Annotated in this window: 51 protein-coding genes and 1 pseudogene (2 of these 52 running past the window's edge); 24 read left to right on the top strand and 28 right to left on the bottom strand. The window is 61.4% G+C overall.

Translation table 11 applies throughout. The features are described 5' to 3' along the window. A protein-coding gene (locus AC1DX6_RS17140) for a GAF domain-containing protein (RefSeq protein WP_477315362.1) crosses the window boundary here: on the top strand, window positions 1-3 show its final stretch. It extends 4,644 nt beyond the left edge of the window; 3 of the gene's 4,647 nt are visible here — the last part of the coding sequence; the start codon falls outside the window, past its left edge; it ends in the stop codon at window positions 1-3. Then, a protein-coding gene (locus AC1DX6_RS17135; RefSeq protein WP_096454701.1) for a response regulator crosses the window boundary here: on the top strand, window positions 1-389 show its 3' portion. The gene continues 1 nt to the left of window position 1, outside the view; 389 of the gene's 390 nt are visible here — the last part of the coding sequence; the start codon is cut by the window's left edge — 2 of its three bases fall inside, at window positions 1-2; it ends in the stop codon at window positions 387-389. Before AC1DX6_RS17140 ends, AC1DX6_RS17135 begins: the two co-directional genes overlap by 4 nt. Then, window positions 386-1,639 carry an adenylate/guanylate cyclase domain-containing protein gene (locus AC1DX6_RS17130; protein ID WP_477315360.1) on the top strand — a complete coding sequence of 418 codons (1,254 nt, stop codon included), beginning with the start codon at window positions 386-388 and terminating at the stop codon, window positions 1,637-1,639. The genes AC1DX6_RS17135 and AC1DX6_RS17130 overlap by 4 nt, the downstream gene beginning before the upstream one ends. Before the next feature lie 341 nt (window positions 1,640-1,980). Here AC1DX6_RS17130 and AC1DX6_RS17125 read toward each other — a convergent pair whose 3' ends face one another. Beyond that, window positions 1,981-2,679, bottom strand: coding sequence for a GntR family transcriptional regulator (locus AC1DX6_RS17125; RefSeq protein ID WP_477315358.1), 699 nt, complete (start codon window positions 2,677-2,679; stop codon window positions 1,981-1,983). A 137-nt stretch (window positions 2,680-2,816) separates the two neighbouring features. On the opposite strand from AC1DX6_RS17125, the gene AC1DX6_RS17120 reads away from it, so the two are divergent. Together AC1DX6_RS17120 and AC1DX6_RS17115 are read left to right on the top strand one after the other, a co-directional pair. Beyond that, entirely contained in the window at window positions 2,817-4,304 is a 1,488-nt protein-coding gene (locus tag AC1DX6_RS17120; protein ID WP_477315356.1) for an amidase, read from the top strand. After that, window positions 4,301-5,437: an alpha-hydroxy acid oxidase gene (locus AC1DX6_RS17115; RefSeq protein WP_477315354.1), complete on the top strand. Its 1,137-nt coding sequence runs from the start codon at window positions 4,301-4,303 to the stop codon at window positions 5,435-5,437. Before AC1DX6_RS17120 ends, AC1DX6_RS17115 begins: the two co-directional genes overlap by 4 nt. A 305-nt stretch (window positions 5,438-5,742) precedes the next feature. Here AC1DX6_RS17115 and AC1DX6_RS17110 read toward each other — a convergent pair whose 3' ends face one another. From AC1DX6_RS17110 to AC1DX6_RS17085, 6 genes are all read right to left on the bottom strand, one after another. After that, window positions 5,743-6,387 (bottom strand): hypothetical protein, encoded by a 645-nt coding sequence (locus tag AC1DX6_RS17110; RefSeq protein WP_477315352.1) that lies wholly within the window; start codon window positions 6,385-6,387, stop codon window positions 5,743-5,745. After that, entirely contained in the window at window positions 6,384-6,656 is a 273-nt protein-coding gene (locus AC1DX6_RS17105; protein ID WP_477315350.1) for a hypothetical protein, read from the bottom strand. Before AC1DX6_RS17105 ends, AC1DX6_RS17110 begins: the two co-directional genes overlap by 4 nt. Before the next feature lie 221 nt (window positions 6,657-6,877). Then, window positions 6,878-7,993, bottom strand: coding sequence for a pyridoxal phosphate-dependent decarboxylase family protein (locus AC1DX6_RS17100; RefSeq protein WP_477315348.1), 1,116 nt, complete (start codon window positions 7,991-7,993; stop codon window positions 6,878-6,880). A gap of 406 nt (window positions 7,994-8,399) precedes the next feature. After that, window positions 8,400-9,089 carry a GNAT family N-acetyltransferase gene (locus AC1DX6_RS17095; RefSeq protein WP_477316446.1) on the bottom strand — a complete coding sequence of 230 codons (690 nt, stop codon included), beginning with the start codon at window positions 9,087-9,089 and terminating at the stop codon, window positions 8,400-8,402. Between the two features lie 24 nt (window positions 9,090-9,113). After that, window positions 9,114-9,854, bottom strand: coding sequence for a class I SAM-dependent methyltransferase (locus AC1DX6_RS17090; protein ID WP_477315346.1), 741 nt, complete (start codon window positions 9,852-9,854; stop codon window positions 9,114-9,116). A gap of 33 nt (window positions 9,855-9,887) precedes the next feature. Then, the gene (locus tag AC1DX6_RS17085; protein WP_477315344.1) at window positions 9,888-10,805 is read right to left on the bottom strand and encodes a ketopantoate reductase family protein; all 918 of its coding nucleotides are present in this window, start codon (window positions 10,803-10,805) and stop codon (window positions 9,888-9,890) included. Between the two features lie 330 nt (window positions 10,806-11,135). Between AC1DX6_RS17085 and AC1DX6_RS17080 the strand changes: the two genes are divergently transcribed. After that, window positions 11,136-11,588, top strand: a complete 453-nt coding sequence (locus AC1DX6_RS17080) for a lipocalin-like domain-containing protein (RefSeq protein WP_477315342.1) — start codon at window positions 11,136-11,138, stop codon at window positions 11,586-11,588. 116 nt (window positions 11,589-11,704) lie between these two features. Here AC1DX6_RS17080 and AC1DX6_RS17075 read toward each other — a convergent pair whose 3' ends face one another. Then, window positions 11,705-13,111 (bottom strand): pyridoxal phosphate-dependent decarboxylase family protein, encoded by a 1,407-nt coding sequence (locus tag AC1DX6_RS17075; RefSeq protein ID WP_477316444.1) that lies wholly within the window; start codon window positions 13,109-13,111, stop codon window positions 11,705-11,707. Window positions 13,112-13,182: 71 nt separating this feature from the next. After that, window positions 13,183-13,623 carry a cupin domain-containing protein gene (locus tag AC1DX6_RS17070; RefSeq protein WP_477315340.1) on the bottom strand — a complete coding sequence of 147 codons (441 nt, stop codon included), beginning with the start codon at window positions 13,621-13,623 and terminating at the stop codon, window positions 13,183-13,185. 252 nt (window positions 13,624-13,875) lie between these two features. Between AC1DX6_RS17070 and AC1DX6_RS17065 the strand changes: the two genes are divergently transcribed. Next, on the top strand, window positions 13,876-14,841 hold the full coding sequence (locus tag AC1DX6_RS17065; protein WP_477315338.1) for a LysR family transcriptional regulator: 966 nt from the start codon (window positions 13,876-13,878) through the stop codon (window positions 14,839-14,841). 267 nt (window positions 14,842-15,108) lie between these two features. Beyond that, on the top strand, window positions 15,109-16,797 hold the full coding sequence (locus AC1DX6_RS17060; protein ID WP_477315336.1) for an adenylate/guanylate cyclase domain-containing protein: 1,689 nt from the start codon (window positions 15,109-15,111) through the stop codon (window positions 16,795-16,797). A 557-nt stretch (window positions 16,798-17,354) separates the two neighbouring features. On the opposite strand, the gene AC1DX6_RS17055 is transcribed toward AC1DX6_RS17060, so the two are convergent. The 3 genes from AC1DX6_RS17055 to AC1DX6_RS17045 form a co-directional block, all read right to left on the bottom strand. Next, entirely contained in the window at window positions 17,355-17,615 is a 261-nt protein-coding gene (locus AC1DX6_RS17055; RefSeq protein WP_477315334.1) for a DUF4242 domain-containing protein, read from the bottom strand. A gap of 30 nt (window positions 17,616-17,645) precedes the next feature. Further along, window positions 17,646-21,221 (bottom strand): AAA family ATPase, encoded by a 3,576-nt coding sequence (locus AC1DX6_RS17050; RefSeq protein ID WP_477315332.1) that lies wholly within the window; start codon window positions 21,219-21,221, stop codon window positions 17,646-17,648. 124 nt (window positions 21,222-21,345) lie between these two features. Then, window positions 21,346-22,458, bottom strand: coding sequence for a helix-turn-helix transcriptional regulator (locus AC1DX6_RS17045; RefSeq protein WP_477315330.1), 1,113 nt, complete (start codon window positions 22,456-22,458; stop codon window positions 21,346-21,348). Window positions 22,459-22,894: 436 nt separating this feature from the next. Between AC1DX6_RS17045 and AC1DX6_RS17040 the strand changes: the two genes are divergently transcribed. After that, window positions 22,895-23,374, top strand: a complete 480-nt coding sequence (locus AC1DX6_RS17040; protein WP_477315328.1) for a hypothetical protein — start codon at window positions 22,895-22,897, stop codon at window positions 23,372-23,374. A gap of 101 nt (window positions 23,375-23,475) precedes the next feature. On the opposite strand, the gene AC1DX6_RS17035 is transcribed toward AC1DX6_RS17040, so the two are convergent. Further along, window positions 23,476-23,928, bottom strand: coding sequence for a thermonuclease family protein (locus AC1DX6_RS17035; RefSeq protein WP_477315326.1), 453 nt, complete (start codon window positions 23,926-23,928; stop codon window positions 23,476-23,478). A 419-nt stretch (window positions 23,929-24,347) separates the two neighbouring features. Between AC1DX6_RS17035 and AC1DX6_RS17030 the strand changes: the two genes are divergently transcribed. Continuing rightward, window positions 24,348-24,737, top strand: coding sequence for a hypothetical protein (locus AC1DX6_RS17030; RefSeq protein WP_477315324.1), 390 nt, complete (start codon window positions 24,348-24,350; stop codon window positions 24,735-24,737). 521 nt (window positions 24,738-25,258) lie between these two features. Here the strand turns inward: AC1DX6_RS17030 and AC1DX6_RS17025 are convergent. The 4 genes from AC1DX6_RS17025 to AC1DX6_RS17010 form a co-directional block, all read right to left on the bottom strand. Then, window positions 25,259-25,891 (bottom strand): class I SAM-dependent methyltransferase, encoded by a 633-nt coding sequence (locus tag AC1DX6_RS17025; RefSeq protein WP_477315322.1) that lies wholly within the window; start codon window positions 25,889-25,891, stop codon window positions 25,259-25,261. 78 nt (window positions 25,892-25,969) lie between these two features. Continuing rightward, the gene (locus AC1DX6_RS17020; RefSeq protein WP_477315320.1) at window positions 25,970-26,572 is read right to left on the bottom strand and encodes an NADPH-dependent F420 reductase; all 603 of its coding nucleotides are present in this window, start codon (window positions 26,570-26,572) and stop codon (window positions 25,970-25,972) included. Window positions 26,573-26,600: 28 nt separating this feature from the next. After that, the gene (locus tag AC1DX6_RS17015; RefSeq protein ID WP_477315318.1) at window positions 26,601-27,353 is read right to left on the bottom strand and encodes an SDR family NAD(P)-dependent oxidoreductase; all 753 of its coding nucleotides are present in this window, start codon (window positions 27,351-27,353) and stop codon (window positions 26,601-26,603) included. 50 nt (window positions 27,354-27,403) lie between these two features. Beyond that, window positions 27,404-28,138 (bottom strand): SDR family NAD(P)-dependent oxidoreductase, encoded by a 735-nt coding sequence (locus AC1DX6_RS17010; RefSeq protein WP_477315316.1) that lies wholly within the window; start codon window positions 28,136-28,138, stop codon window positions 27,404-27,406. A 259-nt stretch (window positions 28,139-28,397) separates the two neighbouring features. Between AC1DX6_RS17010 and AC1DX6_RS17005 the strand changes: the two genes are divergently transcribed. Continuing rightward, window positions 28,398-29,321: a LysR family transcriptional regulator gene (locus AC1DX6_RS17005; RefSeq protein ID WP_477315314.1), complete on the top strand. Its 924-nt coding sequence runs from the start codon at window positions 28,398-28,400 to the stop codon at window positions 29,319-29,321. A gap of 94 nt (window positions 29,322-29,415) precedes the next feature. Here the strand turns inward: AC1DX6_RS17005 and AC1DX6_RS17000 are convergent, their stop codons facing one another. From AC1DX6_RS17000 to AC1DX6_RS16975, 6 genes and pseudogenes are all read right to left on the bottom strand, one after another. Continuing rightward, on the bottom strand, window positions 29,416-29,712 hold the full coding sequence (locus AC1DX6_RS17000; RefSeq protein ID WP_477315312.1) for a DUF982 domain-containing protein: 297 nt from the start codon (window positions 29,710-29,712) through the stop codon (window positions 29,416-29,418). A gap of 142 nt (window positions 29,713-29,854) precedes the next feature. Further along, window positions 29,855-30,364 carry an Hsp20/alpha crystallin family protein gene (locus AC1DX6_RS16995; protein WP_477315310.1) on the bottom strand — a complete coding sequence of 170 codons (510 nt, stop codon included), beginning with the start codon at window positions 30,362-30,364 and terminating at the stop codon, window positions 29,855-29,857. An 84-nt stretch (window positions 30,365-30,448) separates the two neighbouring features. Next, on the bottom strand, window positions 30,449-30,916 hold the full coding sequence (locus tag AC1DX6_RS16990; protein ID WP_477315308.1) for an Hsp20 family protein: 468 nt from the start codon (window positions 30,914-30,916) through the stop codon (window positions 30,449-30,451). 653 nt (window positions 30,917-31,569) lie between these two features. After that, window positions 31,570-31,869 carry a DUF982 domain-containing protein gene (locus AC1DX6_RS16985; protein ID WP_477315306.1) on the bottom strand — a complete coding sequence of 100 codons (300 nt, stop codon included), beginning with the start codon at window positions 31,867-31,869 and terminating at the stop codon, window positions 31,570-31,572. A gap of 247 nt (window positions 31,870-32,116) precedes the next feature. Beyond that, window positions 32,117-32,386, bottom strand: a pseudogene (locus AC1DX6_RS16980) (usg protein). Window positions 32,387-32,395: 9 nt separating this feature from the next. Next, window positions 32,396-32,743, bottom strand: a complete 348-nt coding sequence (locus AC1DX6_RS16975; protein WP_477315304.1) for a hypothetical protein — start codon at window positions 32,741-32,743, stop codon at window positions 32,396-32,398. Between the two features lie 347 nt (window positions 32,744-33,090). On the opposite strand from AC1DX6_RS16975, the gene AC1DX6_RS16970 reads away from it, so the two are divergent. The 4 genes from AC1DX6_RS16970 (at window position 33,091) to AC1DX6_RS16955 (ending at window position 35,775) form a co-directional block, all read left to right on the top strand. After that, window positions 33,091-33,405: a co-chaperone GroES gene (locus AC1DX6_RS16970; protein WP_477315302.1), complete on the top strand. Its 315-nt coding sequence runs from the start codon at window positions 33,091-33,093 to the stop codon at window positions 33,403-33,405. 49 nt (window positions 33,406-33,454) lie between these two features. Continuing rightward, window positions 33,455-35,083, top strand: coding sequence for a chaperonin GroEL (groL, locus tag AC1DX6_RS16965; protein WP_477315300.1), 1,629 nt, complete (start codon window positions 33,455-33,457; stop codon window positions 35,081-35,083). A 58-nt stretch (window positions 35,084-35,141) separates the two neighbouring features. Next, entirely contained in the window at window positions 35,142-35,372 is a 231-nt protein-coding gene (locus tag AC1DX6_RS16960) for a hypothetical protein (RefSeq protein WP_477315298.1), read from the top strand. 85 nt (window positions 35,373-35,457) lie between these two features. Beyond that, window positions 35,458-35,775, top strand: a complete 318-nt coding sequence (locus AC1DX6_RS16955; RefSeq protein WP_477315296.1) for a DUF982 domain-containing protein — start codon at window positions 35,458-35,460, stop codon at window positions 35,773-35,775. Window positions 35,776-36,055: 280 nt separating this feature from the next. Here the strand turns inward: AC1DX6_RS16955 and AC1DX6_RS16950 are convergent, their stop codons facing one another. Together AC1DX6_RS16950 and AC1DX6_RS16945 are read right to left on the bottom strand one after the other, a co-directional pair. After that, complete coding sequence (locus AC1DX6_RS16950) at window positions 36,056-37,330, bottom strand: ATP-binding protein (RefSeq protein WP_477315294.1); 1,275 nt, start codon at window positions 37,328-37,330, stop codon at window positions 36,056-36,058. Continuing rightward, window positions 37,327-38,052, bottom strand: a complete 726-nt coding sequence (locus tag AC1DX6_RS16945) for a response regulator (protein WP_477315292.1) — start codon at window positions 38,050-38,052, stop codon at window positions 37,327-37,329. Before AC1DX6_RS16945 ends, AC1DX6_RS16950 begins: the two co-directional genes overlap by 4 nt. Before the next feature lie 211 nt (window positions 38,053-38,263). On the opposite strand from AC1DX6_RS16945, the gene AC1DX6_RS16940 reads away from it, so the two are divergent. The 7 genes from AC1DX6_RS16940 to AC1DX6_RS16910 all read left to right on the top strand — a co-directional run bounded on the left by AC1DX6_RS16940 (window position 38,264) and on the right by AC1DX6_RS16910 (window position 47,513). Then, window positions 38,264-38,953 (top strand): hypothetical protein, encoded by a 690-nt coding sequence (locus AC1DX6_RS16940; RefSeq protein ID WP_477315290.1) that lies wholly within the window; start codon window positions 38,264-38,266, stop codon window positions 38,951-38,953. Window positions 38,954-39,079: 126 nt separating this feature from the next. Then, the gene (locus AC1DX6_RS16935) at window positions 39,080-39,286 is read left to right on the top strand and encodes a hypothetical protein (RefSeq protein ID WP_477315288.1); all 207 of its coding nucleotides are present in this window, start codon (window positions 39,080-39,082) and stop codon (window positions 39,284-39,286) included. Continuing rightward, entirely contained in the window at window positions 39,267-40,424 is a 1,158-nt protein-coding gene (locus tag AC1DX6_RS16930; protein ID WP_477315286.1) for an efflux RND transporter periplasmic adaptor subunit, read from the top strand. The genes AC1DX6_RS16935 and AC1DX6_RS16930 overlap by 20 nt, the downstream gene beginning before the upstream one ends. After that, the gene (locus AC1DX6_RS16925) at window positions 40,421-43,552 is read left to right on the top strand and encodes an efflux RND transporter permease subunit (RefSeq protein WP_477315284.1); all 3,132 of its coding nucleotides are present in this window, start codon (window positions 40,421-40,423) and stop codon (window positions 43,550-43,552) included. The genes AC1DX6_RS16930 and AC1DX6_RS16925 overlap by 4 nt, the downstream gene beginning before the upstream one ends. 96 nt (window positions 43,553-43,648) lie before the next feature. Continuing rightward, window positions 43,649-45,136: an efflux transporter outer membrane subunit gene (locus AC1DX6_RS16920; protein ID WP_477315282.1), complete on the top strand. Its 1,488-nt coding sequence runs from the start codon at window positions 43,649-43,651 to the stop codon at window positions 45,134-45,136. 23 nt (window positions 45,137-45,159) lie between these two features. Continuing rightward, complete coding sequence (locus tag AC1DX6_RS16915; protein WP_477315280.1) at window positions 45,160-45,633, top strand: Ros/MucR family transcriptional regulator; 474 nt, start codon at window positions 45,160-45,162, stop codon at window positions 45,631-45,633. A 296-nt stretch (window positions 45,634-45,929) separates the two neighbouring features. Further along, window positions 45,930-47,513, top strand: a complete 1,584-nt coding sequence (locus AC1DX6_RS16910; RefSeq protein ID WP_477315278.1) for a type II and III secretion system protein family protein — start codon at window positions 45,930-45,932, stop codon at window positions 47,511-47,513. A gap of 850 nt (window positions 47,514-48,363) precedes the next feature. On the opposite strand, the gene AC1DX6_RS16905 is transcribed toward AC1DX6_RS16910, so the two are convergent. Next, entirely contained in the window at window positions 48,364-53,172 is a 4,809-nt protein-coding gene (locus AC1DX6_RS16905; RefSeq protein WP_477315276.1) for an nSTAND1 domain-containing NTPase, read from the bottom strand. 165 nt (window positions 53,173-53,337) lie between these two features. Between AC1DX6_RS16905 and AC1DX6_RS16900 the strand changes: the two genes are divergently transcribed. Both AC1DX6_RS16900 and AC1DX6_RS16895 read left to right on the top strand, forming a co-directional pair. After that, a complete protein-coding gene (locus AC1DX6_RS16900) occupies window positions 53,338-54,192 on the top strand; it encodes a DUF1194 domain-containing protein (RefSeq protein ID WP_477315274.1) in 855 nt (284 codons plus the stop codon). A gap of 416 nt (window positions 54,193-54,608) precedes the next feature. Next, window positions 54,609-54,803 (top strand): hypothetical protein, encoded by a 195-nt coding sequence (locus AC1DX6_RS16895; RefSeq protein WP_477315272.1) that lies wholly within the window; start codon window positions 54,609-54,611, stop codon window positions 54,801-54,803. 683 nt (window positions 54,804-55,486) lie between these two features. Here AC1DX6_RS16895 and AC1DX6_RS16890 read toward each other — a convergent pair. Both AC1DX6_RS16890 and AC1DX6_RS16885 read right to left on the bottom strand, forming a co-directional pair. After that, complete coding sequence (locus AC1DX6_RS16890) at window positions 55,487-55,795, bottom strand: DUF1236 domain-containing protein (protein WP_477315270.1); 309 nt, start codon at window positions 55,793-55,795, stop codon at window positions 55,487-55,489. A gap of 114 nt (window positions 55,796-55,909) precedes the next feature. After that, on the bottom strand, window positions 55,910-56,164 hold the full coding sequence (locus AC1DX6_RS16885) for a hypothetical protein (protein ID WP_477315268.1): 255 nt from the start codon (window positions 56,162-56,164) through the stop codon (window positions 55,910-55,912). Window positions 56,165-56,475: the final 311 nt, after the last annotated feature.

The raw sequence follows: 56,475 nt of genomic DNA, 5'->3' as shown, positions 1-56,475 counted from the left end.
TGAGCCTCCTCATCCTGGTCGTCGACGACGAGCCCGACGTCGAGCCGCTGTTTCGCCAGCAGTTCCGCCGCGACATCCGAGCCAGCCGCTTCACCATGGAGTTCGCGCAATCGGCGGTGGATGCGTTGGAGCAGATAGACCACGCCGAAGGGGTGACACTGATCCTGGTGCTGTCCGACATCAACATGCCCGGCATGAGCGGGCTCGAGCTCCTGCCGAAGATCAAGGTGCAGCGGCCGGACGTCCCGGTCATCATGATCACCGCTTATGGCGACGCCGAAACCAAGCGCAAGGTGTTGGAGAACGGCGCCGAAGCGCTGCTGACCAAGCCGATCGACTTTGCGGCGCTCAGGCAACAGATCGAAACGCGGCTGGGAATGGTGGCGTGACGGCGCGCATCCTTGTGGTCGACGACGAGCCCGACCTTGAGGTCTTGATCGTCCAGAAGTTCCGGCGTCAGATCCGCGACGGCGCGGTCATTTTCCTGTTCGCCAGCGATGGTGTGGACGCCCTGTCCGTCATCGACGGCAACAGCGACATCGACATGGTGCTGTGCGACATCAACATGCCCCGCATGGACGGCCTGTCGCTGTTGGAGAAGCTGCAGCAGGCCGAGGGGCAGCAGCTTTCGACGGTCATCGTCTCCGCTTACGGTGACATGGCCAACATCCGCACTGCGATGAACCGCGGCGCCTTCGACTTCATCACTAAGCCGATCGACTTTGCCGACCTGGAGACCACGATCGCCAAGACCTTGAAGCATCGCGAGGTGCTGCACGAGGCGCATAGGCGGCAAGCGGTCGCGGAGCGCGCGCATGCATCGCTGTCGCGCTACTTCTCGCCCAATCTGGCCGAGCGGCTGGCCGGCGACGCGGACGGGTCGGCGCTGGCCGGGCAGTGGCGCGAGGTCGCCTCGCTGTTCACCGACATTACCAGCTTCACCACGCTGGTGGAAACGATCGACCCTGCCACGCTTGGCGCGCTCCTCAACGACTATTTGGCTGGCATGACCGACGTCGTGTTCGCGCATGAAGGCACCGTCGCCAAGATCGTCGGCGATGCGCTGCATGTGCTGTTCGGCGCTCCTGGCGAGCAGCAGGACCATGCGGCACGCGCGGTTGCCTGCGCGTTCGAGCTCGACGCGCTGTCGCAATCGTTCCGCGATAGCTGGCGCGACAAGGGCGTCGCGGTCGGTACGACCCGCATCGGCGTCCATGCAGGTCCGGCGCTGGTCGGAAATTTCGGCGGAGGCCGCTTCTTCGACTACACGGCCTATGGCGACACCATCAATATCGCGGCGCGGCTGGAAAGCGCCAACAAGCAGCTGGGCACGCGTATCTGCGTCAGCGGGAGCGCGGCTGCAAGGGTCGACGGCTTCCGCGGACGGCCGGTCGGCGATCTGATGCTGCGCGGCAGGGCCGAGGCGCTGCGCGCGTTCGAGCCTTTGTCGTCAAAGCAGTATGATGATCCTTCGACGGCGAGCTATCTCGAAGCCTTCGGCAGATTGGAGGCCGGCGATGCAAACGCGCTTACGGCTTTCGCCGCGCAGATCGGCAAATGTCCGGACGACCAGCTCGCCAGCTTCCATCTCAAGCGGCTGCTCAACGGCGCCAAGGGAACGCGGATCAGCCTCGACTGATCTTTGGGCCTGTCGCGACCGCGACCGTCAAGCCCCGTCGCCGGCAATGGTTGCTTTCACGAGGTGGCAGAGGTGCCCTCAACGGCCGACAAGTGGCGCATTGCTGACCGGCAGATTTTGGGCCGGAACCGGACCGGCCGCTTCCGGATGGGCTGGGACGGAAGCAGACACTGACGCCGGACAAGCGCGTGGAAGCGCATCGCCAGCCGAAAGGCGGCAGGCTTGCCGACGTAGATGGCTAGCGTTCTACGATAGGTGAGTTCGAGTCCGCTACACGCGTAAAACTGCCAACTCAATGTGCGCCGTCGTTCGAGCATCAATAGCCATGGCAGCATGGCGGCTCACAGCGTTACGGAGAGTATGTTGCCAAGAGCGTTCATGACGAGTTCACGGCTATGCTGTACGTGCCGCAAGGCCGCATGCTCTGATGCCTTGGCATCTCCTGCCACGAGCGCGTCGATCAATTCCTCATGCTGTTGCCGTTGAAGTTCGTGGTCCAGCAGCAAACGTCGCCGATCTCGGTTGGAGAATAATCCGATGTGAAGCAATCTCTGCATCTCATCGAGCAAAGACTCGATGAACTTGGCCATCCGCTCGTTTCCGGACGCCCGAGCGATCGCGACGTGAAAGTCTCTGTTGTTTCTCAGGAATTGTAGATCGTCTGGCGCATTGTTCCGAAGGAAGGGGCCAGCCCCCAGTGTACGAAGCACCTTCTCATCGACACGCCCCGCGGCTGCCCGTGCCGCGGCAGGTTCGAGCAGCACTCTAAGGTCGAAGACGTCGTTCGCCGTCCTGCCACTGACAGGAGTAACGATGTAGCCTCGTCGCGGGATGGTGTTGACCAGCCCTTCCTGGCTAAGCCTCGACAAAGCTGAGCGTATAGGTGCAAGGCCGAGTCCATAGTGGCTGGCCAGTCCCGCTTCAGTGACGTCAGCCCCGGGCTTCAATCTACACAGGATCACGTCGTTCTTGATGAGATCGTAGGCCTCGTCAGTCAGACGCCGCCGCGGTGGCAATACGAAAGCACCTTCGTCGTTCATCGTTCAACCATAGCCAGCCGCAGCAGAGCCCATCGATCGCACACACTTGACACATTCGGTCGCAAGGCGCTATAAAAAATATCGGTGAAATGTTACAAAAATTTCAGCATCGCCGAGTCTTCGATATGGTCGGAGAGATGGAAGACGTCCAGCCTGCCGGTGCGGAAAACGGCACAAACGTTCGACACGGCAGTGTCGCAACGATTCCCGACGCCGATGTCTTGTGTCGGCTCACCGCTGCGGAGCTTACGGGCCTCTATCTGAAGAGAGAAGCATCCCCTGTCGAGGTCGTCCAATCCGTGCTCGCCAGAGCGGCGAGCATCAACGAGCAGTTCAATGCCTTTGCGTTCCTGGACGGTGAGGGGGCGAAAGCCGCTGCCAAAGCATCCGAATGCAGATGGCTAAGCGGGGCGGCGCTTGGTCCTCTCGACGGAATTCCAGCTACGATTAAGGACTTGATGACGGTTAGAAACTGGCCCACGCGCTTCGGCAGTGGGGCGACTACCGGTGCGCCTTCTCAAGCCGATGCCCCTTCCGTCGAAGCGCTGCGGGCGAAAGGCGTGTTGTTGGTTGGAGCGACTACAACGCCAGAGTACGGCTGGAAGGCTGTCACCGATAGTCCGCTATTTGGGGCGACGTCGAACCCATGGGATTCGGCGTTGACATGCGGCGGATCGTCGGGAGGCGCGGCTGTTGCCGCGCTCACCGGGTGTGGGAACCTGCATCTGGGCACAGACGCGGGCGGGTCGGTGCGGATACCCGCCGCCTTCACCGGGGTAGTCGGCCACAAGCCGAGCTTTGGTCGAGTGCCATATTATCCGCCGAGCGCGTTCGGCACTCTCGGTCACATAGGGCCGATCGCTCGCACGGTCGAGGATGCCGCGCTGATGCTCGACGGCATGACGGTCCGCGACGCACGGGACTGGAACCAGCCGGCAACGGAGTTTACATCCACAGTGCTCGACCGGCGGCAAGAATGGCGGGGTTTGCGGATCGGCCTGTGGTCAACACCGATCATTGGCGAAGTCGCTCCAGAAATCCTCGCTGCAGTCGTTCGCGTTGCCCACCTGCTGGAGGAGGCGGGTGCCGCGGTCGAGCCGATCAACCTGCCGGGCGGGAACATATTGGCGACGTTCAACATCCTTTGGTTTGCCGGTGCTGCAAACAGGGTGTCCAAGATCGCTGACAAGGACCGATTGCAAACCGACCCGGGTTTGCTTCGTGCAGCGGAAATAGGCGGACGGTTCTCGGCATCGGAGTACGCGGAAGCGCTATTGCACCGTTCGGTCTTCGGCGTTGAAATGGATCAGCTTCTCAGGACCTATGATTTCGTAATCTCGCCGACCACGCCGGTCGCAGCGTTTCCGCTGATGCACGATGTCCCGCCTGGATCGATTTATCAGGAATGGACCGAGTGGGCTTGTTTCAACTTTCCCATAAACCTTAGCCAGCAGCCCGCGTGTTCTGTGCCAATTGGTCTAACCAATAGCGGACTTCCGATCGGATTTCAGATTGTCGGCGCAAGAGGTGCCGACGCGGATGTATTAAGCGCCGCCATGCGTGTGATGGAACTTGTGGGGAGTATAGACGACCTTTCTCTACCGAGCCGGAGGAAAAGGATATGAATTCAAAGACGATCACCTGTATCGAAGATCTCCGGCAGCTCCATAAGAAAAGAGTGCCGAAAGCGTTCTTCGACTATGTCGACCACGGCTCTTATAGCGAGCAAACCTTGCACGCGAATCGAGCGGATTTCGAAAAGATAAAATTCCGGCAGCGGGTCCTCATCGACGTATCCAAGAGGAGCACGTCTACCATGCTCCTAGGCGAGGCAATTTCAGTGCCGCTGGTTCTGGCGCCAGTCGGCTTGGGAGGCCTTCAACACGCCGACGGAGAGATTCACGCGTGTCGCGCGGCGCAGGTGGCAGGCATCCCCTATACGCTGTCGATTATGTCCATCTGCTCGATGGAGGATGTTGCAGCTGCTGTCAAAAAGCCCTTCTGGTTTCAACTGAGCTTGTTAAAGGACCGCGGCTTCGTCAAATCGCTTGTAGAACGTGCAATTGCCGTAAAATGCGAGGCGATTGTCTTAACGGTAGACCTGCCGGTGTTGGCGCAACGCCATGCCGACATCAAGAATGGCATGACGGTGCCGCCGAAATGGACTTTCGGGAAATTCATCGACTTTGCAAGCAGGCCGGCGTGGGTTGCCAGCGTAATGCGCAGCAAGAGGAAAACGTTCGGGAATCTCGCCGGACAATCCAGCAGCCTGAAAATTGAATCGCTCGCTGCCTGGATGAATGAGCAATTCGGTACGAGCCCGACTTTGAAAGACATGGAGTGGGTTCGAAGCATATGGCCTGGAAAATTGATCATTAAAGGCATCGGCGACGCCAGGGATGCGCGTGACGTGGCAAAAATTGGGGCGCAGGGCCTGGTGGTTTCGAACCATGGGGGGCGTCAACTTGACGGCGGCAGGTCAACGATCTCGATGCTGCCCGAAATTGCAGATGCGGTAGGGGCCGATCTCGAGGTTCTAATGGATGGAGGGGTTCGCTCCGGCCAAGACGTGATGCGCGCGTTAGCTCTCGGGGCGAAGGCGTGCATGATCGGCCGGGCCTACATTCATGGTCTGGGTGCTGCCGGCGAGCAAGGCGTCGCCAAGGCCATCGATCTCATCCGCAAGGAATTCGAAGTGACAATGGGCCTGACTGGGATCGTACAGGTTGACGAAATAGATCGCCGAATACTGGCTTAGTTGCCTGTACTGAAAGCAGTAGGCAGGACCCTTGCCACCTGGCAAAGATGCTGGCGGGCAAGGCGCCGCATGATAGGTTTTTCGCCAAGGCAACGGATTGCGGTCCCTGAAGCCGTCGAGACAGGATCTCCTCGACCGGATTTAGCCCGAATTCGGATGCTGCAATCGAAGAGCCAATGTCGCGGCCGTCATCGCTGCTAGCTCACTGACTCTGCCGCAGTCAGACCAAAGCCTCAGAGTGGTTCTTGGATACTTCTCCAGCTACTTTTTTCAATGAGGCGGGCCTTCAGTTCGAGAGATACGCTTTATAATGACAATGTCGCGTCCTCAGCCATCTCTACCCCGACCGCCAGCGCCAGCGGTGTCTCGGCCGCGCCGTCGCGGACCACACGCCCCGCGAAAACGCCCTTCGGGTCATATGCCGCGCGCAATTCTTCGATCCAAAGCCGCGCCTCTTCGCCATAGCATCCGGCTGCCCAGCCGGGTCGCACAAGGTCTGCCTCGCCGACACAGTGGCCCAGGGTTGCCTCGGCTACGGCATCGACACCTGCCCGCATCCATAACAGGTTAAGCGCATCCTCCGCTGGGTCCGTCCAGACGCCGCAAACGAGACCGTAAGCCTGTGCCATCATTGAGAAGGCGCCTTCCGGGAGGCGCTTCATAACCTCAGACCGCGCAGGATATATGAAGCCAAGCGCGTTCGAGCCTGCGCTGGGGGCTTCCTGGACCATACGGGCCAGACCCGGAAATGTGATGGCTGGGTCCGAAGACCACAGCGAATCGACCGAATAGCGCAACCCCTCGGAGTAGTGGCTGTCGATCTCACCATAGAGGGCGGCGAAGTTCGACTGTGTCGGTGGCTGAATGGCGAGCGCGTCGACAGGCGCCCAGCGTTCCAGCCCGGAAGTGATCGAAGCCGCCTCATCGGCGGTGTGCGCGAAGACCGTCATGGCGGCGGTCGCAACCTTCGGAGCAGCGGCGCGAAGCGGCTCGGGTGCGGGTCCCATCGCGATGCGGCGGAGACCTTCAGCCCTTGAGCTGCGGCGAACCGAACGGCAACCTGCACGTCTGCCGTATCGGCGGCACGCACTATGATGGTAGGCGCGGCGTTGGGCTTGCGGCCGGTCCAGACCAAAGCATCCGTCGCATCAGCCCAGCTGGCGTCGGTCGAGGTGATGACGGTCCCTTTGATTGCGTTCTTGGTGTCTTCCAGCCGCATCTCACTGTCCTCGGTGTTCAAAATGTCCTGGACGGAGCGGTGCCGCAAGCGGCCATCTGCCGAGCCCGCACTGCGGCTTGCCGGCCTGATGGGCCTGGACCCTTCGAATCCGTAAGGCATTCGCTGCATCGACTGCGCGACGCGGACATCGGCTGCACCATTCCGGTGCCGTTTCGGCGGTGGTTTCTTGCCTTGCCTGTAGTCCCGCACCGAGCCATGCTTCAAATGTTCTGTTCGCCGGCCGCCGCAATCACTTCGGACACGATTTCGAGCACATCGTCGTCTGTCGTCCGGTGGTTGACGAAGCATGCCCGCAAGGCGAACTGGTTGCCGATTGTCGCGTTCGACAGATACACGCGACCGCGTGCGATCACGCGCCTCAGGATCGCCCGATTGTCCTTGGCGCGGTGGCGGAAACAGACCACGCTGAGAGGCACCGGAGCCAGAAGCTCCAACTCCTGATGGGCCTGGACCGTCTCCGCCAAAAGCCGGGCATGGCGCAGGTCCTCGGCAATTGCCTCACGAAAGGCCCGGCGTCCGTGATATTGCCGCGACAGCCAAAGCTTCAGCGCCCGGAAACGTCGTGACAGTTCTAACGACTCCTCGAAGAAGGCGAAACCTTCTACAGGATCCTGGCTCAGCTTGCCGACATAGTCGTCGCTGTGCGAAAAAGTCGTGCGCGCGATTTGCGGATGGCGATGCAGCAGGCAGCCGCAATCGAGCGGTTGATACAGCCATTTGTGCGCGTCCAGCGACAGGGAATCCGCCAGGGCCAATGCATTGAGCTTCTCCGGCAATGCCAGCGCCGCCAGAGCCCCATAAGCGCCGTCGACATGCAGCCACAGCCCTTCGCGGATGGCGACATCGGCGATCTCGGGCAGCTGATCGATCGCACCGGAGACGATGGTGCCGACCGTGGCGACGATTGCAATGGGAATGTCTCCAGCCTCGCGATCCGCGGCGATGGTTGCCTGAAGCGCATCCGGCCGCATCTGAAACTGGTCGTTGGCGGGAATCAGGCGAAGGTTCGCTCTGCCGATGCCAAGCAGCGCCACCGCCTTGGGAATGGACATATGCACCTGGTCGGAGGCATAGATGACGCCGCCGCGTATCCCTGTTTCGTTGGCCGGTAACCTTGCTTCCCGAGCCATTGCCAGCCCCATCAGGTTCGCCGCCGAGCCGCCGCCGCACAGGCTGCCGGTGAACCCCGCGCAACCGGCTGCTTGCGCCAGCCACCCGACGACGCTGTGTTCGATCGATGTCGCCGCCGGAGCCGATCGCCACGACGTCACATTCTGACTGAGCACCGCCGCGAACAATTCTCCCAGGGCGCCCACCGGCTCGCCCGAACCGAGGACATAGCCGAAGAACCTGGCGGTGGATGGCCGCCATGCTCGGCGATCGACCTGAAGTCCTGCAGGACGTCCTGACCTCGCCCCTCCTCGGCCCAGGGCCGCGAGAAGAGTTCCGTTGTCTGTTTGCCGCTGGTCGATGGAAAGGCCGGACGCTCATCGAGCGACGCCCAATAGGTCCTGGCGAGGTCTATCGCCTCGTCCGCCAGCCGCGACAATTGCTGATTGGAGATTTCGAGAGCGTTCATAAAGTCCTACCCTGCCGGCGAGCTACCGGCGTTCAGTTTCGTTGACCGACTTTTTCATTTCGAAAGCGTGCCGCGATGACAGACAAGGCTTCGGCATCCGCATAGCGAGCCCGACCGATCGAAAACATAGTTGTCCCCCATCCTCACACGAACCCGAGGCCGGCCCTGATCTCGGCAACCGAGCGAAGCTGCCGCCCGGCCTCGAAATTGCCGGGGTTGAGCCATGTCTCAAAGGCTGAGCGATGGGCCGGCCATTCGCTGGAAAGCATCGAATAGACGCAGATGTCGCAAGGCTTGCCCTTCAGAAACAAGCCCTGGCGCTGTGTGCCCTCATAGACGAAGCCGAGCCGACCGGCCGCCTTGCGCGAGCGCTGGTTGGCCGAGGTGCATGTCCATTCGAGGCGCCGGTAACCGAGATCGTCGAAGACGTGGCGCATGATGAGGTAGAGCGCCTCGGTGGCGAGCCCCGTGCGTTGCAGCGGCGGCGTGTAGAGCACATAGCCGAGCTCAACCACACGATGGGCGGGTCTTGCTTCCATCAGGCAGAGCCATCCAAGCGCCTTGCCATCGGGACCGTCTACCGCGAAGAAAGCTCGCTTGGGATCCGCCAACAGGGCGGCGACATGCTTGGTGAAAGCCTGTTCAGTGGCGAACGGCCCCACTTTCATATCGACCCAGGTGGCATGCATATGCTCGTCGTGCGAGAGCGGGTAGAGACGGGATGCGTCTCTGTCGGCGTCGAGCGGCGCAGGCGGCCCTGCCGACCAACCAACACGACGGCGGCGGGAACCGGAGCGTCGCCCGTCGGGATCTCGCCCGGTTTCGGATTTGATGACATGGTCGCCCCGACGCGCTGGCTAGTTCCAGTAGCGAAACACTCTGCCCATTCTGTTGGGCATCATGAAAATCTCCTCGGCGCGGCGAAACCCGGCATCCCGCCCCATGCCGAGCCATGTATCGGCGGTTTCGGGGAAATCGGCCACAAGCATATGCCGTTTCATGGAAGCGAACTCCTCGTCGGAAAGGGTTGACCATCTATCGCGCTGCAAGGAGAAGCGGGCGAGCCAGGCGGCGCGATCCTCTCCCTCGAACAGGGTCGGCTCCCAGATGACGAACAGGCCCACGCCGCCCAAGGCCCTGCGGGCGTGCCGCATCAGCCTCGCCTTGCCTTCGGTCGCCAGGTGGTGCAGCGACATGCCAATCCAGATCACGTCGACGGGTTCCGACCAGTTCGCCATCGCTTCCGCGAAATCGCCGCGGCGCAGCTCGACTGGGCACGGGAGCCCGTCGAGCGCGCGATCGGCCAGCCTCAGTGACGCTTCCGATAGGTCGATGCCGACATAGCCGCCGATCGCTGTTGTCTTCAGCATCGCTGCGGAGGCAGTGGCATCGCCGCATGCCACGTCGAGGAATCGAAACGACCCTGGAGCATGCTCGACGAGCAGATCGCGCACGAGCCCGTAGACCTCGCGGTGAAACATGAGGTTGGTGGCCACGACCCTGCGATAAGTCTCCAGCTCCTTGTTGAAAATGTCCTGGGTGCCGGTTGCCTCGTCAGCTGTCGTCACCGGCATGCTCTCGCTCGACGAACTTGCCATGTTATCCTCCCAAGGAACATTGATGGGACACCGCTAGGGGGCGGCACCCTCTGCGTAGAGATGCAAGGCGCGGAAGACCGCCGTGTGGCCAGGGGTCGCAATACCGAACTTGATGCCCAACTCGTGCATGCGTCCGGAAAGCCAGGCGACCTCGATCGGCTTTCCTCTTTCGAGGTCGTTGGCCATCGACGATTTTACGTGCGGGGGGAATGCGGTCCATCTGGTTATGACGCGGCCTTCGAACCCATCGGCCATCGGATGGCCAGCCGCCGCCGCGACCGCCATCCCCTCGTCGCGCAGCTGCTCTACGAAGATACGTGCCTCGGGATCGTCGAGGATCGGACCGATCCCGGAGCGCATGAGCGACGTTCCTCCAGAGAACGCAGCAAGTGTCACGAACTTCTCCCACAGCACATTGTCGATGTCGGCAACCGGCTTCAGCTCGAGCCCGACAGCACGATTGCAGAGCGCCTGAAGATCCTTGATGAGAGGCTCGCGGTGCCCGCCGACCAGGATGTGACGCAGCCCGCCAGCGTGGACGACTTCGCCGGGCTGTTTGATGAATGCGGACAAGTAGGTGGCTCCGCCAATCACCTGGTCGCGAGGAACATGACGACCGAGCGTCTCGACGCTGTCGATGCCATTTTGCAACGTCACGATACGCGTATTCCTGCTAATGAGCGGTCCGAGCGCTGCGGCGGCCTTCTCACTGTCGTAGAGCTTGACCGCAAAAATCGCGACATCGACGGGACCGATGTCGGCCGGCGCGTCGGTTGCGGACACACTGGGGAGAAAGACGTTGCCGAGATCGCTTTGAATTCGCAGGCCGTCCTGGCGCATTGCCTGCAAGTGGGCACCGCGAGCGATGAAGCTGACGTCGCCCCCCGCCTCGACGAGCCTTGCGCCGAGATAGCCGCCGATGCCGCCCGCCCCTATCATCGCGATCCGCATGCGTCCCCCTCGACGCCAGCTGCCGCCATTGGCCGCGCGAAGCTGGAATGGCATTCGCTGGCCTGGCCAATATTAGCATTTCCTTCAATACAAGGCCAGCCGACAGGGTTGACCGTAGTGTCTCAGTTTGAATCTGAAGGCTCGCTTGTCGCGATCCGGGCCGAACTCCCGTATGCTCACCACAATGCATGGGGAGGTTTCATGCCATATGCCGTTCAGACATGCCCGGATGACGTTTGATCGCCTAAGAACGCTCCTCCATGGACGCAGCGCCGAAGCCGCGGTCACGCGGACCGTATAGAGAGCGCTCTGCCAAGAAAGGTGTGGGCAATGGCTCAAGATATGCCCGTTCAACCGATTCGCCGCGATCTCCTTCTTGGAAGCTGGCGGATGACGTCTTGGATGACGAGAGACGTTTCGACCGGGGAGCGGCAGCCAGCTCTGGGTCAAGAACCTCATGGCATCGTTATCTATACACCTGAGCGCGTCATTTTTTTTATCCTTAGGAACAATCGCAAACGGCCGGAGCGTTTGCCGCCATCTGACGATCAGAAGATTGCGTTGTTCGATTCGATGTTCGCCTATTCGGGCAGCTATACGGTTGAGTCAGATCGGGTCGTCCATCATGTCGACATGAGCTGGAATGAAGCATGGAGTGGCACGGAACAGGTGCGGTTCTGCAATGTCGACGAACATACGCTGACTTACACCTCGCCCCCCGCCCCAAATCCGTTCGACGGGCGCGAGATTATCCACGAAGTGACGTATGTGCGGGAGAAATGACCCGCCGGGTCGGTCTGCCCGTTCTCAAGTCTCGTCATCGACCGCATCGCAAAATTTCAAACTGAGACACCACCGGGTAGACGTCCGAGGGCAAGCCGATCGCGACGAGCCCTCGCCTATCTTACCGCCCGCCACGCCGCGATCATGGCCTCGGTGGCAATTTGGCCTTGCCTGTCGTCGGTCGACCACGAAATCACCGACACCCGCATGACCTGGCGGCCGTGCCATTTGGCGCCCCCTGCAAAACAGATGCCGTCGGCCTGTAGGCGGGCAATCGTCTGCAGCGTAAGCCGGTCGGTCTCATCGTCCGGGCGGTCGGCGCCGAAACGCACGACGAACTGGTTCAGCACCACGTCGTTGGGCACGGCAATGGCGTTGTCGGCGCGCAGCCTCTCGGCCATCGCTTCCGCCACCTTGCAATGCCGCTCGACCATAGCGGCGATGCCGTCGCGACCGAGATGCTTGATCATCGCCCAGGTGGCGAAGCCGCGCGCCCGTCGTGACAGTTCGGGCACGTAGTGGCTCGGGTCGCGCTCGTCCTCGAAAGTTGGCGGCAGGTAGCTAGCCGCGATCGTCATGGCACGGCGATGGGCCTGTTCGTCGCGCACGATGGCGTAGCCGCAATCATAGGGTGTCTGCAGCCATTTGTGGCCGTCGCAGGCCCAAGAGTCGGCGGCATCGGCGCCCTCGGCCAGATGGCTGCGTTCGGGGCAGGCACGCGCCCAGAGACCAAAGGCACCATCGACATGCACCCAGGCACCGATGCGCCGGGCGATGGGGATGATGCCGGCAAAGTCGTCAAAGGCACCGGTGTTGATCTGCCCGGCCTGTAGGATGACGATGCAAGGGCCGGAAACCTTGGCGGCGGCCTCGGCAAAATCGGCCACCGCGATACGGCCGTTGTCGTCTGTCTTCACACGCTGGACGCGGTCATGGCCAAGGCCGAGGAACTGCAGCGCCGAGAACACCGTGGCATGGGCGTCGTCGCCAATCAGCACCGTGATCGACGGCGCGCTGAACAGACCTTTCGCCTCGACATCCCAGCCGGCCTGCCGCAGGACTGCGCCGCGCGCCGCTGCCAGGCAGACGAAATTGGCCATGGTCGCCCCAGTGACGAAGCCGATGGAACTTTCGCGCGGCAGGTCGAGCAGCTCGAGAAGCCATCCGCCGGCGATCGTCTCGACGGCCGAGGCCGACGGCGTGGCGTGATGGTTGCCGGTGTTCTGACCCCAGCTGCTGGTCAGCCAGTCGGCACAAACGCCGACCGAATGGGAATTGCCGCAGACCCAGGCGAAGAAGCGCGGACCTGTCATCCTGTGTAGGCCAGGCTCAGCCTTCGCGGCCAACTCGTCAACCACACCAAGGCCATCGCTGCCCGCTTCGGGAAGCGGCTCGCGGAAACTGTCCAAGGCCTGCCGATACGACATCAGTGGCCGCTGCGGCCCGGAAGCAATTGCGTCGCGAAAACGCGTGGCGTGATCAGCTGCTCGCTGGAAGAGTTCGCCTGTGGAAGCCTCGCTCATGCCGCTATCCTTCTCCAGGGCCTGCAACATTGGGTCGAGGATCAGCGCGTCCAGTGTCATGACGATATCTCCTAAAGCCAGTCGATCCCGTATTTGCGCGACGCGGCCGCATATGCCTCGGGCATCGAAGCACCGCTCGCCTCAGCGGCGGACAGCTCGCGGAAGAAGCCTTCGAAGCCGGCCGGCGAGGTCACGGTGAGAAACCGGCCGGTGCGCGGCACGACGCGCCTATGCGCATGCGGCACCCCGCGGGGCGCAAACATCGTTCCGCCCGGCCCGACGCGGAATTCCTGGTCGCCACAGCGGAAGACATGCTCGCCCGCGATGACGTAAAAGAACTCGTTCTCGTTGGCGTGCCTGTGCAAGGGCGTGTCGAGCGGATCAATCTCCTCGATGATAGAGAAGGCGCCGTCGGTCGTGTCGGCCGCGGCCTTGATCAGGAAATCGGCGCCGCTGAAGCGCAACCTCTCGCCCTGGTCGGCATCGAGCTTGTAGGCGGATGATCTTGTCATGCTGCTTGTCCCCTCCTCCATTTCGAGTGAGACACCGCACAATTCACCCGAAAAAGGTTGCTCCGCCAGCCAGCGCTCGCCGAGGTGCCTGACGAGCCCCAAGCCCGGTTCCCGGGCGATCAGCCATCCCATCAGACTGCGTCGCGCCCCGCCACCCGATTCTTGCATGGATGCCCCCACGGATCTGGAAACCCTTGTGACGCCAGTATCGTGCTTGGGCTCTGATGAATCCAATGATATCAATTCATCATCATGCTGAATGAAATCGACCTATCCCGCGCCGATCTCAATTTGCTGAAACTGTTCGAGGTGGTGCTGCAGGAGCGCCATGTCGGGAGAGCCGGCGATCGTCTGAGGCTGTCTCCCTCGGCGATCAGCCACGGCCTGCGACGGCTGCGTAAGCTCCTCGACGATCCGCTCTTCCTGAAGACGCCGAAGGGCGTCGTGCCGACGCCGCGCGCGCTGGAGGTGGCCGAGCCTATCGCCAATATTTTGGCGCAGATCCGGCGAGTGGTTGTGGCGGTCGAGCCTTTCCGTCCGGAGACGTCGAACCGGCGCTTCACCATCAGCGCCGCCGACGCGCTTTCGGCGGTGTTCCTGCCGCCACTTGTCGAGAAGCTGGCCACGGCCGCGCCCAATATCGACCTCACGATGCTGCAAATGCTGCCCTATCGCAAGGGCGGGCCTATCGAGCGGACCTGGCGGCCGGTGCTTGCCGAGATCGACGCCGGCCTGGTGGATATCGCCGTCGCGCCTCTGGACGACGTGCCGGCGCGTTTCACCCGGCGCGCTATGCTCAAGGAGCGTTTCGTGATCGTGATGCACGCCGGTCATCCCTTTGCCGAGCAACCGACGCTAGAACGCTACTGCACTATGCGCCATTTGGTGGTCTCGTTCACCGGTGAAAGGAAGGGGCCGATCGACGAAACTCTGGAAGCGAGCGGCCTAGCGAGACGAGTGGTGCTGACGGTGCCCAATTACACCATGGCGCTGGCAGCAGTCGCCGAGTCAGACCTCATCGCCGCTGTGCCGGCAGTGCTGGCGGCGAGGCAGGGTCCGCGCCTCGGCCTGGTCAGCGTCGACCTTCCGCTGGACACTGGCCACGTCCCGATCTGCGTTATCGCCCAGAAAGCGGTGATGACAGATGCCGGCCTGACATGGATGTTCGAGCAAGTTTGCGAGGCGGTGCAAACGCACTATTTCGATCCTTCCTCCTAGCTGCCGGACTAAAAGCCTAAACGCTTCGCCCAACGCGCAATTGGAACGTCAGGTTTCAAGCAACTGCAAAGGTACCTGCTACGGCCGAGAGGCGCCAAAAGCGATCATTGGTCGCCAAGAAGCAAGGAGTAGCTTTAGACGGGCGCGCCGGCCACCGTTTCGATTGCGGGCCGTAGTTGAAGCTGCGAAGATTGAGGTGCTCAGCCTACCAACGCAGAAAGACATCTTATGACGGATGTAAGGGTGGAGCGGCGGCTCGCAGCGATCATGGCCACCGACATCGTGGCCTATTCGCGCCTGATCGAAACGGATGAGGCCCGTACACTCGCGTCCATCAGGACCCTTCGCTCCCGGGTAATAGACCCACTGCTCGCAGATCATAGGGGCCGTATCGTCAAGCTAATGGGCGATGGGGCGATTATCGAGTTTGTCTCCGTTGTCGACGCGGTCGCCTGCGCCGTGGCCGTGCAGGAGGGCGTGACTGCCCATCAGCGGGACGTCCCGCCTGAGAGCCGTATCGTGTTTCGCATTGGCATCAACGTCGGTGACGTTGTCGTGGAGGATGGCGACCTGCTGGGGGATGGCGTCAACATCGCCGCACGGCTTGAGTCGCTGGCGGAACCGGGCGGCATTTGCATTGCTGATGCGGTGCAGACACAGTTGGCTGGCAAGACTGACTTCGCCTTTGAAGATACCGGCGAGCGCACGCTGAAGAACATCGCCCAGCCGGTGCGCGTGTGGCGCTGGTCCAAGGAACCGGCGCCGGCCGCCGCCGGTGCGCCGCTACCCCTCCCCGACAGGCCATCCATCGCAGTGCTTCCCTTCGACAATCTGAGCGGTCAGCCGGAAGAGACCTACTTCAGCGACGGGATCACCGAAGACATCGTCACCGGGCTGGCTCACTTCCGCTCGCTGTTCGTGATCGCTCGCAACTCCTCCTTCGCCTTTCGCGGCAAGTCGGTCGAGATGGCAGAAATCGGTCGTCGGCTTGGTGTGTCCTATCTTCTCGAAGGCAGTGTGCGGCGGGCCGGGGCACGCGTACGGGTCACCGCTCAGCTAATTGAGGCGGCAACCGGGGCGCATCTTTGGGCCGAACACTACGACCGCAGTCTCGACGACATCTTCACGGTGCAGGACGAAGTTGCGCAGACCATTGTGTCGACGCTGGTCGGGCGAATTGAGGATGCGAGACTTCAGCAATCGCTCCGAAAGCCGACAACCAGCCTTGTCGCCTACGACTGCTTCCTGCGCGGCATGGCCCACTTTAACACTGCCAATCAGCAAGCCCTCGAGATGTTCGAGAAGGCGGTTGCCCTCGATCCCAGGTATGCCGTGGCGCATTCGTATCGTGCATTCGTGAAGGTGGCACAGAACGGTCACGCCGCAGCACCGACCGAGGTGCTGGATGCGGCGTTCACCGAGGCAAAGCACGCGCTCGAACTTGACCCGCTGGAGAGCCGCTGCCACCGAATACTGTCGACCATTTGTCTCTACCGTCGTGAGTACGACATGGCCGAGCAATATCTCCGGCGGGCATTCGACCTGAACCCCAATGATGCAGACGGACTGATCATGAAGGGTCGCTTGCTGGCCTTTCGTGGCAGGCCGGAAGAAGCACTGGTTTGCTTGGAAGCTGCTGGTCGCCTGAACCCACTACACTTTCGCTGGTACGATGTTCACTTCGGCGTCGCTCTTTATTCGCTTCGGCGCTTTGCAGAGGCCGCTAAGGCGTTCAAACAAATGCACCTGCCAAGCTCGTGGTCGAGTGCGCGGCTGGCGGCCTGCTACGCCCAACTCGAACGGACCGAAGCGGCACAGGCAGCAGTGGCGGAGGTCCTGAGGTTGCAGCCCGATTTCTCGACAGCCGAGTACATGCGCAAGAGCGTCCTCCTTGAAGGCGCCGAGGACCGAGAGCTTCTCCGCGAAGGGCTCATCAAGGCCGGATTGCCTGCATGAGTCCGCGGTCAGGGGTCGAAGGAAGGTCCGCTTTGGGTCAATTCCGGACATAATGCCGTCCAAGCAAAACGTCGGCTTTCAGGAAATGGGGAGCCTGACCCTAAACGGTCGACTTGCGGCGCAAAGCGGTCGTTCACGTCGTGGCAGGCGTAAGTCGGCTTCGGGTCAGAAGCTGCCCTATAGCTGGTGGCCGTTTCATGCTGACATTTTGGCTAATTAAACGGCGTGCAGTGGTCGCGGCTCAGAAGAACCGTTAAGCATCGGAAACGATCGTCGCCGCCGGTTTCTCGAATGACCGGAGTTACCGCTTCCGGGATGATTGAACTGAAAGGCCGACCTTCGCGCCCAGCACAGCGGAGGGCTGCTTTGTACCTCGAAGCGGTCGTTCGGGTACAACCGGATTCCATTTGAAGCGATGGTAATCGTTGACGGAATGTTGGCCCTTGGTCGTCGTCCGATTTAGCTGCGGGCCAGTCGCCCTCCCACATTATCCGTCAGCTAGCAAACATGGCCCGACAAAGCTCCGTCCAATCCATTGGTAGCATAACCGCCTTGGCTCAATCAAACATCGAGGGCCCGATCTCGCTTCCAACCTCGATGATCACGTCGACCGGAAGGTTGTTGCGCCGCGCTGCGGCGCGGATTGACTCAGGATTGGCAGCTTCATAGAGGCAGTATGTCTTCTTCTTGTCAGCGCTGAGGAACGAGAAGATCCAGGCGACGCCCTCCTCCTCGTTGATCTTGTTCACACCCTCCACGACCTTTTTCGTGAGTCCGAGTTGCTGGGCGAACGTTCGTTCAATCACATAGCGCGGCATGTAGTTTCTCCTGTGCTTGATGGTATCGGGCTAGTTCAGTTTGGACTGCAGCCGCTGCTTCAGGCGGACAAGGCCAAGTTTCGTTGCCGTCTCCCAGGCCTCGTTGGCCAAGAGCTCGGAGCGGGCGCCGACTGCCGGCCTGCTCCGCATCCTCAAAAGAAGCGCGTATTCGGCCTTGGTATGAGCGAGCCACGGATCGGCACGCATTCGGCCGTTCATCTCGAGAGCGTGCTCGAAATGCTCTTCCGCCCGATCGAAGTCCCCAAGCGTCGTTGCGAGCACCCCAAGGTAGCGGCTGGCGGCACCATAGCAGACCGTGACGATGCCGGCGGTGATCGTCATATGCTGGTAGCTCGACATGAGCTCGTAGAGTCGCGCGGCAGCGTCCTGATCGCCGACTGCCGCAGCAACCTCGGCGATATAGGACAGCGACGCGCTGCGCTTCGCATCGAAAGGCAAGGCGAAGCCCGTCTCCGCAAGCATTTTGAGACGCTTGCGCGCAGGCTCCAGGTAACCCAGATCGGCCGCCACGAGCGCGAAGCCCGGTGCCCAGGTCGCCTCGTCGGGGTTTTCATCCACGAAGCGCTTGATGACAGGCGCTACCTCGATCAGCCGACCCTGTTCCCGACGGATAGAAAACATCTGGAGGCCGTAGACCCCTTCGACCTGTTCCCCGTGCGTTTGCTTTCCAATCTCGAGGCTTCGACCTGCGAGCGTCTCAGCCGCCAACAAATCTCCCTCAAGTATGGCAAGCATCGCCGCCCCATGCCATGCGATCCACTGGTAGTGAAGACGCTCGCGGATCTCCCCAAGCTCCCTGATCGCAGCCACGGAGAGATCCACGCGAGCACGCTCGCCGACTTCCGCTGAGGCGTATGTGTTCAGTGAATGTGCGCGCATTTTCGCATCGTCGTCATCTGTGGCTTCGGCCAACCGAATAATCTCGTCGAGCTCCGCGATGCGAACCTTCACGTCGTCCGCAGACGCTATTTGTCTTGGCACCAGGTAGCGGTCTACGAGCAAATTGAAGAGTGACGTCGTATCGTCGCGTCGACGCGCCAGTCGTCTCGCTTCCCTGTTGAGACTTTCAGCCTTGCTAGCGTCACCTAGAAGCGTGTGGGCGCGGGCAAGCCGAATGAGGATCAGACAGTTCCTCGCGTGATCGTCGGCTGGGATGGTTGCCTTGGCCTCCTCCAGCAGGGCCGTGGATTGATCGAGCGCTCCGCCGGCGAGGAACTGCGCGGCATCGTAGCCGAGCGCGGCATTGACGAGACTAGCACTGTCACCAGTCCGGCGCGCCTGATCGGCTGCCAGATGGAAGTTGGTCGTTGCCGCGACAAGTCGTCCCGCTTCCTTGAGCGCTTCCGCGAGGAAGAGCCGCGCGGCAAGGACAAGGCTACCGCGTTCCTCCCCTTCGACCAGCTCTTGCGCCGCCGCTAGTGCTTCGGTGAAGTGCTCGACAGCCTCGTAGTTCGCCGAGCGCGCCAGCGCGCGCTTGCCGGCGGCGATCCAGTGCTCAAGCGCCAGGTCGTTCCGTCGCGCCTCTTTGTAGTGTCGCGCCACGAGCTCCGGCTGCGTCTCTTTCAACTTCGGATGCGAGCAGATGATTGTCTCTGCTATGGCGTAATGATACTGACGCCGCTTGCGGGTCAGCAGCGACTGGTAGGCCGTGTCCTGTACTAGGGCGTGACGGAACACATAGCTCTGCAGCGAGAGACCGCCCATGACGACAAGCTGGGCGGAAAGCAGCTGGCGCAAGGCCCCCTCGAGTACCGGTCCGCCAATCGTCACGACTTCGGCAAGCAGGCTGCGATCGAACTCCCGTCCGATCACCGAAGCAATCTGGGCCACCTCCTTCAAGGGTGCCGGCAGTCGGTCCAGGCGCGCCATCAGCGCGCCCTGCAAGCTGTCGGGAATCTGAGCGGTGTTTGAGCTGACGTTGCCGCTCTCCTTGATGGACCTTGTCAGCTCTTCTACGAATAACGGAACGCCATCCGTCCGCTCGGCGATCTGGTCGAGAAGGTCTTCCCCCACGGCGCCGAGCATCGATTCGACCAGGTCGCGCATCTGCTGTTTAGTCAGGCGGCCAAGGGCTACGCTGGTGACGTTTTGTTGGGCGGCCGCCCAAGGGGCCGACCACTCCGGCCGGTGGGTGACGATGAGGCAGATCGGTGCCGCGCGTATGCGCGACGCAATCTCGCCTAGCAGCTCGCTGGTGGACGGATCGATCCAATGAGCATCTTCCACAACGAGAAGCACCGGCGCACCTTTCGCGGCCAGGAACGGACGCGCCACGAGCGTACGCAGCGTCAGCTCCTTACGCTGCTGCGCCGAGAGATCGAGAGGCGTGAATCGCTCTCCGAGATCGAGCGAAAGAAGATCGGCATATACCGGACCAGCCGATTCAGCCTCCTCGCCATACATTGAGACCAGCTGCTCTAGCTTCGTCATCCGCTCGGACAGAGAGTCGCTGGCGGCGAAACCCGCAAGGCGGCTCAGTCGCTGGATCACGGGATAAAACGCGGAGCTGATATGGTAGGGGGAGCACTGCACGCGGATCAGCTCCACCGGCCCCGCCTTCACCTCGGCGACGATCGATTCGATGAGCCGCGATTTTCCGATTCCCGCCTCACCGCCCAGGAATATCACTTGCCCCTGGCCGCTCTTTGCAAGTTCCCATCGATCGAGGAGAACCCCGACCTCGCTGCCGCGTCCGACAAAGCGCGACAATGCATCGCCGTGTGCGGCGTCGAACCGGCTTTCCACGCGCCGGTCAAGGCGTACGAGATTGATGGGTACCGCCTCGCTGAAACCCTTCAGCTCGCGAACGCCGAGATCCTCGATCTCGAAAACATGGCCGGCAAGCTTCCTGGTGCTCGGGGCGATAAGGACCTGCCCTGGTTCGGCCACGCTCTGCAGTCGCGCGGCAAGATTTGGTGTTTCTCCCGCAACCTGGCCGCGCTCTAGCACGCCACCCTCGGCGAGATCTCCAACCACGACGCGACCGGTCGCGATGCCAACGCGGGCCTGCAACGCCTCTCCTGCAGGCGTATGCAGCTTCGCGACGCTCGCAACCGCTGCGAGTCCCGCGCGAATTGCGCGTTCGGCGTGATCCTCGTACGCCATTGGCCATCCGAAATAGGCAAGGACGCCATCGCCAAGGAACTTTGCGACGTATCCTCCGAACTGCGTGACCTCGCTCGCGACCGCGTCCTGATAGGCCGTAATCAGCTCATGCATGTCCTCGGCGCTCAGAAGCCCAGACATGATTGTGGAGCCCACCATGTCGCAGAAAAGGACACTGAGCAGCCGGATGTCGGGCCCACCCTCCGAGCTTACGATCGCGGGCGCCACTGGTTGCGACCCAGGCGGTGGAGCTCTGGCCGACGCCTCCTGCGCTTCTCTCAGCTCTACGATCGCCGCGAGCATCACTTTGCGATGGCCAAGCGAGACGCCGAGCTCCTGCAGGTCAGCGTTCTCAAGATGTGGAAGAGCACGAATGTCAACGTCGTTGGCGGCGAACGTCCCAGCGTATTTTTCCAGCCCAAGGCCCGTCAGCCACTCTTCGAGAGTCGGAGAACTTCGGCCAACCCGAATTTCGGCCATCGACGTGACTCTTTCTGTCATTGGAAACTACGGCCTGAACCCGGGTTCGAGAGGAGAAGCACAAACGACGGAAATCGTGTCAGAAATCGCTTGTTCGCGCTTCACCCGAACGGGTTAAAGGAGATCACGATCTCGTCGGGGCCGAAACTCGGGCGAGCAGAGCAGCAAGCTCAGCCTGCCGCTTCGTATTGGTTTTTGCGAATATGGCCCTGAGCTGCGCGCGGACTGTCTCCCGGCTGATCGACAGCGAACTGGCGGCCTCGATTCCGTGACCGGCAGCCAGCGTTTTTGCGAGCTTCCCCTCTGCGGCACTCAGCGAAAAGATCATGCGTAACCGCGTTTCGTCAGGCAGTGAGCGCGCCGTCATGTCGGTCAACACGAGGATAAACCGGGCGCCGCTGAAGAAGTCACTCCCAAAACTGGTTACGGGCATCGCATCTGCGACGAGCCAGGGGGCTTCCTCACGCGCGATCACAGCCGGCTCATTGGGGAGTGCCGCGCTGCGCCCTGCATCTATCGCTGCAGCGATGAATTGCTGAAGTCGACGATTGCTCCTGGGATCGCCCGCAACTGGACGGCCGGCACTAAGGTTGAAATCCTTGCCGAGCAGGCGTTCGGCTGGACAATTGAGATCGATTGCGATGCCCCGCGCGTTGATGGCGAGTGCCGCGCAATTCAGCTGTCCGAGGGCGGAGAGTCCCGACACGAGATTATTTGCTGCGAACCGTTGGGCTAGCCGAACCAATCTCGCGAGGTGTGGCCCGAGCTCCGCGAGGTAGCGCCCTTCCTTTCGCGTGACAGGTCCTTGCTTTGCGCCTCGATATGTCGGGAGACACCAGATATTGCCATCGACGGAAAAACCGACGCCGGCATACCATTGGCGATCACTCGGCCAAGCAGTTTCCCGGTAGTGCGGAAGGGTTCGACGTTCCTCCTCAGTTGAGACGTCATGCTCGAGGAGAAACCGGCGCCCGGACGCGTAGAGCCGTCCACATCGTTCAAGATGAGGATCCGGAGCGAATTCCTGGTTGCGCATCCAGAGCTCGGAATACTCCTCATTCGCCGAGGAGCTTGGCAGCCTTGTCGTAGCTGGCTGGGTTGTGTGGCAGTGGAAGTTGCCGCTTAAGCCCCCGACCGATTCCACCAGCAGCTGTAGTGCCTGGGGCCAGCGTCCTGTTTCCAAGGTCGCGTCGTAGCAAGCCTCGAGAGCGCACTCGGTGGTTTGGGTCAGTGTCATCGGGTTCCCCAAGCAAGACTACACTACAATTTGAACTCGCGGGAATGTTCTTGCGCTGGGTGGTAACCTCCCTTTGCTGGGGAGCCTGATCTGAACGGCCGATATGAGGCGCAAAGCTGTTATCATCGCTTGAGCCCTCCAATGCAGCGCCAGGTTAGAACGACAAGTCCAGGGTGATCCCGGCGGCATTCGCCTTACGTCGAGATCAGTTGTTCCGACGTCGCTGGCTTGAATAGCGTTCGGAATCCGTGGTTGATCGGTACGTCACAGTGCTGAGCAAATGCGCTCGTGCCCAAGCATGAAAGCTCACAAGTGGTCACTTGACACATGTCCCAATTGGCGGCACCAATTCCTCAATAGGATCACAAGTAGTTGAAAAATATTACGAATATGGTATCAGTAGTTTGGTCCACAATCAGGTCAAGGGGCAGCGAATATGCGAACAATCGATCTGTGTGCGGGCGTTGCTCTGTGCATCTTGCCATCCAGCCTACTGGCGGCAGACGAGGTTTCCGTCGAACGCGGTTTGTATGTTTCGATCATAGGCGGCTGCCATTTCTGCCACACGGAAGGATACCGTGAAGCCGATGGGAAAATCGACCCGGAGAAAGCATTGAAAGGCTCTTCCATTGGCTGGCAGGGTCCATGGGGCACGACCTATGCAGCAAACCTCAGGGACTCGGCGATGGGCTTCACTGAGGACAAATGGGTCGACCACCTCAAGAACAAGGTCAATTTGCCGCCGATGCCTTGGTACCAAATCCAAGCCATGAGCGAAAGCGACTTACGTTCGGTGTATCTTTACATCAAATCGCTCGGACCCTCCGGCGATTTGGCACCGTTTTACCGGGAGCCTGGCAAGAAGCCGAGGACACCTTATGTCACACTAGAGCCGCCTCAGATGCCGAAGAAGTAACGGCCCTATTTCTTCGCCCTGGGCCTGATCTTATCGACCCTGACCTTTTCGCCGATCGCTGGCGCCATCGCCGCCTCGATGAGGAAACAACTGCGATAGCGCTATGGGCGTCCGCCCCGTCTATATTCGCCGGGATCCATAAAGTTCCCTGACCACAAGTTCCGTTTGGCAATGCGGGCTTCGCGCTCTTCAGCAAGGTATCGAGGCGCTTGTTTGTCGGCGACCGCCAATCCGTGTTTCACCAAGTCGCGTCCGAGATCGATGCTCCCGACGAAGCAGACGCCGACATCATTGTCAAAGTGGTCCTTGCCTTCGATGGTGCAGGATACGTCCCCGCTGGCAATGAGATGGCGAATGTGGTCACGCGCATACCTGCCGCAAGGCCAGATCTTGTCAGCAGCATCAAAACACGGCTGCAAAAGTTCGGGAGCATCGATACCGAGCAGCTGAACTTGCTTCTTGTCATGCCACAGCGTGTCGCCATCTTCAGCAAACCAATGCTCTACTGCCGACACTGGGCCACAGGTCAGCACGAAGGCGAGAGCGAGGGTCAACCTGCACATGGCCGATGGACCGTTTCGAAATTTCCCTTTCCGCGAACACACCATACCCCTATGACACTGGCCGGCCAATAGCGGGGAACTGTTGAGCCGACCAGAGACAAGGCCAATTAGCTTATTTGGCAAAGCGGCCCGCTACTCTCCACAGCAGCGGGCCGTCATTGGCCGGAAAGGAGCGCTAGCCAGGCGGGGGGCGAGGACCAGCATTCCGGCAGCCCGTATATATTGCGCCATACCCGGGGGCTGTATGGTCAAAAGAGAACACTTGGCAGCGCGACTAGCTGCCTTTAGGGACGCGCTTGCCGCACCTAAACAAGGCTTCGTGGGTCGCCTCTGGCTCATAGCGCTTATTCGGTAGTTGTCGATCATATTAATCGGCACTAATATGTGAACCTTGGTCGGAGGGGTCCGACATGGCGAGGTCCCTGGCAAGCCCGTTGGCCGCGATGCTGGTAGCGTCGGCAGGAGAATGCTGGGCCGAGAACGGCCTACCTTACAAGCCGATCTCCGAAGAAGCTGTGAGAGTTTTCAGCGCCCAGATGTATTCCGACATTCTGAAGCGAGCATGCCTGCAAGGTCGTCGGTATCCGAGCAGCCAAATTGAGAGCGGCTTCAAAAGGCACTTCCAGGAAATGACTTTGCAGTTGATCGCGGAGGGGTACACCATCGTCCCCAACGTGACCGACAACAACTCATCTTGGTCTCTCTCGCAGGTGGAATTTGACGCCAAACGCCGGCTTGGTTTTCCACCCCAATTCGGCTGTTTTGGTGCATACTGGCTCAACGAAAATCGGGGCTGGTGACATGCTCCTCGCGCTCCCCCAAATATCCCGTTGGCCCCTCGGCGACAATTCGGTGTGCGCGGTGGCAACAAGACGCATGACAGAAGGCCGTCACCGTCATCTTCGCGTCGTTTGCGCAAATTTCAAACTGAGACACTACCACAATTTGAACTCGCGGGAATGTTCTTGCGCTGGGTGGTAACCTCCTTTGCCCAAACTTCGCCGCAACCTCTCCTACCAACCGTGCAGCGGGTGGCTGCTCTCTATTGAGCTATACTCCTATTCGAACTGAGTGTCGTCACACGCTGTGAGCTAGGCGAACAGCAGCAACGGGTCAATTCCGGACATAATCCCGTCCATGCCAAACGTCGGCTTTCAGAAAATGGAGAGCCTGATCTGAACGGCCGATTTGAGGCGCATTGCGGCCGGGCTGCTTGAAGGCCGACAGCGGACGGTCCGGTTCTAACCGACGTCTGCGGTAAGCTGTCGTTCCGAAACCTACCCACAATCGGTCGTCGCACTCGTCGTTGGACAGCCCAGTGCTAGATCTTCACAAACCGATAGGCGAAGCGATCGGTCTCGCCCTTGATCGAGGGATCGAACACCTTGATCGAGTGCGCATCATCCTTGTTCGCGAGTATGGTGCTTTCCGCGTCCAGTACGAAGCCGGCCGCCACCACCTCCTCGCGAACGGACGCTGGGTCGATCCGATGCAGCGACTGGGCGTCGCCCGTGCCCGCCCCAGCAGCGGCGGCGTGGTCTACGATGACGTAGGACCCACCGGGTTTCAGCCGGTCGTAGACGGCTCGATTGAAGTCGGCCGCCGTCGCCCCCTTCTTCTGCATCAGCGCGGTGTGGAGATCGTGGTAGAACAGGTGCAGCCACAGGACATCCGCTGGTTGCGTGGCCTCCGGCATCGCGACGAGGTTCGCCGAGACGGCCTCGACGTTCTCTCGGCCCGGCTCCTTCGCGAGCGTCCGCATGCGGCCAACCGGATCGTTCTTGAAGTCGGCGACTTCGGCCGGCACGAAGCTGTAGACCCGACCCTCTGGTCCGACGATGTCGGAGAAGAGGCGCGTCCAGTCGCCGTCGCCTGGGTAAACGTCAATGACCGTGGAGCCCACATCTATGCGTGCGAACCGGATCAACTCGGATAGCTTGGATTGGTCGTACATCGGAATCTCCTTTACGGTTGGGCATTTCGCTTGGATCGGATCGCGCTCGATCCGATCCAAGCGGTTGGCACGTCGTGTTCATCCGTCGAACTTGACCAGGTCCTTGAAGACCAGATGACCCCAGCTGTTTCCGCGCGCCTGGACTAGCAGCCCACCTTCCGACAGCCCGCCAAGCTTTATCGGCGCGAAACCGAGATTTTCCGCGAGCGTACCAATCTCCGCCGCAGCGTCGTCATCGTCGCTCGTCAGGAACACGACTCTCTTGCCACCATGTACGGCGGGATCTTGGTCAAGGGTGGCAGCGATCAGATGGTTGAAGCCCTTGACCAGTCTTGCGCCAGTGAAGGCCTGTGCGACGAACTTGGACGAAGGCTGTCCTCCCAGTTCCTCAGGGGGCAAGCCGTAGGCATTGGTCACATCGACGATGGTCTTTCCCTGCCAGTTGGGGAGCGCCTTCGCGACATCCGGGTGCGCTTCGAAACGGACCGCCAAAAAGATGATGTCCGCCATGAGCGCTTCCGCCAGTGTTTTGGGAATGATCGTGGGTCCGATCGCGGCCGCGTCGGATGCAAAGCTTTCCGGATCGCGCGTGGTCGCAACGGATACTTCGATGCCCTTGCGGGCAAACGCCTTGGCGAGAGCGTGACCGATCTTGCCGAAACCGATAATTGCGTAGCTCATAACGTTCTCCAATCTTGTGCTGCCCAGTTCAGACCTGGGCCATGCCGCCATCGACCGCGAGGTCGACGCCGGTGATGAAAGAACTTTCGTCGGAGGCGAGGAACGTGACCGCAGCCGCAATTTCCTCTGGCTTTCCCCTGCGACCCATTGGGATCTGTGACTCAAACTGGGCGGCCGCTTGCTCGGCTTGCTCAGGGGTGAGGCCCGTCGTCGTCTCTAGCGCGGGAGTCTCGATCGGTCCGGGGCTCACCGTATTCACGCGAATTTGGCGGTCTTTCAGCTCCAGTGTCCAAGCGCGCGCGAAGTTGCGAACAGCTGCCTTGCTCGCGGCGTAGGCGCTAAATCCGGGCACCCCCAACACGTTCGATACCGAAGACGTCAGGATAATCGAGCCGCCGTCTTTGAAGAGAGGAAGGGCCTTCTGCACCGTAAAGAACAGCCCCTTCACGTTCACGTCGAAGGTCTGGTCAAAATGGGCCTCAGTAGCGACCGCGAGCGGTGCGATTGTCCCCGCACCCGCGTTCGCGAAGAGAATGTCGACGTGACCATGTTTCTCCTTCACGACGGCATAGAGGCGATCCAGATCTTCCAAGAGCGACACGTCACCCACGACCGTCGTGACGTTTCTCTTGATGGAGGCTGCGGCCTCCTTCAGCTCTTTCTCCCTTCGCCCGGTGATCACGACGTGCGCACCTTCTTCCACGAAGCGCTTGGCTGTCGCTAAGCCGATCCCACTGCTTCCGCCCGTGATGACCGCGATTTTACCTTCGAGTGCTTTCATAATCTTTTGTCTTTCGCTGTGTGTGAGCTAGGTACGGAACCGCGCCGAGGTCAAAGTTGGGCCAGGCCGCCGTCGACGGCGACCTCGCTGGCGGTCATGAAGCTGCTGTCCGGTGACGCGAGGAAGGCGGCCACGGCTCCGATCTCCGCCGGGTCGGCCATGCGCTGGAGCGGGGTCATCGCGCCGTAGGCCTTCTGGCCCTCCTCGCCCAGCGCTTCCTTAGCGAGTTCGGTCGCCGTCGCCCCTGGCGACAACACGTTTACCCGGATGCCGGTGCCCTTCAGGTCCTCGGCCCAGGTCCGTGCGAGGTTGCGCACTGCCGCCTTGCTCGCGCTGTAGGCGGTGAACCCCGGCGCGCCCGTGGTGCCGGCGCTCGATCCGGTCAGGATGATCGAACCGCCCGGGCCCATCAGCGGCAACGCCTTCTGGACCGTGAAAATCGTGCCCTTCACATTGGTGTCGAAGGTTTCGTCAATGTGCTCGGCGGTGATCTGGCCGAGCGGAAGCGGGCCTCCGGCCCCGGCATTGGCGAAGACGATGTCGAGGGTTCCGCGCTCGGCCTTCACCGCCGCGTAGAGCCGGTCGAGGTCGGCCAGATCGGAGACCGAGCCTTTTACCGCGCGGGCATTGGGCCCGAGGTCCGCCACAGCAGCGTCGAGCGCTTCCTGTCGGCGGCCGAAGATGAAGACGAAGGCGCCCTCCTCGACGAATCGCTTTGCCGCGGCGCGGCCGATACCGGTAGCGCCGCCGGTGATGACGGCGGTCTTTCCATTCAATTTGGTCATGACGTGCATCCTTCCAGGCTTGCGCCTTGGTCAATCGGGAAAGCCCCGAGACCTTCAAGATGGGTTGGCCGGGGTCAGGCGTTGAGTGAGTAAGTGCGCACAGCGGTGGTGCGAAATCGATCCGGTACCGGCTATCAACTGTAGCCGCGACGACAAGGTTCCTCCGTTCGGAATTAGGCACCGCTCGTCGACCAGTGTTAGGATACTGTTGTACGATAAGTTAGGGCTTGGAAGGCGCACCGCGGTGCGAGATTGCACCATGATCGACTGGGATGACGTTCGCTACTTTCTTGCCGTCGCACGCGGAGGCTCGGTCCGGGCCGCTGCCAAGCGCCTCGGTGTGAACCACGCGACCGTGCTGCGACGCATCGCCCAACTCGAGGAGCGCCTTGCGGCGCACATGTTCGAAAAGCTGCCCTCGGGCTATCGCCTGACGGCTGCGGGGGAGGAAGTTCTCGAACTCGCGGAACAGATGGAAGCGTCGTCGCACCAGCTGGAGACGCGCGTCTTCGGTCGCGACCAGAGCGTGCGCGGGCTTCTGCGGGTAACATTGGCTCCGACCCTCGCGACATACCTGCTCATGCCGGACTTCGCCGATTTCGCGCGTCTGCATCCGGACATCGAGATGGAAATCCTGTCGTCCGGCGAGCTGGCAAATCTGACCAACCGAGAGGCCGACGTGGCAATCCGCGTCGTCTACGACCGCAAAACCCTGCCACTCAATCTTCATGGCCTGAAGGGACCGGAGCTGTTCGGCGGCGTCTACATGTCCCGCGATCGACTAGTCGCATGGCGGGCGGGCGCACCTGATCCCATCCGGTGGATCGTCATAAGCATTCATGGAATTCCGGAATGGGCCAGCGAGGGTGAGGTTCGCACCACGGGGGTTCCATTCAGGACCACGGACGGCGAGGCACAGATCGTTGCTGTACGGCAAGGGCTCGGGATGACGACACTGCCGTGCTTCATCGGAGATGCCGACCCCCTGCTGGTGAGGGTGCCGGGCACCTCCCTGCACATGTACGGAACGGTTTGGCTTCTCACACAGGGGGAGACACGCAAGACGAAGCGTGTGCGGCTCTTCACCGAGTTCGTATCCCGCAGGCTCGCCGCGTACACTCCGCTTCTCGCGGGGCTGTCCGTATCGCAGGAGGCGACGGTGCAGCCGTCGCCTGTCAGATGACCGAATCGCGGCTTTAGGAGCAAAGAGACTTTGACACGAATGACCGAATGGGGGCGCAAAGCTGCCATTCGCTGAAGCTGAAGCAGACAGAATGTCAGGGACCGCGCCCAGAAACGGGTAGCTTTTGATCAGCGGCCAGTGGCGTAAAATCGGATTTGGCCAGCACCCCAGTTATCCTGGCAAAGCTGACAAATGCCTGTCGCGCCTGTTCGGTTGGCATCTGCCCGGCGATCGCGGCGTTGCAGCTTCTCACTGCGCAGCTGTATACCGGTCCTCGACGGGCTTTCGGCCATTGATTCAAGAATACTAGCGCCTCCCGCACCGTGTTGATGTCGTGTACCACGTCACTGGTCTTAACCTGCACGGGGGCAAGGAAAGCCAGACTGGTCATTTGTTACCTCCTGTGAATTGCAAAGGGTTGATTCAGCATCGCATGATGCGGCTCTTTCGTTTGTGGCTGTCGGACGTCATTTGACGTTCCTTGCCATCTGCGACGACCGGGGCTCATCGAGCCCCGGCCTCCTTCGCGACCGTCATTTGTTGCCGTTGATTGCGATCCGCTTGGCGTTTGCCTGCGCCTTTTTGGTCTTCGGCAGTGTCACGGAGAGCACACCGTTCTTGAAGGTCGCCGCCACTTTGTCGTCTTCAACCTCACGACCGAGACTGAAACGCCGTTCAAAACTCCCATAATAGCGTTCGCTGAACTGGCGGTCCTTGTCCTCGGTCTCTGCTTTCTTCTCGCCGCGAAGCGTTAGAACACCATCGTCCAGCATGACCTCGACGTCGTTTTCATCGAGGCCAGGGATCTCGGCCGTCACCCGGATTTCCTTGTCGGTTTCCGAGAACTCCACGCTTGGCCAAGTGCCGTTGAGAGGTGCCATGCGGCTCAACACCGAAGGGGTGTCAAAACCGCGGAATACTTCGTCGAATAGCCGGTTGACATTGCGGTGCAGCGACAGGAACGGATCCATGTCATCACCGCGATAAATACTCGGTGCCTGGCTGCCACCACGGCTCCAGGGAATCAAGTCACGTACGCTCATTTGTCCTTCTCCTTTCGTGCTTTGGGTCGCAACCAGACCCACCACGACAAATCGGGGTGTTGGGTGCAGGCCGACCGCCAGAGATCAGGCCGCCGCGCTTTCAATACGCTTGGACGCCGCCTTCTTGTCGGTCTCGACATTGATCACGATGCGGCGCGGCTTCATCTCCTCGGGAATTTCCTTCTTGAGGTCGATGATCAGCAGACCGTTTTCGAGTTTTGCCCCGACAATGGTGACATGATCGGCCAGTTCGAAGCGGCGCGCGAACGACCTCAGCGCCAAGCCATGATGGAGGTACTGAACCTCGTCGTTCTCTGTCTTGGCGCCCTCGATCACGAGCATATTTGGCTCTTGCGTGATCGTAAGCTCGTCTTCACCGAAACCGGCGACCGCGAGGACAATGCGGTAGGTGTCTTCGCCGAGCTTGGCGATATCGTAAGGCGGCCAGCTATCCGCGTTCTGCGGGGGACTGGCGTTTTCGAGCAGGTTGAAGATGCGGTCAAAGCCGATGCTCGACCGATAGAAGGGGGAAAAGTCCAGGTTCGTTCTCATAGCTACATCCTCCTTAGAGCAACATAGATACGAGGGAACGCCAAGAAGCCTGGCGCTCCCTGACACGTCGGCCCCTTGCACGGCGACCGACAAAGATTAATTGGGAATCGATTTCCGTCGCGTCAAGAGCGACCCTAAAGCAGTTTCGCGACCGCCTTCGAATGGCTGGTGGCAAGCGCTCGAATGCCCATCTACTTCGCGGGTATTTCGAACGGATGAAAAGGATGACTATGACACGCCAAGACGTCGTCTCGGTCGTCGGATCCATAGACGACGTGACGATTGCGGACATCATCGCGTCCGGTGCCTCGCTCGAGGAATTGAGAGAGGCTTGGGCCTGGGCCTTTGGTGATGAGGCGCTGATGAGCCAGGGTCGACCATTGCCGGGAACACGGGTGGCAGCGCTAATCGACCTAATCGAGTCCGACGACGAAGGCGACCTGACAGATTCGGTCCAAGGGGACCGGACGAAACGTGAAGGGGCCGGCGGGGCCGGCAGACGCGCTCAATCGTGCGATCCGCTTGGTAGGTTGTCTGTGTTGAAGGCATCTATGAACAGACAACGACAAGAGGCTCGGCTTTCCCCTCTGCGGTGACGCCGCTTTGATGCTGCGGCGGTAGATTGCCGCCGCAATGATTCTAGCCCTGACTATCTAAAAGATGTCCATTTTGCTGATCTTCGGCCCTGTCATCCACTCTGGCGCTGCGGGCAGGTCCTCGATGACGGCGATCCTGCGTGCCCAGGTCGCAAAGGCCTTGTGCGCCGCCTCGACAGATTTCCGACCGTCGTACGCGGAGTAGCATGCATCAGACGCCGCTGCGTGGAGGAGGCCGCGCCTTTCGACCGGCCATTCCTCCAGAAACTCTATCGCATCCATGACACAGCCGATCTTTTGGACAACATGGCCTTCGTCTCTTACGAAAACCGGCTGTTTGAACGTGGCACTTTCCATAGAGACCTCCCTTCAAACCGTGGGCAACCCAGCCTTCGTACGCGGCGAGATACGTTCCTGCAAACGATGCCGGCGAACTTAGCGAAGGCCACCGCACAACCACTGCGGAAACGGGATTTTCAAAGAACGTCGGTTCCATGTGATCCTTCGCTTCCGTTCAACTCGACATCCGGCAAGCCGCGCCGGAGACATAAAAAGAGATTGGAAACGCTTCTTTTCAGTTCAAGGGAAGCGGACCCGGCGCCGGCTATTGAAATGTGAAGATGCCGTCTACGGCCTGCCATTCGGACGGCCGGATAAGGCGGTGATGGGCGACGCGCACGGAATGGAGCGCGCCTTCGAGTTCGCGCTCCAGTAATCCAGAAACCCTTTCAGGGTCGGGAATTCCGGTGCAAGATCGTATTCCTGCCAGACGTAGAGCTGCAAAAGGCTTGGATGATCAGGAAGGTTGGTAATGGATCTCCGCGGTTGTGAGACCGTAGCCCTCCATCTGCAGCCGGAATTCCCTGCCGACCATGCTTCTCTCCTATCGCGCGTGTTCAGGAATCAAGTGTTTGCGGGCGTTTTCGGGCCGCCGTTCCTTGAGCTCGCAGCCTACCTCGGCGCGACTTTCGTCCAGTCGGCGAAGTGCATTCATGACGGTGTCGAACGTCACCGGGCTCGAAGCACCAAGTGGTTTTCGCAGCGCAGGTATGGATTCGACGGCGCAAGCATCCGATGCCCATGAGGCAAGAATGGCGCGCTTCTCCTGAGTGTCGAGCGTGCGGTCGCCCACCACCTCATCGGGGTGACTAAAATGCCGCGCCGGAAACAGCAGGCGGTCAAGCGAAGGATCAGAGGCTTCAGGGGCGATCGAGAGGATATTCTTCGACAAGGTTGTTCCATCGATGGTCTCCGCTTCCTAACAATCTCGTTGGCATCTTTGGTGTTGCCGTGCCCCTTTCGGAACTCCAACTGCAAAAAATTCGTGGAGTTCGGATCATATTCAAAAGCTGAAAATCGCGCGCCCTGGCAAAATAGCTTCATGAATTCATGTCGCTAGCACTCTAAAATGCTGAGTGCCAAAATTTTTCCAGCGACCCCTTGAAACTCAAGAAATGCAAAACTAGGTCGATATGCGCGCGATGCCTGAAGAAGGGTCGCGGCGCCCCGCACCTGCCCGATATTGCCGGTCCGGTGTGGAGGAACCTCAAAAATCTGTTTGTCCCGAAGGAGAACGACATGACGTTCCGTCCATTGCACGACCGTATCCTGGTTCGCCGCATCGAGGCCGAGGAGAAGACGGCCGGCGGCATCATTATTCCCGACACTGCCAAGGAGAAGCCGCAGGAGGGTGAAGTCATCGCCGTCGGCCCGGGCGCGCGCGACGAAAGTGGCAAGCTCACGCCGCTCGACGTCAAGGTCGGCGACCGCATCTTGTTCGGCAAATGGTCCGGCACTGAGATCAAGCTCAACAGCGAAGACCTGCTCGTCATGAAGGAAAGCGACGTAATGGGCGTGATCGAGCAGGCCGCGCAGGTGAAGAAGGCCGCCTGACGGCTTTTTCGAAATCCAATCAATGATGCGTAGATTAAGGAGTGATCCAATGGCTGCCAAAGAGGTGAAATTTCATACCGAAGCGCGCGAGAAGATGCTGCGCGGCGTCAACATCCTCGCCGACGCGGTGAAGGTCACGCTCGGGCCCAAGGGCCGCAACGTCGTCATCGACAAGTCGTTCGGCGCCCCGCGCATCACCAAGGACGGCGTCACCGTCGCCAAGGAAATCGAGCTTGAGGACAAGTTCGAGAACATGGGCGCTCAGATGGTCCGCGAGGTTGCCTCGAAGACCAGCGATATCGCCGGTGACGGGACGACGACCGCAACGGTGCTCGCTCAGGCGATCGTCAAGGAAGGTGCGAAGGCCGTTGCCTCGGGGATGAATCCTATGGACCTGAAGCGCGGCATCGACAAGGCCGTCGAGGCGATTGTCCAGGAGTTGAAGATCAACGCCCGTAAGGTGACCAGGAATGACGAGATCGCCCAGGTCGGCACCATTTCGGCCAATGGCGACGGCGAGATCGGTCGCTTCCTCGCCGAGGCGATGCAGAAAGTCGGCAATGAGGGCGTGATTACGGTCGAGGAAGCCAAGACCGCAGAGACTGAACTGGAAGTCGTCGAAGGCATGCAGTTCGACCGTGGCTATCTCAGCCCCTACTTCATCACCAACCAGGACAAGATGCGCGTCGAGCTCGAGGAGCCTTACGTACTGATCCACGAAAAGAAGCTCTCCAATCTGCAGACGCTGCTTCCGGTTCTGGAGGCCGTGGTGCAGTCGTCGAAGCCGCTGCTGATCATCGCCGAGGACGTCGAGGGCGAGGCGCTGGCGACGCTGGTTGTCAACAGGCTGCGCGGCGGGCTGAAGGTTGCCGCCGTCAAGGCGCCGGGTTTTGGCGACCGCCGCAAGGCAATGCTGGAAGACATCGCGATCCTCACCGGCGGCACCGCGATCTCGGAGGATCTCGGCATCAAGCTGGAGAACGTCACGCTGGCGATGCTCGGCCGCGCCAGAAAGGTGGAGGTTGAGAAGGAGAACACCACGATCGTCGACGGCGCCGGTCGCAAGGAGGAGATCCAGGGGCGCATCAGCCAGATCAAGGCGCAGATCGAGGAAACCACCTCCGACTACGACCGCGAGAAGCTGCAGGAGAGGCTGGCCAAGCTCGCCGGCGGCGTCGCCGTCGTCCGCGTCGGCGGCTCGACCGAGGTCGAGGTCAAGGAGCGCAAGGACCGTGTCGACGATGCCATGCATGCGACGCGCGCTGCGGTCGAGGAAGGTGTGTTGCCAGGTGGCGGCGTGGCGCTTTTGCGTGCGGCCAAGGCACTGGACAGCGTGCAGGCCGAGAATGAGGACCAGAGGCACGGTATCGAGATCGTGCGCCGCGCGATCGAAGCGCCTGTGCGCCAGATCGCGGAGAACGCCGGCGCGGAAGGTTCGATCATCGTCGGCAAGCTACGCGAGAAACCGGAATTCGGCTGGGGCTGGAACGCACAGACCAATGCGTTCGGCGACCTCTACAACGAGGGCGTCATCGATCCGGTGAAGGTGGTGCGGACCGCGCTCCAGGATGCGGCATCGGTTGCCGGCCTGCTGGTAACGACGGAAGCGATGGTTGCCGAGAAGCCTAAGAAGGAACCTGCCCTTCCGGCAATGCCGGCTGGTGGCATGGACTTTTGACGGTACCCGCAGTGTCCGCGCCCGGTGGGCGCGGACACCCTGACAAATGGGTGGAGCCATGAACGTGATGAACTTGAACGTAATCCCCCCGCCGTCGCGTGCGGCCACCGATCTGAACTACGAAGCAGACCTGAAGGTTACGCTTGACCCGATACTGGTCGAGTTGCTCGACAGAGCCGAGGCCGCGGGTTGGAATCGGCGCAAAGCAGCATACACGGTGATGTTTCTGGCCGCGCGGAATCTTACCGACGGCAAAGGCCCCCCTGGAAACGGGAGTTCGACAGGCTAAAGGGGGCTGCGGACGCAACCTTCGCGCTACGCGCCATGAGCAGGCTTCCGATCAATTGGACCAACAACGAGAAACGGAGGAAAACATGGACAATCAATTTCAGCATCCCGTAAGGGTGCTAGTGGGTCTTGGGTTCCCGACCGACATTCAAAGCGTAAAAGACGCCTTCGCCCTGCTGGATGAATGGCCGCCATCGAAGCGAAACCCTGCTCATGGCGTCGCGCTCAATGCTTGCAGGGCAGCCCTTGCCGGCGAGGTGGATGCCGAAACCGCTCGTGGCACTTTTGTTGCCTTCGCCCGCCGCATGGATTTGCTTGTACCGGCCGCAGGCGACATCGTCGCGGCTAACGCGGTCGGTGCGTTGGGCGTCGCTTCGGGAGGCCATTACAACAAGTCGATGTGATCGAACCGTAGGAGCGGAGGAAGCTATGAGGGATATCCGAACTGGGAAGCGCTCGAGTGCCTCCGCGACCAATGGCGAGAATGGGCGAGAGGACCGAGCTATCGGGCAGCGTGCCGTACTAAGCGGCCCGTCGTGCCGGCTTGTCCAACCCTGATGGCAGAGTGCAACTAAGCAAAGGATGTCATCGCCGAGTACGGTCTTGGTCCGCAAACGTGGCGATCTGTATTTTCTAATGGCAACTGACCTTGCAGTCGCCGAGAAAGGAGAGCGGACTCTGGATTTAGCCGCGAACGTTTGAATAACTTTGTTCCGGGACAACGGCGAAAACAACTTTCTGACGGAGGCCCCGGCCATGGCGGTTCTCAAGGGTCACGGTTCCACCGTAACGCTCTATGATCTCCTTGGCGATGGCGAGCCCAAGGCCCGCGCCGGGAATCGACTGCCGGCGGCCTGGATCGACGCGAAAGAACGGCTCGAACGCCTTGTTCAGCAATTCCGGCGGGATGCCGGGACCACGGTCGTCAATGGTGAGGACGGCCTGACCGTTCGTGGCCGACAGCGACAGACTGCAACCCTTGCCGTGCGTGGCGGCGTTGACGATCAGGTTGCGGAAGGCGCGGCGCAGACCTAGCGCTCCTGCCCGCACCGAGACCTCGTCCAGGTGGCCGATCGATATCGCATGCCCGAGTGACGTCATTTCGATTTCGAGATCGTGCACCAGCCCTTTCAGGGCAACCGGTTTGACCGCATCCTGGTCGACCTCCTCGCGCACCAGCCGGATGGCGCTGTCGGCGATGCGGTCGAGTTCGTCGAGGTCGTGAAGCCATTTCTCGCGGTCCTCGTCGAGGAATTCGGCGCGCAGCCGCATCCGCGTCATCGGCGTCCTGAGATCGTGCCCGGCGGCTGCGACCAGCCGCATACGGCTTTCCATGGCCGTCTTCAGCCTGGTGGAAAGCTGGTTCAGAGCGCGCGCCGTCGCCTTGACTTCCGCCGACCCTTCTTCCGGCAGCGCCGCCAGGACGCCGTCCGACCCGATCCTGCTCACCGCGGCTTCGATCATTTCGAGCGGCCTGACGAGCACTGCGGCGAAATAGGCCGAAACGGCGGTGGCGCCGAGCACGATCAGCGTGATCCAGCCCGAGAGCACGAACCAGACGTCTCTCGGCGGGCCGAAATCGGGAACGTCGACGATCATCCAGCGATTGTCGGGCAGAGCGACGGACGCAACCATGCCGGGCTTGTCGGCCGCGCGGGTTACAATTGCAGAAGCATTGATACCGATGTCGTGCAGGATGTGGTTGAGCACCCGGGTGTGCGGTTGGTCCTCGACACCATTTGCGGGATGATCGCTGAGATTGACCGGGGTGTCGCCCGCGCCTGCCGCATGGCCCGGGACGAGCTGCACCATGAGCTGGATCTGCCGGGCGACCGGCCCCATGGTCAGTTCGGGGGATGGTCCGCCGAGCAATTTGATCGCGGCGATGGTGGCGAGGCCGACGACGCCGACGATCGAAACGAGCAGCAGGATGATCAGCCGCCGGCGCAGCGAATTCATGCCTCGGTCTCCGCCGTCTCGACGCGCGCGGTGAGCTGGTAGCCACCATTGCGTACCGTCTTGAACAGAGGCCCGTCGCCCGTATCGCCGAACTTGCGGCGCAGTCGGCTCATCAGCACGTCGACGGAGCGGTCAAGCGGATCACGCTCGCGACCTTGCGTCAGATCGAGCAGCTGATCGCGCGACAAGAGCCGGCCGGGACGGTCAAGGAAGACCTGCAGCAAATCGAATTCGGCGCCGGTGAGATCGACGAGCCCGCCTTGCGCATCCGTCACCTTGCGGGTGTCGGGCTCCAGCCGGTAGCCGGCGAAGTGGTAGACGCGAACGCGAGGCGGGGCCGCCTCTTCCGGCGTCGAGCGTCGCAGCACCGCGCGGATGCGGGCGGTGAGTTCACGCGGATTGAAAGGCTTGCCGAGATAGTCGTCGGCGCCAAGCTCCAGTCCGATGATGCGGTCGACATCCTCCTTCAGCGCTGTCAGCAGGATGACGGGAATATGCGGTTTGCGGTCACGCAAGGCGCGGCAGATATCGAGCCCCGAACCGTCGGGCAGCATCACATCGAGCACAAGCAGGTCGAACTGGCCCGAGCCAAGCTTCTGCTCGCATTCGCGCCGGTCCGCCGCCATCGAGACGCGAAAGCCCTGGCCATCGAGATAGCGCCCGAGAAGCGTCCTGATCTCGCGGTCGTCGTCGACGACAAGGATATGGGATTGTGCCTGCATTTCTTCCGTCAGCCTGTTCGCTGCCAATTATAGGGAGAGCCGACGACAAGCGGCATGGAAAATTGCAACCGAATGTTTCCGGCGGGCCAACAGAAACATTCGGAAACAAATCTCCTCTTTGTGGAAACCTTCGGCAACGCGCCGAAGCAAAGCGGCAAAACACGCCTCCTATCCTCCAGCCATCCGAAGCATGCAGGAAAGGATTTACGTCATGCGAAGCAGACTTTTTGCCCTCGGCCTCTTCTCCGCAGCGGTCATTCATCCCGCGCTTGCCGCGCAGCCCAACGCTGGCGTGGCCCTAGGCTACGAGCCCCCGGTGGTGGCGCAGGACGACGGCGCCAACCAGGATCCGATGCCCTGGCCACACCGGCCGATGCGTCACGGACCGCAAGGCTTCGGACAGGAAGGTCACGGGCCGCAGCACTTTGGCGCGCAACACATGGGGCCACCACCGGAATTCATGCTCGCGGCGCGGCTCTCGGCGCTCGAGACCAAGGTTGGCGTGCGGGCCGAGCAGCTCGACGCCTGGCGTGACTACACCAGCGCACTGCAGGCGGTGCTGACGCCGCTGGAGCCCGATCATAGTCCGGGTGGCACCGGAGGGCGCGGCCCCAACGCCGAAAATCCCGGCAATGGCGAGCGCGATCCCTTCGCCATCCAGGAGAAGCTGGCCGACGACGTTACGCAGCGAGCGGTCGCTGCTGGCAGACTGAAGGAGGCGATTGCCGCGCTGCGCGCCAAGCTGACGCCGGAGCAACTTGAAATCCTCGCTTCGGCGGAACGGCCGCACGGACCACCGCCCGGTCCATGGGGCAACCCGCCGGACGATGCAGCCGGCCCCGGAGGTCTGCCTGGCTATGACAGACAGCTCCCGCCACCCCCGAATGGTGAGCAACTCTGACCGGCTGCGCCGGCCGGCCCGCTGACCCACCCGTTCTCGGGCCGGCCGGATTCTTTCTCCCTTGAAAACAAAGAGATAGAACGGCCGGCCGGTTCGCCTCGCCGCCGTCGAACAACGGAAGCACCAATGTGGGAAGCCCTGATGATGCTGCGGCTGATCGCGTCGATGGGGCCGCTATCCCTGCCTGCCGGCCAAGCCATCCGCGCCACGCCGCCTGCCCTGCAGGCGGATACGCTGAAGGGCGCGATCCGGCTGAGCTTTTCCGCCTACCGTCTGTCGCTTCCGATCCCCGCACGTTTGAGCACCAGAAATCATGATCAGAAAATTGCGTAAGAGCCATCTTCTCCTGGTAGCCGTGCTGGTCGCGGCCGGCGTCGTCGCCATGCTCAAGGCCTATGGCCGCGGCACGGCCGAACCAATCGTGCAGGCGGCGGCGCCCGTTCAGGCGGCCACGCTGACCGTTTCCGTCGAGAAGGTCCATTCCCAAGCCATCACATCTTCCGTCAGCGCCACCGGCACGGTCGCCGCCTGGCAGGAAGCAACCATCGGCGCGGAAGAAAGTGGACTGCGCCTGACCGACGTCCTGGTTGCCGAAGGCGATCATGTGCGGGCGGGCGATGTCGTCGCGCGGCTCGACGCATCGCTGCTCAAGGCCCAGCTGACCGAGCAGAAGGCCGCGGTCACGCAGGCCCAGGCGACGCTGGACTCGGCAATCTCATCCGCCGCCCGTGCCGACAAGCTTCTCGCCAGCAATGCAGTCAGCGCCGAAGCGGCCGAAGAAAAGGCGACGGCCGTCAAGACCGGCCAGGCGCAGGTCGAGCAAGCGAAGGCCGCTGCAGACAGGCTGCAGGCCGAGCTCGACCGGACAACAATCCGCGCCCCCTTCGACGGCACCGTCTCCAGCAAGCCGGCCGTCGCCGGCTCGATCGTCCAGGCCGGCACCGAGCTGATGAAGATCATTCGCGACGGCAGACTGGAGGTCGGCGTTCTCGTCCCGGAAAAAGACCTGGCATCAATCTCGATCGGCCAGACGGCGAGCGTCGTCGACGCTTCCGGCCGCAGCTTTGCCGGCAGCGTTTCCTCGATCGCCGAGACGGTCAATTCAACCACACGGCTTGCCACCGTCTATGTCTCGCTGAGCGAAGGCTCCGGCCTGAAGTCAGGCATGTTCGCCCGCGTCTCGATAGCCACCGCCGCGTCGCAACAGCTGAGTGTCGCCGAGGCAGCCCTCGTCTGGCATGACGGCAAGCCGGCGGTCTTCGTCGTCGACGCTGCAGGCAAGGCCAACGCGCGCCCCGTCGCAACCGGCGTGCGCCAGGGCGGCCGGGTTGCCATCGAGACCGGCCTGTCGGCAGGCGATCATGTCGTCATCGCCGGCGCCGGCTTCCTCAGCGACGGCAATCTGGTGCGCGTCGCCACCAGCGAGGCGGATGCCGGCGCTGTCGCGCCGTCGACGGAGGCAGCCCAATGAACGCCATTTCCTCCTGGTCGATCCGCAACCCGGTTCCGACCATCGTGCTGTTCCTGTCGCTGACGATTGCCGGCCTCTACGGCTTCATGCAGCTGCGCACCAACAACATGCCCGACATCGACCTGCCCACGGTCACCGTGACGGTTGCGCAGCCGGGTGCCGCGCCGAGCGAGATGGAGGTGCAGGTCGCGCGGGTGGTCGAGAATGCCCTGGCGACGCTTGAAGGCGTCGACGACGTCTCGACCTCGATCAGCGAGGGCTCTTCCGTCACCACGGTCGAGTTCACCCTCGGCACCGATCCCGAGACGGCCACCAACGATGTCCGCAACGCCGTGTCCGAGGTGCAGTCCAGCCTGCCCGCCGCTGCCCAGACACCGGTGGTGGCCAAGGTCAACGCCACCGGCAATTCGGTGCTGACCTATGTGGTCGAAGCGCCGACCATGTCGCCCGATGCGTTGAGCTGGTACATCGACAACGACGTCGCCAAGGCGCTGCTCGGCGTCGACGGCGTCTCCAAGATCACCCGTTCCGGCGGCGTCGACAGGGTAATCCGTGTCGAGCTCGATCCCGACCGCCTGGCAGCACTCGGCATCAGCGCCGGCGATGTCAGCCAGACGCTCGCCTCCAACAACGTCAACCAGCCGGGCGGCCGCACAGCCATTGGCGGCCAGGAACAATCCGTGCGCACGCTGGCCAGCGCCACAAGCGTCGAGGCGCTGGCCGACACCCGCATCGCGCTGTCAGGCGCCGGTGACGTCAAGCTCTCCGATCTCGGCACGGTGGTCGACAGCTGGGAAAAGCCGCGCCAGGCGGCCTATCTCGACGGCAGCGAGGTCGTCGCCTTCAACGTCTACAGGGCGGTCGGCTCGAGCGAGATCGACGTCGTCAAGGCCGCGCGCAGCGTGATCGCCGAAATGGGCGCCACGACCACAACGGCGAAATTCACCGAGGTCACCTCCTCGTCCGGCTTCGTGCAGGAGAGCTACGACGCCGCTCTCGAGGCGCTTTGGATGGGTGCCCTGCTTGCTGTCGGCGTCGTCTGGCTGTTCCTGCGCGACATCAGGGCGACGCTGGTATCGGCGGTTGCCATGCCGCTGTCACTGATCCCGACCTTCGCGGTGATGGCGGCGTTCGACATCTCGCTCAACAACATCACCTTGCTCGCTTTGTCGCTGGTGGTCGGCATTCTCGTCGACGACGCCATCGTCGAGATCGAGAACATCGTGCGCCATATGCGCCAGACCGGCAGCAGCGCCTATCAGGCGGCGATCGAGGCCGCCGACGAGATCGGGCTTGCCGTGGTGGCGACCACCGCGACCATCGTCGCCGTGTTCCTGCCGGTGGCCTTCATGCCCGGCATACCCGGAAAATTCTTCTTCTCGTTCGCCGTCGCCGTCTGCGTCTCCGTGCTGTTCTCGCTTTTGGTGGCGCGCATGCTGACACCCTTGATGGGCGCCTATCTGGTGCGCGCCGGCGGCCATAGCGAGGACGATACGCCGGCATGGGTGCCGAGCTATCTCTGGCTGCTGCGCAAGGCGCTCAACCACCGCTGGATCACGCTTTTCGCCGGAATCGCCTTCTTCGCCGGCTCGATGGCCCTGGCGACCAAGCTGCCGACCGAATTCATGGCAGCGGCCGATCGCGGCCGCTCGATGATCTCCGTCGAGCTGCAACCGGGCTCGACGATCGAGCAGACGACGGCCGTGGTGCAGGCCATCACCAAGCGGCTCGAAAACGAGCCGGCAGTCGACAGCGTTTTCGCCACGATCGGTACCGCGGCCTCCTCGGGCGGCGGGCCGAACCAGTCGTCGAGCTCAGCCGAGGTGCGCACCGCGGCCGTCACCGTCAATCTGAAGCCGCGCAGTGAGCGCACGCTGAGCCAGCAGGAATTCGAGGCAGAAGCTTCGCCCAGGCTGAACGACATTGCCGGCGCTCGCATTCAGTTCGGCGCCGACGGCTTTTCCGGTGCCAAAGTGTCGATCACCCTGATCGGCGACGATGGTACAGCGCTTGAAAAGGCGAGCGATGCGCTCATCGACCAGATGAAGTCGGTCCAGGGCCTGATCAACCCGACCTCGACCGCCGCCACCACCAAGCCGGAACTGATCGTGCGCCCCGACAGCGCCAAGGCGGCCGAGCTCGGCATCACCCCGACCGAGATCTCCGCGACGGTCAAGATCGCCACTATTGGCGATACCGACACCAGCCTAGCGAAATTCAACCTTGGCGACCGCCAGGTGTCGATCGTCGTGACGCTGCCGGATGGCGCCATCGACGACCCGGCGAAGCTCGCCGTCCTGCCGCTGACCGGCAGCAAGGGCACTGTGCCGCTCGGCGCCATTGCCGACATCGGCTTCAACGCCGGTCCGAACAGCATCACGCGGGTCGACCGGAGCCGCAGCGCCACCGTCGAGGCGGACCTTTCCGGCCTCACCCTTGGTGAGGCGACGACGGCCATCCGCGCCTTGCCGGTCATGCAAAAACCGCCGGCCGGTGTCCACGAGCTGGCGCGCGGCGACGCCGCCCGCATGCAGGAGCTGTTCACCGGCTTTGCCACGGCAATCGCCGCCGGTATCCTCTTGATGTACCTGACGCTGGTTCTGCTGTTTCGCAGCTTCGTGCAGCCGGTGACCATTCTGGTCGCGCTGCCGCTGTCGGTCGGCGGCGCGCTCGGCTTGCTGCTGATCACCGGCAAGGCGCTCGGCGTGACGCCACTGATCGGCCTTTTGATGCTGATGGGCATTGCGGCAAAGAACTCGATCCTGCTCGTCGAGTACGCGCTGGTGGCCGAAAAGGAGCGCGGCCTGAGCCGCTTCGAGGCGCTGCTCGACGCCGCCCGCAAGCGCGCCCGCCCGATCGTCATGACCTCGATCGCCATGGGCGCCGGCATGCTGCCGATCGCGCTCGGCATCGGCGCCGATGCCGAGACCCGCGCGCCGATGGCCATCGCCGTGGTCGGCGGACTGCTATCCTCGACCGTGCTCAGCCTCGTCTACGTGCCTGTAGTCTACACCTTCATGGACGACATTCAGCACTTCCTCACCCGCCGTCTCGGCAAGCTGCTGGTCGAACGGCCCGATGCCGGCCAGGCGGCCGCCTCGCCTGACAGCCTGGCCGAGAGCCAGTGATCGACGACGGCCGGTCGAGTGCACCGGTCTGATCCTGCGTTTGACGCCTCGCCATCAGGCGACAGCAAGAAATCAACGATAATCGAGGCTAAGAGCATGACGAGTTGGGCTAGGTTGAGCGTGGTAATGCTGGCGGCGGCCGCGCAGGCCGGATGCGTCGTCGGTCCGGACTACCAAAAGCCCATTCTGGCGATGCCGGCAAACTGGAGCAACCAGAAGACGGCCACGCAGGCCAAGCCGGCGCAATTGTCCGCATGGTGGCAGCGCCTGCGCGATCCGCAGTTGAACGCGCTCGTCGACGAAGCGGTCACAGGGAATCTCGACGTCGCCACCGCGAAGGCCAAAATCCGCGAGGCACGCGCCAGCTATCGCCAGAGCACCGCAACACTGTCCCCGTCGGTCGACGGCTCCGGCTCCGCCACGCGCAGCAAGTCGGCCGCGACAACGTCGAGCGGCACCGCCAGCGATGCCTACAGCCAGTACCAGGCCGATTTCGACGCCAGTTGGGAACTCGACCTGTTCGGCGCCAATCGCAGAACCGTCGAAGCCGCCCGCTATGGGCTGGACGCCTCCGCCGAGGAGGTCCGCTCGACCCTTCTGACCCTGGTCGGCGATGTTGCGTCCAACTACACCCAGGCGCGCGGCTATCAGGCACGCATCCAACTCGCTAAGCGTGCCTCCTCCTCGCAAAGGCGGACCGCGGAGCTCACACGCGCCATGGCGCAGGCCGGCACCGCGACTGCAGCGGATGTCGCAAAAGCCATGGGCCAAGCAAGCAGCACCGAAGCCGATATCCCGACGCTGGAAGCAGCCTATGCCGAGACAGTGCATCGCCTCTCCGTGCTCACCGGTCGCCCTCCCGCCGCTCTGGCTGAGCGGTTGAAGCGCAGCGCACCGATACCCGCGCCGCGCCTTCCCATCCCGACCGGGATTCCGGCCGACATTCTGCTGAACCGGCCCGACGTGCGCCTGGCCGAGAGGCATTATGCCCAATACACCGCCAAGATCGGTCAGGCCGAAGCGGCTCGCTATCCCTCGGTCAGCCTTACCGGAGACATTGACACGTCAGCCTTGAAGCTCGGCGATCTCGGCAAGAATTCTTCCATCAGCTGGTCTTTCGGGCCAACGCTCAGCGTCCCGGTCTTCAACGCCGGCCAGTTGAAGGCCGCCGTCGAGGTCGCTGAGGCCCAGCGCGACCAATATTTCATCGCTTACAGATCGTCGGTGCTGACGGCGCTCGAGGAGGTGGAAAATGCGATCGTCTCGCTGCGCCAGCAGCGCATCAGGGTGAGCAAGCTTGCCTCATCGGCAAAGTCCTATGGAGACGCCGCGCGGCTGGAGCAGACGCTCTACAAGTCCGGGGAAACAAGCCTTCTCGATGTGCTGGACGCGCAGCGGTCGCTCTATTCGGCAGAGGACGATCTCGTGCAAAGCCGCATTTCAATTGCGACCGACTACATCGCCCTCAACAAAGCCCTCGGCGGCGGCTGGGACGGTGTCGTCGATACCACGACGCCCGAGATCATCGACGTCAAGACCGGCCCACGGCTGGCGACGAAACCCATGGTGCAGAGAACGAAATGAACCGTCAACCAAAGGAGAGTGAGATGGCTGACAACGGATCGAAAGACGTAATCGTCAAACTCATGGCAGACGTGATTTCCGCATACGTTTCGAATAACCCTGTTCCTGCAAGCGAACTTCCACCCTTGATCGATCAGATCTACCGGTCTCTGGATCTGCTGCGGTCCGATGCTTCAACCCACGCTGCGGTAGAGCCTTTGAAGCCAGCGGTTCCAATCAGGAAATCCGTCACGCCGGATTTCATCATCTCGCTGGAGAGCGGCAAGAAGTTCAAGTCCCTGAAGCGTCACCTGCGCGTCAGCTACGGCCTGTCGCCGGAAGAGTACCGCGCAAAGTGGGGCCTGCCCACCGACTATCCGATGGTCGCCCCGAACTACACTGTATCGCGTTCGCTCCTGGCAAAGAAATACGGCCTGGGACTGAAACCCCGAGAAGCGAAAGAACCTGCGGCTGAAAAGCCAAGGCAGCGCAAAACGAGCATGGCGAAGAGGTTGTGACGACATCGGATACTGGTAAATGAGTGCCGGTACTTTGTGGAAGGACAAGCAGATGTTCTCGCCCGACGAGTAGATCACTGCGATCGGTCGGCGACGTTGCTGCCTGCCGATCTGTTGGTTGCCTCCACGCAAGCATCCTCGGACGAAATCAGAAACGCTTCGTCACAAAACTCGGGTCGGCGGAAACATTCGGATACGTACAGAAATAGCCCGGAAAATTATCTAAGCGACCCTACGCATGGAATCACTTCGTCGCCTGTTCAGCACGTCCTGAACGTCACGAAAGCGGAGAACCCATGCGTTATCCCGACAGCACAGTAAGAGCCGCGAAGCACGCTTCTTCGCCGCAGAGGGCTCGCAGAGCGCTATTGTTAGTGACCCCACTTGGGCTTGGGTATCTATTGGCAGTGTCTGGTTTACCCAATGCTGACGCAGCGGATCGCAAAACAGCGGAGAGACAGGTACCAAGCGGCGTTGAACGCATAAAGCTTGGCCTTAACAAGGCTTTGGTTTTGGACATTCCGACGGACGCCAGCGACATTCTGGTCGGGAACCCTTCTGTGGCTGATGCAGTAATGCGCACGCCGCGGCGGGTTTACCTCTTTGGCAAGCAAGTTGGAGAGACGAACATCTTCGTGTTCGACGCCAATCAGGAACAAGTCGCCAGTATCAATCTGGTCGTCGAACGGGATGTGACAGGGCTGGAGGCTTACCTAAAGCGCTTCATTCCCAACTCGAAGATCAGCGTCGAACTTCTGAACGACAATGTTGTTCTGAGCGGAAATGTCGAGACGCCTATGGACGCCTCCCGTGCCGTCAGTCTCGCAAAGATTTTTGTTAGCGGCGGAGAAGCGACGACGGGACAATATTCACAGACCGCGGTCGGTGGGTCGGCCCAAGGCGGAGCAACCATCGATAACCCGGACAGCGAACGGCAAGAAAGCTCAATCGTCAATTTGCTATCAATATCCGGCGAAGACCAGGTTACCCTCAAGGTGACGGTTGCAGAAATCAGCCGCGTGGTGATGAAGCAACTCGGGGTAAACCTAAGCGCTTCGGGGTCCAGCAGCGGTATCAGTTGGGGAGCGGTCAGCGACAACCCCTACGGCCTTGGAAAGCCCCTGTCTGGTTCGGGGTTAAGCATAGGCAGCTCGGCCTTGAATGCCTCAATCAACGCGATGGAACAGGCCGGCGTGATGAAGACGCTCGCTGAACCCACTTTGACTGCAGTCTCGGGTGAAAAGGCGACTTTTCGGGTCGGCGGGGACTACAACATCGTCGGCAATGCATCGACCAGCAATGGGAAGACCGACTACAGTGTCGAAAAGGTCGAGTATGGCATTGGACTCGAATTTCAGCCTGTCGTGCTCTCCGCCGGCCGTATCAGCCTTAAGATCCGAACGCAGGTTTCCGAGCCCACGCTTGAGGGATCCGTGTCGACTTCGGGGAGTAGTACGGATGATGGCAGTGGCAGCAAAAGCTACACACCAGGTTCAAACATTCTGTCCATTCGCAAACGTCTTGCCGACACAACGGTCGAACTCCCATCCGGTGGATCGATGATGATTGCAGGCTTGGTGCGCGATGATGTGCGCCAAGCGCTGAGCGGATACCCGGGACTTTCAAAACTTCCGGTGCTTGGAACACTGTTTCGCAGCCGGGACTTTGTGCGCAATGAAACAGAACTGGTGATTATTGTGACGCCCTACCTGGTGCGCCCGGTGCCCATCAGCGAACTGTCAAAGCCAGATGACAATTTCAGTGCGGCAGGTGACACGGCTGCAATATTTATGGGCAAGGTGAACAGACTATACGGTGGCGGCGATGCCAAGGTGCCTGATCAAAAATACCATGGGACGATCGGGTACATTTACAAATGAAAGGCCGGAACGGCGATAACTATTATGGCGCCGCGCGCGTCGCATTGGACGCATTTGTGGCGCGGCATCGTCCCTCGACGTCATGTGCTGGGCACAGGCTGGGCACAGCCTTGGCCCGGACCGGTGATCAGAAAATTCGCCAGTGCGAATTGACTCGGCCCTACGCCGACAGTTCCAACTTCTCTCGACGAACGGCCCGGGTCTGTCGAGGCATCCCAGCATGACACTTAAAATGATGCCGTGCCCTTGGCTATCTAGACGCTTCCTGGCTTGTTGTGTTTTGCTTGCTGCTTCATGCCTGAACGTCTCCGCGCGTCAAAGCGGCATTGAGGGCGGTGAGAGAGGTGATGCCGGAAGGTGAGCGATACCTCGCTGAGCGATCATGTCCATACGAAGGTCCGCACCCTGTCGGCATCGGCAGAGCGACTGCTGACACTAGGGCGCTCGCGCCTCGAACGCGAGATCGAAGCGTTGTCTGCGCGGTTGCCGTTTTTTTGTGCTGGGCCAACTTCGCCGGATCGCTTCTACTGCATCACCACCACCAGAACCCGTTCCCGCTCCTTCTCTGGGTCGATATGGAGGACGATCTCGGCAACCTCGCCAGTTGGCATCTTCGGACGCGGCTTTTTGAGCAGACAAGGCGCGTCCTTTGCGGGGCGGGCTCGCCTCAGCTGCATCCACTGTCGCCGACTTTTTGAGTGGGACACAGCTTCTTTGGCCGAGCAGGAGGATCATAAGCGACGTCCGCTTCTGGAAGTTGGCCAGCGTAGCCTGGACGACCGACATGCGGCGCTAAGTTGCCGGTTCCGGCGGCCGGCTCAAGCGGCAAAATCTGACCCCGTTGCCGACATCAGCCCGGACAAGTACCAGTTGCAGGGTCTTCAGGCAGGAAGAAGCTTCTCCGCTCGCATGAGGTGAGTTCGCGAGGCACGGTGCGCCGGGCGAAGTCAATGAGGTCGTTGGGCGTCGGGAAGACGCGAACAATACTGACCCTTTCTTCGCCGGAAATAATTGCGACCCGCGTGCCGTCGGAACTGAAAGCTGCGCGTGTAAGGCTCGGTCGAACGGCAGCTTCGTCCTGGCTGGCAAGGACGGCAATCTGGCGCCCCGATTGCGTCGCCCATAGCCTGACTGTGCGATCTTCGGACGACGCGGTCACGACATACAAACCACTGGCACTGAACTGGGCACTGTCCACTGGGCCGCTGTGGCCCCTGAGAACGGCCTTTTCCAGTCCACCAGGGACGCTCCAGATCCGGACGGCCCCGTCGCGTGAGGCCGTCAGCAGCGACTGACCGTCCGGGCTGAAGGCGACCACCGTCACCTCGTCGGTATGTCCCTGTAGCGTTGCGACGTTTGCTCCGTCCGTGGTCGACCAAATTCGGGCCGTGTGGTCGCGTGAGCCCGTGGCGACCAGTTGACCGTTCGGGTTGAAGGCCGCTGCCGTGATGCGATCCCGGTGCCCCACAAAAGCCGTAAGTTCCGCCCCGTCCACCTTCAGGAGGTGGCCCGCATTGTCTTCCCTGGCCGCGAAGATCAGACGTCCGTCAGGGCTAAGAATGGCCTGCGGCAGCTTGCTGCTCGTATTGATGACGGCCAACTCGGTACCGGTCGCCGCGTCCCACAGCTGGGCGGTACCGTCGATGGATGCGGAAACAAGCGATTTGCCATCGTGACCAAACTGGATCTGGATCAGTCCGCCATGTGATCGGAACCCGGCGGTCTCGAATCCCCTGGCCACCTCCCAAATTCGGACCTGGCCCCCAAGAGATGCCGTCGCGACGCGCCTTCCGTCAGGACTGAACGTCGCGCGTTGAACGATCTCATGGGTATCGAGCCGGATTATCTCGCGCCCGCTCACAACATCCCACAGATGCGCCGCGCTGTCGCCGCCACCGGTCAGCAGGTGGACATTGTCGGGACTGAAGACCGCGAAGGTCGGCCGATATTCATGAGAGAGCGTGGTCGTCAAGGCGCCGTCGACATCCCAAAGCCGAGCGGTGCCATCGTGTGAAGCCGTGAGAAGAATGTTGCTGTCAACCGGGCTGAACTCGAGATGCTCTACCAAAGAGTCATGACCTGCGATCGTCGTGACCAACGAGGCGCGTTCAACGTCCCAGATGCGGATCGGCCCATTGACCGAAGCGGTCGCCAGGAAGTGGTCGTCCGGGCTGAAAGCACCGTTCATCTCCTCATCGCGTTCATCCGCACCGATATCGGCCAGCTTCAAACCCGAAACCTCCTGGCCGAGCAGGCCATCCAGCGTTCCCAACGCTCCATCCCAGATCCGGGCAGCGCCATCGAGTGACACCGTGGCGATTCGCTGACCCCCGTGACTGAAAATCACGCCGTTCAATTGCGTGTCGCTCTTGTGGCCGGCCAACTTTGCGATCTCCGTTCCTTTCGACACATCGTAAAGGCAGGAAGTACCGCCGAATGAAAGGGGTGACCACGCGCCAGCCAGCAGCCGGCTTCCGTCCGGGCTGAATGCCAGGCTGTAGGGCAGGAAGTTCATCCGGATTGACCGCGTCAATGCGCCATCTGCGGTATTCCAGATCGATACAACATGCTTGTGTGCCGTCGCGAAGGTGCGACCGTCCGGACTGAAGTCAGCCCGTGCATAACCGTCGCTGCTCACACTCAGGACTTTCTTCCCTGTCCGGGCGTCCCAGAGCACTCCATCGCTGTTTTCCCCCGCCGTCAGCACCTGGTTGCCATTCGGGCTGAAGATTGCCGTTGGATAATTACCTACCGGCTGCAGGATGAAGAGCTGTTCTCCCGAGATGGCGTTCCAGAGGCGCGCAGTGCCGTCCCTCGCGGCCGTCACGATTCGGCTCCCGTCCGGGCTGAATTCAGCCCTCTCAACGGCCCCTTCATGACCTTTTAGAACTGCAGTTTCGGCACCGCTGGAGATGTCCCAGACGCCTGCAGTTTGGTCGTAGGAGGCAGTGACGATGTGATCGCCGGTCGGATTGAACGCCGCATCCGTAACGCCGGCGACATTCCGAAAGGTTTTGATCTGGTGGTGTCCCAGCAGGGCCTTGTAGAGAGCTGCCTCCGCTTCGAAGAGATATGGCCGCTCGGACCGGTCTTTCGAGGAAAGTGCTTCGAGTGCCAAGAGGATCGCAGCCTCGGTGTTGCCCGTCGCCGTGGACTGCTGCGACAGAAACGAGAGCGAAAGAGACTGGTTGCGCAGCGCCTGGTCGCGTTGCCACCTTGCTTCCTCCTGCGCCTTGAAGGCGACCAGTGCGCCTGCGCCCGCCAGGAGAGCGAGCATTATCGCCACAATCGCGGCATTGCGCGTGCGTCGGGCAAGCCGGTTTGCCGCGGCAGCCGCGAGGCTCCGGCGCTCGGCCTCGCGCTCCAGGCGCTCGCGTTTTGCCTCTTCAGCGGCCTCGATCAGAGCCAGCTCTGCCTGCCGGTCCTTCTCCTCTCTCTGCTGATGGGCGCGCAAGGACGCCTCGATGTATTCAAGGACGTCATCGTCGACCTCCTCCCGTCTTGACAGCAGCAGCTCTTCGCCCTCCGCGAGACGCTTGCCGGACGGAAGGAGAAGCTCTGGATTCCTGCTCTCCAGGTGCCAACGGTGGGCGTCGGCCCTGAGGCGGTCGCGCGTCGCGAGGAAGTTCCGGTTTGCATTCACAATGTCACCGGCGCGCGGCCAACGGCTCAACAGTGCTTCATGTGCAACGCGGACGAAGACATGGCCTCCTGCGTCCTCATCGCTGACGAGGAGCCGTGCGTCGATCAGGGCCCTGACGAGGGCCGATCGCGCGGTAGTGCCTGCCACTTCGGTGAGCAGGGCCGGACGTGCCGTCACCGTTTCATCGCTCGGATTTGCCGTGGTGAGGGCGCGCAGCACCGCGGGCAAGGCCTCCTGGATCCCGGGCGCGAGCAAGTCTACGACTTCATCGGCGCGGCGCGCGATTGCGCCTTCGAGCCCGCCGAGCGCGCGATAATGCGCAAAGGTGAGAACCCGGCGCTCGCGTCCGGCCTCGTACAACGCGTCGAGCACAAACTCGAGAAGCGGCAATGATCCGGGATCGGCGGCTGCCGCCTCCTGCAACACATCGTCGAGCCGCCCCAACTCGGCACTCTCCTCGAAGCGGAGCCCGGCAACGCCCGCCGGTTCGCGGATGATCTGCGCGATCTCAGGGCCAGTCGGCGGCAGGAGTTCGTAGCTGGCGAGGCCGTCCTTGAGCGCCGAGAATCCCAGGACCTCACCGCAGCGGTGAAAAAAGTCCGAACGGATCGCCGCTATCACCCAGACCAGTCCGCTCGCGGCCAGCGCCGCCATGAGCCGCACAAGGGCCTCGCGCGTCGCCGGCTCCCTCTCCGTCGTAAACAGCTCCTCCAGCTGATCGATGGCGACAAGCAATCTGATCTGCGGACGGGCTGGCCCGGCGGCCTTGCCAAGAGCCTGTCGGACCATAGCCAATGCCCGATCCGGCGCGCTCCTGCAAAGCAGAGCAAACTCCGTGGCTGTTACTTCGCAGGCCAGCTCCGGCACGGCAGCTTCGCGAAGCAGCGCCGCGGCCAGCACAGCGAATGCATCCGGTCCTTCGGAGAGGCGGATCAGGCAGCGGCGCCACAAGGATATGCCCGCCACCGCTCCAGGCCGGGTCAATGACGGCAGCAGGCCAGCGCGCAGGAGGGAAGACTTGCCGCAACCGCTCATTCCGTAGATGAGCAGGAATGCCGTGCCGCTGGCTGCCTGCTGCTCCAGTCTTGCAGTGCAGGCAGCAATCGCCCGCGCTCGGCCGAAGAAGAGGTCTGCATCTTCGAATTCGAATGCATCGAGACCGCGAAATGGCGACCTGACCGGTTCCTCCGAAGCAAGGGGTACGCGGTAGATGCGCAAGGCGCGTGCGACGTCCTTCAGCTTGTGCTCGCCGAGATCGACGAATCCCAGCGAGAGTCGGTCTTGAGCCTGGGCGTAGACCGCCTCCGTGACGCAAATCCCGCCCGGTCGTGACAATTTTTGCAGATGAGCGGCGACCTCGACGGCCTCGCCCGCGAGGCGGTCGCCCTCGGCGACATAACCAAGGTGAACGCCGATGCGGAAGCTCAGTCGCTTTGTCTCGGGAACTTCGCAGTTCCGCCTGTCGACGTCATGCTGGATCTCGCTCGCACACCGCATCGCCTCGACAGGGCCGGTGAACTCGGCGACCACGCTCTCTTCGGCGCTCCAGAACACGCGACCCGTATGTCGAACCAGCAGCCGATCGATGATTTGCCTGTACGCCCGGAAAGTTGCAGCAGAGCTCCGCTCATCCTTGCCTGTCGGCCGGCCCTCAGCGGCCACTTCGGCGGCCAGAATGGTGGCCATTCTCGGTCCGGCATCTGAGGGAAGGACCAGCCTGTAACCGCGCCTCGGCACCGTCTGGACGACGGCCTGCCGATTGTCGTTGAGCGCTGCACGGATCTCGTGAATGCATTGCACCAGGCTGTCATCGGTCACGGCTATCCCGTTCCACACCGCCTTCATCAGGTCGTCCTTGGTGATGACGCGATCAGCGTTCTCCAGAAGGTGACGAAGCACCGCGAAGGCCTGGTGGCGAAGTGCGATTGTCCTGTTGGACTTGTCGCGCAAGGTCTCGCTGCTCAGATCGGCGGTAACGCCGTTGAGTACGAACGTCGTGGGCGGCGAGCTATTCAAGCCGGGTCCCTCAGGCACGAAGCCGCAGTCTTCGATCTTAGCACGGTTTCGCACTGCGAAGAGTCATCACCGCCGATAGCGCAGATTTCGGTGAATGATCGGAAGTCGTTCGTGACCCGGGCGACGCCTCGGACCGACAATTGCATTGTCAGCGAGAGGCTCGCCATGGACTACTTGGTGCAGATTGCTCGATGTGCGGGTGCAAGACCGGTGCTACGGCTCACGGGCGTCTGTCTGCTCACTCTGTTCTTCGCGACGGCGTCACAGGCTCACTCGACCGACCGTCCCGCGGACGACCTGACCGAAGTCGATCTGCAATTGATCCTTGCCGTGGACGTCTCGCCCTCGATGAGCAAAGCTGAGCAAAGAGTGCAACGCGACGGGTACGTCAACGCTTTCCGGCACCCGGACCTCGCCAGGGCCATAGGATCGGGCGCACGCGGTGTGGTCGCGGTTTCGTATCTCGAATGGGCCGGGCCGAACTACCAGCGCGTCGTCCTGCCCTGGACGATTGTCGGTAGCTACGCCGACGCAAGGCGGTTCGCCGACGCCCTGGCGATAGAGCCTATCAGCGCGCAGCCAGGCACTTCCATTTCGGGCGCCCTTCTGTCGGCGGGTGACCTGTTTGCGCAGAGCCGCATAGAAGGCGCGCGCCGGGTGATCGATATTTCGGGCGATGGTCCCAACAATGCCGGCCTGCCGGTCGCGCCGATACGGGACCGGCTGACAGTCTCCGGAGTCACCATCAATGGCCTGCCATTGTCCTTGCCGCATGGTCGCTCCAAAGGCTTTCAATCCTTTGGTGCGCACTATCTCAATCTCTATTACGAGCATTGCGTCATTGGCGGACCGGATGCATTCGTGATCGGGATTGATGATCTTGCTTTGTTCGAAGTCGCGATCCGCCGAAAGCTGCTTCTCGAGATCGCGGGCATGCCCTCGCGACCTAGGCCCGCGTCCTATAGTCGGGCAGGCGGCCCGGTGTTCGACTGCTCCATGATCGGAACTGCCTCGCGGTAGCGCCACAGCCGCCTGTTCCTGGAACGCCCTCCCTGCGCGAGCCGCGAAACTGGATTGATGCCCGCTCGATTGCCTTTTACGAAGTTAGGTTATTGATCTAATTGTCTTTTCTTGCTCTCTGTCGTCGAAAGCCGACACATAGGCTGTCAAAATTGCCTACGTCCGTCCGAGAAAAATAACGTCAAATTAGTCGGGCCACAGCCAAGCGCTCGGAGAGCCGTATGGCCGACCGGCGCTCACGGAGACGGCTGCGACCCAGGCCGGCAAACACCAGCCAAGGCACAAGGTGTGATGGCTCGTTTGCTACGGAAGCTGGCGGCCGCCCTGTCTTACAAGTTGGCCGCACGTGTTCTCTTTTGACCAGACCATTCCGAGTTACATCGAATAGTGTGCCTTTTTGGCAGTGGTGGGTGCAGATGGCGGAAGACGACTCGCACGACAGAATGTCCGCTTTCGATTGCGAAATTCTTCGTAGCGCCTTCAGAAAGTCCGTTGTCGAAAAACGCATCGCAGAAGGGGAGCGGCACCAATATGCCAGACTGCTGGCTCTGGAACTAACCGAATTGGACGAAATTGATCCGGACATCGTGGACTGGATCATTCGAGCTTGAGAGATAGTCGATGAGAGGAGCCAACTTCGCTCGACCATCGGTCGATGCAGCTCGCGCCTTTTTTGAAGTGGCGACGAGGCTCGGCTTCAACCCGCCGGCCGCTTCATCCCCGGCGCTGTCCCCGCGCGATCCTGGAGGCCGGCCACAAAACGGCCAGTGCCGCGCTCAGCCATCAGGGCAAATGCCCGCTTGCTGGGCTCGTGCTCCACTCCCAACAGATCGAACTCGTCGATTGCATAACATTTCGCTTTCAGCCAGTTGGTCGACGCGCCGCAGTGCACCGCAATCTGACTCGGCTGGCCCGCGCCCCTATTGCAGGACGCGGGCCGACCGAGGAGGGACTCCCAGTCAGCAGCCGGAACCGGCAAGAACCGGCCGCTTCAGATTAACAAGCCGTGACGAATGAAGTTCCTAGAGGAAACGAAAAAGCCCGCCGCCACCCCCTGACGACGGGCTTCGGCCTACGCCACTGGAAAGCGCGGGCTCACAGCGGTCCCACCCACTGCTCACAGCATAACGAATAACTTCGGCTCCGGTTTCACATCCGCCCAGATCTAGCCGGCGGCAGTCCAGGAGGTCGAGCACCGACTGGGGACGGTCGGCCACGTGCAAGCGAGCAAAAAAGGAAAACCCGCCGCTCCATCAACGGCAGCAGCGGGCCTTCCTTGAGATATTGAAGCAGATTATTCGATGATCTGCACGACCTTGCGCGTATCCGGGTCGACCAGGACTGCATGGTCTCCGACGACGGTATACTTGTACTTCACGTCAGGAACATCGATGGCGTGCAGTTCGACGGTGTCCGGCAGCGCGGTGCCGATGCCAAGCTCGACACCCAGCAAACTCACCGAAGCAAGCTTGTGCGAGTGGACGTATTCGCGAACGACCGTCTGCTGCTCGGGCTTGAGAATGATGACGTCTTCCGCAAAAGCGGCACCGATTCCGGCGGCCACCACAAGACCTGCAGCGGTAGCGACAAGATACTTCTTCATGATCGAACCTTTCTTTACTAAGTTCACTTGAGCAGTATTTTCACTGCTGAAACACAACTCTGCCAAATATATATTGTTCCGGATCTTTATCTTTTATTGCAGAGCGTGCGCTGCTTAACCGCCGCTGGCCGGCGCGGGCGCGGCTGGTGCAGGTTCGGCCGGTTTCGCAGGAGCAGTCGCTGCCGGCGCCTCGACCTTTGGCGCTTCCACTTTGACGTTGATGTCCTGTCCGCTGCCGCCGCTGTGGAGGTTGATTACACCGGTGAACAACAGCAGCACTGCCACTGCGACAATCGCAAGAACGACCGCGATGGCAGTGCCGCCGCCTCCGCCGCCGCCTGAGTTAATAACGGTTGGACCTTCAGCCATGACTTCTCTCCTTGATGATTACGAAAATTAAAAAAACGAGGGTTCGCTCGGCACTCGCTGTAGCGGGCGAACCCTATCGGTGTAGGAAGGGACGGGACTGCGCTAATCTGCGATTGTCAGGAAAGGGCGATGCCGATCACAAGAAGGGCCATCGCCGTTGCGAAGATCGGGGCGAGCAACCAGCGCGCTTGACGCACACTTCTATCCATCTGATTTCTCCAAACTATTCGAGGGAAACAACGACCTTGGCTCTAGCCTGTTCCAATTCAAGTGACGGCTAGGACCTTTGCGCTATTTGATCAGACTTAAGT

The organism is Mesorhizobium sp. P2_C4 (assembly GCF_056404575.1).
This window is presented reverse-complemented; position numbering and strand designations above follow the sequence as displayed.

Excerpts from the sequence above, each read along its gene's own strand:
- AC1DX6_RS17010 (WP_477315316.1), bottom strand. The coding sequence starts at position 28,138 with ATGACCAAATTGAATGGAAAGACCGCCGTCATCACCGGCGGCGCTACC.
- AC1DX6_RS17000 (WP_477315312.1), bottom strand. The coding sequence starts at position 29,712 with ATGACCAGTCTGGCTTTCCTTGCCCCCGTGCAGGTTAAGACCAGTGAC.
- AC1DX6_RS16935 (WP_477315288.1), top strand. The coding sequence starts at position 39,080 with ATGTGGGAAGCCCTGATGATGCTGCGGCTGATCGCGTCGATGGGGCCG.
- AC1DX6_RS16925 (WP_477315284.1), top strand. The coding sequence starts at position 40,421 with ATGAACGCCATTTCCTCCTGGTCGATCCGCAACCCGGTTCCGACCATC.
- AC1DX6_RS17085 (WP_477315344.1), bottom strand. The coding sequence starts at position 10,805 with ATGCGGATCGCGATGATAGGGGCGGGCGGCATCGGCGGCTATCTCGGC.
- AC1DX6_RS16945 (WP_477315292.1), bottom strand. The coding sequence starts at position 38,052 with ATGCAGGCACAATCCCATATCCTTGTCGTCGACGACGACCGCGAGATC.
- AC1DX6_RS16885 (WP_477315268.1), bottom strand. The coding sequence starts at position 56,164 with ATGGCTGAAGGTCCAACCGTTATTAACTCAGGCGGCGGCGGAGGCGGC.
- groL (WP_477315300.1), top strand. The coding sequence starts at position 33,455 with ATGGCTGCCAAAGAGGTGAAATTTCATACCGAAGCGCGCGAGAAGATG.
- AC1DX6_RS17075 (WP_477316444.1), bottom strand. The coding sequence starts at position 13,111 with ATGAGCGAGGCTTCCACAGGCGAACTCTTCCAGCGAGCAGCTGATCAC.
- AC1DX6_RS17045 (WP_477315330.1), bottom strand. The coding sequence starts at position 22,458 with ATGACACTGACCCAAACCACCGAGTGCGCTCTCGAGGCTTGCTACGAC.
- AC1DX6_RS16995 (WP_477315310.1), bottom strand. The coding sequence starts at position 30,364 with ATGAGCGTACGTGACTTGATTCCCTGGAGCCGTGGTGGCAGCCAGGCA.
- AC1DX6_RS16970 (WP_477315302.1), top strand. The coding sequence starts at position 33,091 with ATGACGTTCCGTCCATTGCACGACCGTATCCTGGTTCGCCGCATCGAG.
- AC1DX6_RS17040 (WP_477315328.1), top strand. The coding sequence starts at position 22,895 with ATGCGAACAATCGATCTGTGTGCGGGCGTTGCTCTGTGCATCTTGCCA.
- AC1DX6_RS17105 (WP_477315350.1), bottom strand. The coding sequence starts at position 6,656 with ATGCGGCTGGAAGACACCAAGAACGCAATCAAAGGGACCGTCATCACC.
- AC1DX6_RS17015 (WP_477315318.1), bottom strand. The coding sequence starts at position 27,353 with ATGAAAGCACTCGAAGGTAAAATCGCGGTCATCACGGGCGGAAGCAGT.
- AC1DX6_RS17025 (WP_477315322.1), bottom strand. The coding sequence starts at position 25,891 with ATGTACGACCAATCCAAGCTATCCGAGTTGATCCGGTTCGCACGCATA.
- AC1DX6_RS16920 (WP_477315282.1), top strand. The coding sequence starts at position 43,649 with ATGACGAGTTGGGCTAGGTTGAGCGTGGTAATGCTGGCGGCGGCCGCG.
- AC1DX6_RS17055 (WP_477315334.1), bottom strand. The coding sequence starts at position 17,615 with ATGCCGCGCTATGTGATTGAACGAACGTTCGCCCAGCAACTCGGACTC.
- AC1DX6_RS17125 (WP_477315358.1), bottom strand. The coding sequence starts at position 2,679 with ATGAACGACGAAGGTGCTTTCGTATTGCCACCGCGGCGGCGTCTGACT.
- AC1DX6_RS17110 (WP_477315352.1), bottom strand. The coding sequence starts at position 6,387 with ATGACGGTCTTCGCGCACACCGCCGATGAGGCGGCTTCGATCACTTCC.
- AC1DX6_RS17070 (WP_477315340.1), bottom strand. The coding sequence starts at position 13,623 with ATGACAAGATCATCCGCCTACAAGCTCGATGCCGACCAGGGCGAGAGG.
- AC1DX6_RS16910 (WP_477315278.1), top strand. The coding sequence starts at position 45,930 with ATGCGTTATCCCGACAGCACAGTAAGAGCCGCGAAGCACGCTTCTTCG.
- AC1DX6_RS16900 (WP_477315274.1), top strand. The coding sequence starts at position 53,338 with ATGGACTACTTGGTGCAGATTGCTCGATGTGCGGGTGCAAGACCGGTG.
- AC1DX6_RS17080 (WP_477315342.1), top strand. The coding sequence starts at position 11,136 with ATGGCTCAAGATATGCCCGTTCAACCGATTCGCCGCGATCTCCTTCTT.
- AC1DX6_RS17115 (WP_477315354.1), top strand. The coding sequence starts at position 4,301 with ATGAATTCAAAGACGATCACCTGTATCGAAGATCTCCGGCAGCTCCAT.
- AC1DX6_RS17120 (WP_477315356.1), top strand. The coding sequence starts at position 2,817 with ATGGAAGACGTCCAGCCTGCCGGTGCGGAAAACGGCACAAACGTTCGA.
- AC1DX6_RS17065 (WP_477315338.1), top strand. The coding sequence starts at position 13,876 with ATGCTGAATGAAATCGACCTATCCCGCGCCGATCTCAATTTGCTGAAA.
- AC1DX6_RS17060 (WP_477315336.1), top strand. The coding sequence starts at position 15,109 with ATGGCCACCGACATCGTGGCCTATTCGCGCCTGATCGAAACGGATGAG.
- AC1DX6_RS16950 (WP_477315294.1), bottom strand. The coding sequence starts at position 37,330 with ATGAATTCGCTGCGCCGGCGGCTGATCATCCTGCTGCTCGTTTCGATC.
- AC1DX6_RS17030 (WP_477315324.1), top strand. The coding sequence starts at position 24,348 with ATGGCGAGGTCCCTGGCAAGCCCGTTGGCCGCGATGCTGGTAGCGTCG.
- AC1DX6_RS16985 (WP_477315306.1), bottom strand. The coding sequence starts at position 31,869 with ATGGAAAGTGCCACGTTCAAACAGCCGGTTTTCGTAAGAGACGAAGGC.
- AC1DX6_RS17090 (WP_477315346.1), bottom strand. The coding sequence starts at position 9,854 with ATGGCAAGTTCGTCGAGCGAGAGCATGCCGGTGACGACAGCTGACGAG.
- AC1DX6_RS16940 (WP_477315290.1), top strand. The coding sequence starts at position 38,264 with ATGCGAAGCAGACTTTTTGCCCTCGGCCTCTTCTCCGCAGCGGTCATT.
- AC1DX6_RS17050 (WP_477315332.1), bottom strand. The coding sequence starts at position 21,221 with ATGGCCGAAATTCGGGTTGGCCGAAGTTCTCCGACTCTCGAAGAGTGG.
- AC1DX6_RS17005 (WP_477315314.1), top strand. The coding sequence starts at position 28,398 with ATGATCGACTGGGATGACGTTCGCTACTTTCTTGCCGTCGCACGCGGA.
- AC1DX6_RS16895 (WP_477315272.1), top strand. The coding sequence starts at position 54,609 with ATGGCGGAAGACGACTCGCACGACAGAATGTCCGCTTTCGATTGCGAA.
- AC1DX6_RS16990 (WP_477315308.1), bottom strand. The coding sequence starts at position 30,916 with ATGAGAACGAACCTGGACTTTTCCCCCTTCTATCGGTCGAGCATCGGC.
- AC1DX6_RS16955 (WP_477315296.1), top strand. The coding sequence starts at position 35,458 with ATGGACAATCAATTTCAGCATCCCGTAAGGGTGCTAGTGGGTCTTGGG.
- AC1DX6_RS16890 (WP_477315270.1), bottom strand. The coding sequence starts at position 55,795 with ATGAAGAAGTATCTTGTCGCTACCGCTGCAGGTCTTGTGGTGGCCGCC.
- AC1DX6_RS17020 (WP_477315320.1), bottom strand. The coding sequence starts at position 26,572 with ATGAGCTACGCAATTATCGGTTTCGGCAAGATCGGTCACGCTCTCGCC.
- AC1DX6_RS16915 (WP_477315280.1), top strand. The coding sequence starts at position 45,160 with ATGGCTGACAACGGATCGAAAGACGTAATCGTCAAACTCATGGCAGAC.
- AC1DX6_RS16960 (WP_477315298.1), top strand. The coding sequence starts at position 35,142 with ATGAACGTGATGAACTTGAACGTAATCCCCCCGCCGTCGCGTGCGGCC.
- AC1DX6_RS16930 (WP_477315286.1), top strand. The coding sequence starts at position 39,267 with ATGATCAGAAAATTGCGTAAGAGCCATCTTCTCCTGGTAGCCGTGCTG.